Source organism: Streptomyces diacarni, assembly GCF_003323715.1.
Taxonomy (GTDB): Bacteria; Actinomycetota; Actinomycetes; order Streptomycetales; family Streptomycetaceae; genus Streptomyces; species Streptomyces diacarni.
On record NZ_QOIN01000039.1, the window covers coordinates 1 to 57,326 of the forward strand.

Below are 57,326 nucleotides of genomic sequence, written 5' to 3' on the forward strand. Positions count from 1 at the left end.
CCGACTCAAGCAGTGGCGTGGCATCGCGACCCGCTACGACAAGACCGCCGAGTCCTACCAAGCAGCCGTCACCCTCGCCTCACTCCTGATGTGGGCGTGACATTTGAAGACAACTCCTAGGCGAGGCTTCCCCTCAGCGCGTCACCGGGAGCCTCGCCTGGGCGGCGGACCTGTGCACGGTCGGCGGGGCACTGCACGGCGGCGCGCTGATGTCTCTGGCCGACGCGGCGGGCGCCGCCTGCGCCTACCTCAACCTGCCGCCGGGTGGGAGCACGTCGACGATCGAGTCGAAGACGAACTTCTTCCGCGCAGTACGGGGCGGCACCGTCCACGCCACGTCCCGCCCGCTGCACGTGGGCCGCACGCTCGTCGTCGTGCAGACCGATCTGCACGACGACGAGCACCGCCTGGTCGCCCAGACCACCCAGACCCAGGCCGTCCGGCCCCCGAGCTGACACGCCCGGGCCGGCTCCGGCCGAGGAGGAAGAGGAGGCACAGTTTCAGACGCAGGCTCAGGCGCAGGACGCGTCGGCCGGTCTACGTGCCGTCGTGGGGTGGTTCCGGGCGGCCGGACGTCTCGGGTGGTTCGGGGGCGTTGAGGCTGAAGTGGAGGCCGAGCATGCGGATGAGGAAACAGGTCACGGCGGCGCCCAGTGCGGCGGGCAGACCGTAGATGCCCGTCCGGACGGTGAGGACGGTGAGCGCGGCGCCCACAAGGGCGGGGACGGCGTACAGGCCGCTGCTGAGCACCGAGGGGATCCGGCGGACGAGCGTGTCACGGAGGGTACCGCCGCCTACCGCGGTGAGCACGCCCAGCAGGACCGCCGGTGCGGGGGCCAGCCCGAAATCGAGGGCTTTGCCGGCGCCGATGACGGCGAACGCGCTCAGCCCGACCGCGTCGAGAATCGTGATCGGTGTCTCCAGCCGGTGCAGGTGCTTGCTGAGGCCGAAGGCGATCAGGCCGCCGGCGGCGGCGAGCGTGTAGTAACGCCAGTCGCGGAGGGTCGCGGGCGGCAGTGAGTCGAGAAGGACGTCGCGAAGGACACCACCGCCCAGCGCTGTCATCATGCCGAGAACGATCACTCCGACCACGTCCAGGCGTGCCGCGCGCACAGCTGTCAGCGCTCCGTTGAGCCCGAAAGCGAACGTGCCGGTCAGATCCAGGGCGAGCAGGGGCGGAGGTTCGGAACTCATACAGACCGCATACCCCGCGAGGGCTCTCGTCGCGGTGGGTGTACTGCACATGCCGCCCTCGAATGCGGCAATCGGGTGCGGCCGGCCACCACACCGGCAGCGGACCTGGCCGAGCTGCGCGCCCGCCTGAGGTCGGAGGCTCGGGGCGGGGGCATGTCCGCAGGAGCGGGCGGCTCGCACGTATGCGGCGACGAGCATGGGGCGCCGAGTCGTGCTGATCGATGCCAGGCGGCTCTCCTGGTGTCCGCGTTATGTTACTCGGGCAAAGAATCGTTTTTGATGACCAGCCCGGCGTCACCGCTGTCGCCCGCAGCAAACGCGTCGCTTCGTCGTGGCTCCGGGGAGGGAACGGGCCATCTCGTCGGCCCGCCCGGCAGGGGCGGCGTCACAGGCAAGGAGCTGCACATGGGCGCGCCGGACGCGCAAGAGCCGCACGATCCACGGGATCCGCAGACCCCGGCGGGCCCGCTCGCCACGGCCGGGACGCTGCGGGCGATCAGCGACGAGTTGTCGGACCGTTTCTACGAGCGGGACGACGTGGTGCGGACGCTGGTGGTGACGCTGCTGGCCGGGCAGCACTCGTTGGTGCTCGGTCCGCCGGGAACGGCGAAGTCCGAGATGGCGCGGGAGCTCACACGCAGGATCGAGGGGGCCTCGTACTGGGAGATCCTGCTGTCCAAGTTCACCGCTCCGACGCGGATGTTCGGGCCCATCGACGTCGCCGCGCTGACCCGCGGCGAGTACCGCCAGGTGTACGACGGCCGGGCCACGACCGCGCATGTCGCGTTCATCGACGAGATATTCAAGTGCTCAGCGGCGGCGTTGAACGAGACGTTGGGCTATTTGAACGAGCGGATCTACCATCCCGAGAACGGCGGCGCGCCGATCCCGTGCCCGTTGATCGGGGCGATCACGGCGAGCAACGAGTTGCCCAGCGGGGAGGATCTGGCCGCGATCTACGACCGGCTGCTGGTGCGAATCGAGGTCGGTTACCTGTCCGACCCCTCGAACTTCGCCGCGCTGGTCCGCTCCGCCGTCGGCCGCCCGGCGGCACCGAAGCGTACGACGGTCGAGTTGGCCGCGCTGCGGCAGGCCGTGGTGGAAGCCGTTCCGGCGGTCGAGGTACCCGATGTGATCGTGGACGCGGTGTGTACGCTGCGGGCCGCGCTGCGCCGCAAGGAGCTGGTCGCCTCCGACCGCCGCTGGCGCCAGTCGGTCGGTCTTCTCCAGGCGTCCGCGTATCTCGAAGGACGCCCGGCGGTCGCCGAGACCGACCTGTCGGTGCTCACCCATGTGCTGTGGGACTCCCCCGCCCAACGCCCGACGGTCGAGCGCGAGGTGCTCCAGTTGGTCAATCCGGACGCCAAGGAGGCGCTGGACCTGGCCGACACCATGGACGAGCTGGAGGCCCAGCTCGACGCCATGGCCGGACAGTCTCGCGAGGCGCTGAGCGAGTGGGTCATCACGAAGGCCCACAACAAGCTCGCCACGGCCGGGAGGAGGCTGGAGAAGCTGCGTGAGGAGGCGGCGGGTGCCGGGCGCTCGACCGCTGCCATCGACCGGGTCTCCGGGCGCCAGCGCGCGGTCCGCGTCCGGGTTCTGACCGAGGCTCTCGGTATGGACGCGAGCATGGTGCAGTCCCAGCTGTGAGCACCGAGGAGACAGCGGCGACGAACGCGACACCGCACGGACTCGGCGAGCTGACCGGCAGGTCCGCGAAGTGGCTGGGGCTGTCCGCCGCCGCGCCCGAGCGGCACACCTCGGCTCTGGTCGCGGACCCGTTCGACCTGCTCACCTGGCGCGACACCTTCGCTCAGGCGGCCGCACTGCGCGAACTGGCCGAGGAGCTGGCCGGCCGCCACGACGCCGCCGACGATCTGCTGGCCGACGTGTTCCTGGCCGCGTACCAGCTCGATCCGCGGTTGCGCGAGCGCGCGGCGATGCACCCTTCCCGCCTGGTCAACCACCAGATCGTCGGCGCGCTGGCGGAGTCGCCGGAGTGGGCCGAGCTGCGGCGGGAGACGTGCGGTGACCCGTACGTCGCCGCCGTGGCCGTACTCGCCCAGGCCCCGGTCCTGCGCCGGATGCTGAAGCGGTGCGGGGAGGCGCGGGCACGGTCGGAGCATGCGAGCAGGGCCCAGCAGGAGGCCGCAGACGCGGCGAGGGCCGTGGCCGAGGCGCTCCGCCGGGCCGCCGAGGGCGCGGACGAGGGCGGCACGGTGCACAGCCCGGCCGCCGACGCCGTGCACGAGGCGATCGAGACCGCGGAGGCCGCAGAGGCCGCCGCGCAGCGGGCCGCCCAGCACGCCGCCCTGAGCCTCACGGCGGCGGGCCCCGGGATCCGTTCCGCGGCGCCGAGCGCGGTGGCGGAGGCGGCCGCGACCGTGCGGGAGGAAACCGCGCTGGTGCGGGCGTGGGGCGTCGGTGCCGGCGAGCTGGAGCGGATGCCCTTCGACGAGCGTGCCCGCCTCGCCGACCGGCTGCGCACCAGCCGGCTCGCGCAATGGGCCGAGCTGATCGGCCGTTTCCGGCAGATGGCCGGCGGTGAACGCGCCCGCAAGGTGGAGAGCGCCGCCGGTCAGCTGGTCGGTGTCACGCTCGGGGACGACCTTTCCCGGGTCATCCCCTCCGAGTTGGCCAACCTGGGCGTGCCCGAGCTGCGCGCGGTGTTCGCCGCACGCTACGCCGCCGGGGAGCTGATGCTCTACGACAGCCAGGACGAGGAGACCACGGGCCGGGGCGCCATCATCGCGTGTGTGGACACCTCGCACTCGATGTACGAGGCGGGGCCCGGCGGAGTCACCCGGGAGGCGTGGGCCAAGGCCTGCGCGCTGGCGCTGCTGGATCAGGCCCGCCAGGCCGGGCGCGACTTCGTCGGCATCCTGTTCTCCGCCGCCGACAAGCTCCGCATCCACCGCTTCCCGGCCGACCGGCCCGCCGCTATCGCGCAGGTGCTCGACTTCGCGGAGGCCTTCCTCGGCGGCGGCACCAGCTATGAGAGACCGCTGAGCGCGGCCAGTGAGCTGCTGGAGGAGGAGTACAACGACTCCGCCCGCGAGCGCGGCGACATCGTCATGCTCACGGACGACGAGTGCGAGGTCACCGAGGAGTGGATGCGCGGCTGGAACGACGCCAAGCGGCTGCTGGGTTTCCGTGCCTTCGGCGTGGCGATCGGCGCGCCGGACGCCGCCGGAGCCGGCTCGGTCCTCGACGCCCTGTGCGACAACCTGCGTTCCGTCGAGGACCTCACGGACGTCCAGGCGGCCGCCGATCTCTTCCGCGTGATCTGACCCGGCTTCTCCCCCGAGCACCCGGGCCCCGGATCTTCGCCCCTCCGGCCCTCGGGCGCCTGCGGCAGTCCACCTCTCGGCGAGTCACTTAGGTTAGGCTAACCTACGTGCATGAGCGTTGGTGAACACGCCGCCGCTGCCTCGCGTCCGCGCGGGCACGGCCTGGCAGCCGAAGGTGTGACCGTGGCCTACGACGAGGTCGATGTCGTGCACGGGGCCGCCCTCACACTCCACCCCGGCCGCATCACCGCGCTCGTCGGCCCGAACGGGAGCGGGAAGTCGACACTGCTGCGCACCCTCGCGCGCCTGCAACGCGCACGCAGCGGCACACTCACCCTCGACGGGGAAACCGACGGCCTGGCCCTCACCTCGCGCGAGTTCGCGCGCCGCGTCGCCCTGCTCACGCAGGGCCGCCCCACACCCAGTGGCCTCACCGTCCGCGACCTCGTCGAGTTCGGCCGCTACCCCTACCGGGGCCGCTGGGGCGGACAGGACCCCGACGGGAGCGCCGCTGTGGAGCGCGCGCTGCGCATGACGGGCGTCGAGGACCTGGCCCGGCGCGGAGCCGAGCACCTGTCGGGCGGCCAGTTGCAGCGCGTATGGCTCGCGAGCTGCCTCGCCCAGCAGACGGGTGTGCTCCTCCTGGACGAACCGACGACCTATCTCGACCTGAGATACCAGGTCGAACTCCTCGACCTGATCCGCGACCTGGCCGACGACCACGCGATCTCGGTGGGCGTCGTCCTGCACGACCTCGACCAGGCGGCGGCCGTCGCCGACAGGATCGCCCTGCTCCACGCGGGACGGATCACCGCCGAAGGTGCCCCCTGCGACGTCCTGACGCCGCAGCGCCTGACCGAGGCCTACGGCATCCGGATCGTCGTCGACACCGACCCCCTGACCGGCCGGCTGCGGACCCGCGCGGTCGGCCGGCACCACATGCGAAGTGAAAGGCTCAGCACCATCCCATGAGACGCCCTCTGATCACCGCGTTCGCCGCCACCGCCGCGGCCGTCGTCCTGGCCGGCTGCGGGACGACCGAGTCCGCCTCCACCGGCGCGGACGCGAAATCCGGCCGCATCACCCTCACCGACGCGACCGGCGCGAAGGTGACTCTCGACGGTCCCGCCAAGAAGGTCGTCGGCACCGAGTGGAACGTCGTCGAGAACCTCGTCTCGCTCGGCGTCGAGCCCGTCGGCGTCGCCGACGTCAAGGGCTACAAGACGTGGAACTCCGCGGCGAAGCTGACCAACAGCCCCAAGGACATCGGTACGCGCGGCGAGCCGAGCATGGACACGATCGCCTCCCTCGCCCCCGACCTCGTCGTCGCCACCACCGACCTGCCGTCCTCCGCCGTCAAGCAGCTGCGGAAGATCGCCCCGGTCGTGGAGGTGCGCTCCGCCGACGCGTCCGACCAGCTCGGACAGATGGACGAGAACCTCGACCTCATCGCCGAGGCCACCGGTAAGGAAAAGCGGGCCGACACCGTCAAGAAGCGGTTCACGGCGCAGCTCGCGTCGAGCCGCAAGGCCGTCCAGAAGGCCGGGCTCGACGGGACGAAGGTCGCCTTCGCCGACGGCTACGTCGCCTCCAACCAGGTCACGATCCGCCCCTACACCCGGCGCTCCCTCATCGGAGCAGTCAACGAGAAACTGGGCCTGGAGAACGCCTGGAAGGCCAAGGGCGACAAGAGCTACGGGCTCGCCAGCACGGACGTGGAAGGGCTCACTGACCTCGGGGACGTCCAGTTCGCCTACATCGCCGACGAGCAGGACAGCCGCGACCCGTTCGCCAAGGACCTCAAAGACAACAGAACCTGGAAGTCGCTGCCCTTCGTGAAGGCCGGCGACGTGCACCGGCTGCCGACCGGCATCTGGATGTTCGGCGGCCACGCGTCGATGGGGGCCTACGCCGACGCCCTCGTCGACGCGCTCGAGAAGTAGCGCCATGGCCGTCACCGCAACAGCCTCCAGCCCCGCCACGGCCGGGACCAGGACGGCCACGACGGGCGCGGTCGCGGTGACGGCCGCGCTCGTGCTCCTGGTCGCCGTCCTCGCCGTCGTCGACCTCGCCCAGGGCACCGCCGCCGTCGGTCCCGGCGAGGTGGTCAAGGCGCTCACCGGTCACGCCGGGCAGTCGGACGCCGCCGTCGTCATCGCCTCGCGCCTGCCACGGATGGCCGCGGGGCTCCTGGTCGGCGTCGGTCTCGGCGCCGCGGGCGCCGCGTTGCAGGCCGTGAGCCGCAACGTGCTCGCCTCCCCCGACACGCTGGCCGTGAACGCCGGCTCGTATCTGGCCCTCGGGCTGCTCGCGGCCACCGGAGTCTCGCTACCGGTCCTGGCCTCCTCCACGGCGGCCTTCGCCGGTGGTCTCGTGGCGGCCGCCGTCGTGCTGGGCCTGTCAGGTCCCGGCACGGGAACCGTCCGGCTCGTGCTGGCCGGCAGCGCCCTCGCGCTCGGCGTCAGCTCCGTGACCGAAGGCCTGCTGCTCCTCTTCCCCGAGCGGACGGACGGCCTCTACCAGTGGAGCCACGGCTCCATCGCGCAGAACGGGGCGGACGGTGTGGCACAGATGGCACCCGTCGCCCTGCTCGGGCTCGTCGGTCTGCTGCTCGTCGCCCGCCGCGTCGATGTGCTCGCCCTGGGGGACGACGCCGCTCGCGGCCTCGGCGTCCGGGTACGGACCACCCGCTTCACGGTGGTCGCACTCGCCGCGCTGCTGTCCGCGGCGGCCGTGACACTCGCCGGGCCGATCGGATTCGTCGGGCTGTGCGCCCCGGCGCTCGTGCGTCCGCTCGGGCGCCTGTACCGGCCCTTCACCCGGGCGCGCCTGACCATCCCCGTGGCGGGTCTGACCGGCGCCGCACTCGTGCTCGGCTCCGACGTGCTGTTGCGGGCGGTGGCCGGCTCCGCGTCCGCGGTCGCGGTACCCACGGGTGCGGTCACCAGCGTGGTCGGTGCCCTCTTCCTCGTCACGATGGCCCTGCGCATGCGGGACACGGGCGGCGCGTCCGAGGCCGACAGACTGCGCACACCGAGCCGGACCGCGTTCGTGGTGACCGCGGTCGTCCTCGTGGCCGTGCTCGTCGGCGTGACGATCGCCGCTGTGCTGCTCGGCGACGCCAAGCTGCTGCTCGGAGACGTCGCGAACTGGGTGCAGGGGCAGGCGGGCCGGGCCACCGGATTCGTCCTCGACACCCGGGTGCCGCGGGTGCTCGCCGCGCTCCTCGCGGGGGCCGCGCTGGCCCTGGCCGGCACCCTGGTGCAGGCCGTGACCCGCAACCCCCTCGCCGAACCCGGCGTCCTCGGTGTCTCCGGCGGGGCGGCACTCGGCGCCGTCCTCGTCGTCACGACGGTGCACGGCGCCGACTCGTGGGGCATCGCAGGCGCCGCGTTCGCCGGCGCCTCGGCCACCGCGGTGCTCGTCTTCGGCCTCGCCGCGCGCGGCGGGTTCCAGCAGAACCGTCTCGTCCTGGTGGGCATCGGGGTGGCCTCCGGAACGACCGCGCTCACCAGCCTGTTCATCGTCCTGACCGACCCCTTCAACGCGACGAAGGCGCTGACCTGGCTGTCGGGGTCGACCTACGGGCGCACCGCGACCGACGTGCTGCCCCTCGCGGTCGTCCTCGCCGCCGGCGCGGCCGTGGCGGTCGCACGACGCAAGGAGCTCGACCTCGTCTCACTCGACGAGGACACCCCCAGGCTCCTGGGCCTGACCCTCGCGCGAGGCAGGCTCGGCTTCCTCGCGGTCGCCGTGTTGCTGAGCGCAACCGCCGTCGCGGCGGCCGGCACCATCGGCTTCGTGGGGCTCGTGGCACCGCACGCGGCCCGCGCCCTGGTGGGGCGCCGGCACGTGCGGAGTGTGCCGGTGGCGATGCTCCTGGGTGCCGTTCTCGTCGCCGTGGCGGACCTGCTGGGCCGTACGGTCATCGCCCCGGCGCAGCTCGGCGCCGGCCTCATGACGGCCGTCGTCGGAACGCCCTACTTCCTCCATCTCCTCGTCCGCAGTCGGCGGTAGGCGGCGGCAGGAGCAGCAGGAAGTGGCAGAAATCTGCCGCGCTCCGTACTTCGCGCCCCGGCCCGGAGTGCGGAGCGGCCGGCTGCCGAAGGCAGTCGAACCCCTCCCTTGCGTCCACGACCTGTCCGGGCGGCGCAGCGCCGCCTCGCGCAGGACCACATCTGGAGTCCGTACGTGCCCAGCCTCATACCGGCAACCGACGACACCGGTGCCACCGACACCAGCAACGCCACCGATGCGAACGGAGCCGTGACGAACAACGCCGATGCGAACGGCGCCGATGCGAACGGCGCCGGTAGCGCGGTCGACGGCGAGCAGCCGCCGGAGAGCGCGGAGCGCACCGGCCTCCTGCCGGTCGACTCCGCCGAGGAGCTGCGTGAACTCCTCGGTCAGCCGCACCCGGTGGTGGTGGACAAGGTGCACCAGCGGCTGACCGACGCCGACCTGGACATGCTGGCGCGTTCGCCGTTCGGCATCCTCGCCACCTCCGACGCGTCCGGCAACTGCGACGCCTCACCTCGAGGCGGTCGAGCCGGGTTCGCCCGAGCCTTGGACCGCGGCACGCTGGCGCTGCCCGACCTTCCCGGCAACCGCCGGGGTGACAGCTTCCACAACATCCTGGAGAACCCGCACGTCGGCCTGGTCTTCCTCATCCCCGGCTCCTCCGAGGTGCTGCGGATCAACGGCCGCGCCCATGTCCTGAAGGACGCGCCGTTCTTCGACGCGATGGCCGTCAAGGGCCGGCGCCCCAGACTCGCGCTGCTGGTCGGGATCGACGAGATCTACCTGCACTGCCCGCAGTCACTCAACCGCTCCCAGCTGTGGGGCGCCAAGAACGCACCGGCTACGCGCGGGTGACGTGCGCTGGGCCGGGTGACGGGCCATCGCGTGCTCGGTGCGCGCGGTGAGTCCGGTGCACGCGATAAGCCCGGTGCACGCGGTATACCCCGGGCGCCGCGAATGTGCACTGCGCGCGGCCCGTTTCCCCGGGGCGCACGTTCAGCTGCCGTACTTCTCGCGCATCTCCGCCAGGAACTCGGGTGACGGCGTTCCGGGTGTGGACACGTCGATCACCTGCCCGTTGGGGTCTTCGACCAACATGCTGCGCTGCCCGTAGAAGGTGTCGCGCGGCGGTTCGACGATTCTCGTACCGGCCGCCACCGCCCGTGCGTACACCGCCTCCACGTCGTCCACCACGAAGGTCAGCACGGCGCCCTGGGCTCTGCCCCGGTACGCCTCCGGGACCAACTCGTGCTCACGGCGCCAGATGCCCAGTTCGTTCAGCGGGTTGTCCGGCGCTTGCAGGTTGACGAACCAGTCACTGTCGAACGCCACGGTGAATCCGAGGAGATCGACGAAGAAGTCCCGTGTCCCGGCCAGATCGTCGGAGAGGATGTTGGCAAAGGCCCGGTTGATGGTCATGAACCCTCCAGATCAGAGGTTCGGCGCAGCGATCACACCTGCACTCTACGTGCGCTCGTTCGGTGCGTCGCGGAAAAACCCGCGTCCGTTGCTCCCGCTCTCCCGGCGCTGACCGACCACAGTCCCGAACGGACCGGCGAGGGAAATTGTGATGCAAGTCACGCCCGATTTGCCGGATTACCGGGGTCCCGCGCGCCGCCATGATTCCCGCGAGAAAGACAACACCGGGAGTAAGGAACGCGAGTGAACAGCAGTCGAAGCGTCGGATCGTGGCGGGAACTCGGCAGCCACCTGGGCACCGTCGTGGTGCTGGCCGGTGGCGTTCTCGTGGGCGCCATCAACATCTATCTGGCCGCGAGCCTGCTGCCGACAGCAGTCGCGGACATCGGCGGCGAACGGCTCTACGCGTGGAACATGACCGTGTTCCTGATCGGCCAGGTGGTCGCGACCATGCTCGTGAGCTGGACGCTGGCGAAGAGCGGCAACATCGGTGCGTACCTGCTGGGCTTCGGAGTCTTCGCCGCGGGCTCGGCGCTGTGCGCGGCGAGTCCCGTGATGCCGGTACTGCTGGTCGGCCGCGGCGTCCAGGGGCTGGGGGCAGGCTTGCTGACCGGCCTGGGGTTCGCTCTGATCCATTCGGCGCTCCCACAACGCTTGTGGGTACGCGGCAGCGCCTTGATCTCCGCCATGTTCGGCCTGGGCAACTTCGTCGGCCCGGCACTGGGCGGGCTCTTCGCGCAGTTCGGGTCGTGGCGGTTGGCCTTCGTCGTGTTGGCTCTCGGCTCGGTGGTGCTCGCGGCGTTGGTACCGAAGGGGCTTCCGCGCAACGGCGGCGCCGGGGGCGCACCGGTGCCGGTCGCGCTCCGCTCGCTGCTGCTGGTCGTCGGGACGGCGGGCGCGGTGAGCGTCGCCGGGGTCATCTCGGACACGCTGGTGAGGGTGGCTCTGCTGGCCCTGGCTCTCACACTGGTCTGGGCCTTCGTGCGGACCGAGAAGCGCACCAGTGTGCGCGTGCTGCCCCGCCCGACCTACCAGGCCGGCTCGACTCTGCGCTGGGTCTACCTGACCATCGCGCTGCTCGCCTCGGGGGTCGCCGTGGAGACCTTCCTTCCGCTGTTCGGCCAGCGGCTCGGCGGTCTTCCCCCGCTGGCAGCCGGGTTCTTCGGCGCCGCCTTGTCACTCGGCTGGTCCCTCACCCAGGTCGTGAGCTCCTCCGCGCACCGGCCACGGACCGTACGCCTGCTGCGGACGACCGGACCCGGGCTGCTCGCCGCCGGGCTCGCCGTCCTCGCCATGCTGCAGCAGCGCGACGCGTCGATGCCGGTGGTCCTCGTCTGGCTGCCCGTGCTCCTCATCGCCGGGGCCGGCATCGGCCTCGCCATGCCCCACCTGTCGGTCGCCGCGATGACCAGCACGACGGACAAGCGGGAAGGAGAGAAGGCCGCCGCGGCGATCGCGACCGTGCTGACGATGTCCACCGCGTTCGGTGCGGCGCTCGCCGGTCTCCTGGTCAACGTGGGCGGCCCCTCGCTGGTCTCCTCCGCACGGTGGCTCCTCCTGGGCTTCGCTCTCCTGTCCGCTCTGGGAATGCTCACGGCGCTGCGCACCGAACACAGCGGCGCGCGGTCCGCCGGAACGTCCCGGAGGGACGAGGTGGAGACGGCTGTCGAGCCGTGAAGCGCCCTTGAAGGCTGAGCGGGACGTCGCCGTTCGGCCACTGGAGCCCCGTCCGTCCGGTGCAGCGCCCGACGACTGCACCGGACGGAAACGCCTGTTTGCCTCCCGCGCTCCCGTCAGACCTTCGGAGGGGTCACGTTGAGACCTTCCAGGTCACGTCCTTGAGCTCCAGCTCCTCCAGAGTGGCGCCTCGCGGTACCACGAACAGAGCGCACACCTTCCGGGACTCGAACTGGTCCAGAAGCCCGTCCCCATCCGCATCACCCTGGTCGTCCTCCTCAGGACAGGGGCGGAACACGCTTGGCTCCGTCACCTCCAACTGCTCGAGGTCGTGCCCCTCGGAGTCGGTACCGAACATCTTCGGCGGCCCGGACAGTTCCTCTCCCGACTGGTTCTCGAACGTGAGGTCCACGTAGTACGGGAGGCCACGGGGCGGTCTCACGCCGCCGAGAGAGTCGTCAGCTACTTTGACGCCCTTCAGGTCCGAACGACGACCTTCGCGCACCTTGACGGGCGTGACGTACAACTTGCCGGGATCCTCCTCCGCCACGATCAGACCGCCTACCGGAACACCGACCTGGCTTCCCAGCGTGGGAGAAGAATCTCCGCAAGCGCTGACCAGTAACAGTGCTCCGCCGATCAGTGCCCCGTACGCAGCGCGTCGAACATGTCGCATTCCTGTGTCCCCTCGTCACGGAGCATCGTCGGCCATACCCGCGCCGAGGTCATCCCCCTCCTCCCACCGCGCAGGCCTTCGCTGCCGCGCCGCCACCGGCCCGAACTGGGACGCGGTGGAGGAGCGAGGCGCTTGGAAGCGTTTGTTCTGTGGGGAAGAGGCAGTGCTGAACAACTCGACGGGTGCTGTGATCGGAAGCGAACGACGGGCACGGAGCGTCCATTCCGAGGAGCACAGCTCCCGGGCGGGAAGCCCCCGGCCCGACGCGCGCTCGAAGGAGAACGATGTTTCCGTTGCGGTTGCTGTCCGCGTTGTGCGCCGCACCGTTGCTCGTGGCCGCCTTCGTCGGTGTCGCCTGGCTGGCCCTGCGCGTCCACCCGCTGTACCTGCTGCTCGGCTCGGTCTGTGTCGCGCTCGCGCTGGCGCTCGGCTGCCGGATCCACAGCCGTTTCGTGGACCAGGGGTCTGCTCCCCTCGCGTTCGTCGTGGGCCTCGTCCTGGTCGCCACCGTTCTCGCCGGCTATGTGGTGGCGTTCAACGCGGTCGCTCCACAGCACACGTGCACCGTGACCGAGGAGCGCACCTGGAAGCGGTACAGCCCCGGCGGCTACACGACCTACACCCACCGTCGGCTGGCGTGCGCTGACGGGCGGACCGATTCCTTGGGGAGCGAACTGACGGCTCGACAAGGAGAGGACACCACCGACGAGAAGGACCGCACCCGGCTGTCGGTGGCCTACGACCCGAACGGCCGGCTGCCTTCCTTGGACCTCGACGACCAGTTCTGGTGGGTTCTGTGGGCGAGCTTCGGCATGGCACTGGTGATCGCGGTACACGTGGGGGTCGTCATCGCCGAACAACGCCGGAGGCGAGGCCAGAAGAACCACTCGCCGTAGGCCAGGCCCGCTGCCGCCGCACTGTCCGCTCACGAACCCGCCACGACCCGCAGGCGGCGGCGGGCGACACCCGAGCGGACAGCGCCAGAGGCGGGCATCGTGTGAGCGGACAGCACGGTCACCGCAGCTTGACGGAGCCCCCGTCGGCCATGACGGTCTGCCCGGTCATGTACTGGGCGTCGTCGCTCGCGAGGAAGGCCACGATGGGGGCGACGTCGCGGTCGGGGTCCCCGAAGCGCCCCAGGGGCACGGCGGCGGCGGACTGCGCGTACTGCTCGGGACGCGCCTCGGCCCACTTGGCCACCCCGGCTGTCAGGGCCATCGGGCAGACCACGTTGACGCGGATGTCGAGCGGCGCCCACTCGTTCGCGGCGACACGGCTCAGGCCGCGGATGGCCTCCTTCGCAGCCGCGTAGGAGGCCTGGTTGGGCTGGCCGTTGAGCCCGGCCCCGGAGCCGAAGTTGATGACGGAAGCGTTGCCGGACTTCGTCAGCTCGGGCAGAGCGGCGAGCATGAAGTTGCGGGTGGCGTACAGGCCGGTGTCCATCGCGAGGTTCCAGTCGTCGTCCGTCTGCTCCTCGAACGGCTTCTGGCGGGACACGCTCGCGTTGTTGACCAGCACATCGAGGGAGCCGAAGCGCTCCACCGCGGTCGCCACGGCCGTGTCCGCGACGGCCCGGTCCGAGACGTCACCCCGCAGGAAGACGACGGCGTCGCCCAGTTCCGCGGCGAGCGCGTGCCCCGCCTCCTGTTGCAGGTCGACGACCACGACGCGGGCCCCTCGGGCGACGAAGAGCCTGGTGATGGCGCCGCCGATGCCCGAAGCGCCCCCTGTGACGATGACGGACTTGCCCTGCAGGGTCTGGGGATCCATGGTGAGCTGCCTTTCGTGTGTGCGTGCGTTTCCACGTGCGTGTGGGTGGGTGAGCCCGCGTACGTGGGTGTGCGTGGGTGCGTGAGGTGTCACACGCGGGCCGGGCCCGCCCGCACACCCGGGGGGGGGCGGAGCACGGCGGAGGTGGTCCGACGCCGCGGCTCAGACGGGGAGCTGGGCGCGGCGGCCGGGAGCGGCGGACGACTGCATGGTCATCCCCCCGTCGACGACCAGGAGCTGGCCGGTGAGGTAGCGGGACTCGTCCGAGGCGAGGAAGACCATGGTGTGGCCGATGTCCTCGGGCGAGCCGAGACGGGGCAGAGCGTTGCCCTTCTTGAGGCTCTCGACGACGTCTTCGGGCAGGTTGTTCTCCAGCGCGGGGGTCACGACCGCTCCGGGGGCGACGGCGTTGCAGCGCACGTTGTGGGGCCCGTACTGGACGGCGGTGGACTTGGTGATGTTGACCACGGCGGCCTTGACCGCACCGTAGGACGTCTGCAGGACGTCGCCGACCAGTGCGGCGACGGACGCGGTGTTGATGATCGATCCGCCTCCCGCCCGGATCATGTGCGGGAGTGCGTGCCGGGTCCCCAGGAGCGTGCTGCGCAGGTTGCGGGCGACGGCACGGTCGAACTCGTCCATGTCCATGCGCAGGACGTCCAGGTCGACGCGCGGATTCGTGCCGCCCACGTGGTTGCAGAGCACGTGCAGGCCACCGAACTCGCTGACGGCTGAGGCGGTCATGCGCGCGATCGAGTCCTCGTCCGTGACGTCCACCGTCACGGCCAGGGCCTGTCCGCCGTCCTGCTCGATGAGCGCGGCGGACTCCTCGGCGGCCGCGGTGTCGTAGTCGGCCACCACGACCCTGGCGCCCTCGCCGCTGATCAGCTGCGCGGCGGCACGGCCGATGCCGCTGCCCGCCCCGGTGACGACCGCGACCTTGTCCTTGAGACGTTCCATGTCTGTGCTTCCTTCGCTTCTCCGGTCGGCCTGTTGCTTCAGGAGTTGGATGGCGTGCGGGTCAGCGGGCGGCGCCGACGGCGGGAGCCGCCGCGGTCTGCCGCCCCGCAGCGGGCCGGTGGGGACGGGGGATGAGGAGAGTGACGGCGATGCCGAGGAGTGCGGCGACCATCGCGACGACGTAGGTCGTGCGGAAGCCCTGCTCGGTCGGTACGGAGACCGAGCCGAGCTGCGTGCTCATACCAGCGAGAATCGCGGCCATCACCGCGCTGGAGGAGGAGGTGCCGACGGAGCGCATCAGCGAGTTGACGCCGTTGGCGGACGCTGTCTCGTTGCCGGGGACCGCGCCCATGATCAGGGCCGGGCTCGCCGCGTAGGCGATGCCCACACCGGCGCTGACGATCAGCGACATGACGACGATCTGCCACACCTCGGCCATGAGCAGCAGGCCCACGCCGTATCCGAACCCGATCACGCACAGACCGGTCAGCAAGGTCACACGAGCGCCGTACCTGGCGGTGAGGCGCGCGGAGAGAGGCGCGAAGGCCATCATGATCAGTCCGCTCGGCGCCAGTGCCAGGCCGGCCGCCAGGGTGGACTGGCCCAGGCCGTACCCCGTGGCGGAGGGCGACTGGAGCAACTGCGGCAGCACCAGCGACGTCGCGTACATGGCGAAGCCGACCAGGAGAGAGGCCAGGTTGGTGAACAGGACGGGGCGGCGTGCGGTGACGCGGAGGTCCACGAGCGGCTGCGCGACGCGCAGCTCGTACCAGCTCCACGCCAGCAGTATCACCACGCCACCGGCGAACAGACCGAGAGTGGAGCCGCTGGCCCAGCCCCAGCTGCCGCCCTTGGTGGCGGGCAGGAGCAGGCACACCAGACCGGCGGACAGACCGACGGCGCCGAGGGCGTCGAAGCGCCCCGGTGACTGGTTCGGGGACTCACGCAGCAGGGCCGTCACCAGCGCGAGACAGATCACCCCCAGCGCTGCGGCGAACCAGAACAGCACGTGCCAGTCGGCGTACTGGACGAGGGCCGCCGACGCCGGCAGCCCGACGGCCCCACCGACACCGAGGGCGGCACTGACCAGGGCGATGGCTCCGCCGACACGTGCGGCGGGCAGCACGTCACGCAGGAAGCTGAGACCGACCGGTATGACGCCGGTGGCCAGGCCCTGCAGCGCCCGGCCTGTGATCACCGGTACCAGACTGTCCGACACGGCGCAGAGCACCGACCCGACGACGACCAGCGCCAGGCTCGCGATGATGACCCTGCGTTTCCCGAACATGTCGCCGAGTCGCCCGGCGATGGGCGTGACCACGGCCGCGGCCAGGAGGGTGGCGGTGACCGCCCAGGAGGCGCTCGACGGTCCCGCGTGCAGCAGCCGGGGCAGCTGGGGAATGATCGGCACGATGAGGGTCTGCATCAGCGAGATCACGACACAGCTCAGAGTGATCACGGCAGTGACGGCCCCTGCCCCCACGGGGCGGACGGCCTTGGCTGACAACGAAGCACTCCTAGCTGAGAGGGGCCCGCCGCGAGCGGGCTGGATGGTTCGGTTCCCGCGAACTCGGGTGCCGCGGAAGGGACACGTTGTCGACGGCTTGGCGACCGGAACGCCGCCCGCCGCGCCGCCGGCGCGGACAACGGACGCGAGTACAGGCGACAGGCGCGGGCGAAGACAGCAGGGGTCTCGACTCGCGGGTGTGCCGCATCTCGGCGCACCGGCTACACGCCGCGAGAGCCGTCCGGGCGGGCGCCGGCGCCCGGGCCGGAAGGAAGATCCCCGAGCGCGGTGACTGGTGTGAGGTGACAGGTCTGTACGGTCGATCTCGCGGCCGAGGTGTCCCCACGGCGCGCGATGAGCTGCATGAACACGTTGTGCATGTTACATACACAAGGTGCCCGCGTGCAACGCTTCCCTGCACCGTTCAGTGCGGGGCGGGGGCGGGGGCGGGCACCGGCGTACCGACACGGCAGGAAACGACACGGAAAGAAGGTCGAGATGAAGGAGCCGAGCGAGCAGGAGCGCCGCCTGGGCGACCTGGAGCGCGAGCTGACCCTGTTGTCACGGCATTTCATCGCTTCGCGCGGCCCGCGTATCGGTCAGAGCCTCGACCGCTCCGCCTACGTGCTGCTCACCCGGCTGGAGACGGGCGAACCGCTCACGCTCAAGGAGCTGGCACACACCTTCCAGGCCGACGTGTCCACCATCAACCGGCAGGTCAGCGCCATGCTCCGGCAAGGACTCGTGGAGCGCATCCCGGACCCCGCCGGGGGCGTCGCACGCAGGTTCCGGCCCACCTCCTCCGGCCTCGAACGCCTGGAGGCGGACCGGGCGATCAGCCGCGCGGGGGCCGCCCGGCTCATCGAGGCGGCGGAGTGGACCGAGGAGAAGACCCAGCAGTTCCTCACACTGCTGGTCGAGTTCAACCACGGCATCGAACAGCTCGAAGGCCCCGCGTAGGGCCTGTCCGACGGATCATGGCCGGAGCCATAGTCGGATCGTTGCTGTGGTGACGGTGCCGTGGCAGAGGTAGGCCCTCTTGTCGTAACGGGTGGCGACGGCCCGGGAGTTCTTCAGCCGGTTGATCGGCCGCTCGACCTCGTTGCGTCGCTTGTGGGTCTGGCTGTCGAAGCCGGCAGGGCGGCCGCCCTTGCTCCCGCGCCGTTCGCAGTTGGTCCGCTGGTCCTTCACTCAGGGATCGTGTGCTTGACCTGGCGCCTTCGCAGGTAGCGGCGGTTGCGGCGTGAGCTGTAGGCCTTGCCGCCACCGAGGTGACCGGGACGAGTGCGCGGATGGCCGCCCTGCGGTCTGGCGACTCGGATGCGTTCGAGGATCTCGATCATCTGTGGCGCGTCGCCCCACTGGCCCGGCGTGACCAGGAAGGCCATGGGGCGGCAGCCGCCTTCACCAGCGAGGTGGGTCTTGCAGATCAGACCACCCCGGGACCGTCCGAGTCCCTCATCGGGGCGGTGGTGCCGAGGCATCGTCCTTTTTTCGGGACGCGGGGCTTGTTCTTGCGGGCCCCGGCCGCGTGCTGGTGGGCACGGCAGGAGGTCGAGTCGACGCTGACCATGCTCCAGTCGATCCGCCGGCCAGGTCGGCGTCCGCCTGGACGGCATGCAGGCTCCGGTCCCATGTGCCGTCCGCCGACCAACGCCTGTGACGCTCGTAGGTGGTCTTCCAGCTGCCGGCACGCTCGGGCGAGTGGCGCCGCGGTATGCCCGTGCGCACGCGGCACAGGATCCCGTTGATCACCTCCCGGTGATCGTTCCACCGGCCACCACGCCGTCCTTTCGACGGCAGGTGCGGCTCCAGCCGGGCCCACTCCGCGTTGGTCAGATCACCCCGCCCCATGCCGACAACAACGAGCCAGCAAACCGACAGTCACACGATCCGCCGGACAGTGCCTAGGCGAGCTCGAGCAACGGCCCGGCGACTGGCCCGAAGTTCGTCATCAAGGTCGGCTGTATGGCGAACCGGAGGAACGTGTGCGAGCCCCACTTTGGAAACCTCAGGGAAACGGCAAACCGGTCAACCTCGCCAGCAGCGATCTCTTGTGCGACGTCGCACTTGACCGAGGCGCCAACCGATTGCAGCGATGTGAGGCCGACACCGTAGGAGGCTGAGACCCTCTGACGGCCGAACAAGATCGCCCCGATCTCCACTGCGACGGACTTCAACTCGATGGCATGGATGGACACCGTCGAAACCCCGGTGTTGGTTACCCGGAAATCGGTCTCCACGCTGTCGAGCGTCAACCGTTCCACCTTGATGTCATTGACCTCAAACTTGCCGGCGGCCAGTTCGCCGTTCCTGGCCGGCCGGTTCTGCTCGGCCCGCGTGCTACGCGCGGTGGTGAACAGTGTGGCCACTCCGGTGAGCTGGGTCAGATCCACGACGACCCGGACGGGCGCACTGGCCTTATCCGTGATCTCCAGGATCGTGCCGAGCACGACGGGGACCACCGCGGCACCGACCGCGAGGGATGCTCGCCTCCTTCGGTACCTGGCCCGTCCGGACCGCGGCTGCACGTTGGTGGCTGAATCAGGTGTCGACGGATCGGCTTGCACGAGGAACGCCGCCGTCCGCTTCACCTGCCAACGGCGTCCATACTGCGGACGACGGTCCGGCCTCCCTCCAGCCGAGCCACCCCCGTGGGGACTCGCTCTGCGAAGCCGTGCACGAGAGGATGCTGCCGCACCATGGCCTTCAAGTCGGCGGTTCGCTGCCTCCACGCCCGAGGGCCAGCGTTCGTCAGCACGAAACAGCACCCGCGGGAAGAGTGGGTAGGTGCGCTGCCACTGCACACCCTAGGTGTGTTGTTCGGGGAGGTTGGTGGCGCGGCTTGCTGGGGTGTGGCCGCTGGTGCCGGTGTGGGGTCGGTGGTAGTTGTACCAGTCCAGCCAGTCGGGGAAGGCGGCTTGTCGTTGGGCGTCTGAGGTGTAGGGCTGGTGGTAGGCCCATTCCTCCAGGAGTGTGCGGTGGAAGCGTTCGGCCTTGCCGTTGGTCTGTGGGCGCCGGGGCCTGGTCCAGCGTGGTTGGATGCCCAGGTCGTGGCAGGTCTGGCGCCAGGTGTTCTTGCTGTAGGCCCAGGCGTTGTCGGTGAGGACGCGTTCGACGGTGAAGCCTTGGGCGGCGAACCAGATGGTGGCGCGTTGGAGGAAGTCGGCGCAGGTGGCGGCCTTCTCGTCGGGGAGGTCTTCGGTGTAGGCCAGGCGTGTGTGGTCGTCCAGGGCGGTGTGCAGGTAGGCGGTTGCGGCGCCGCCCTGGCGTTTCTTGTGGCGGGTTCCGGCGGCTCGTCCGAGAACTTTGTGTCCGCCGCCGTCGGGGATGCGGCCGAGTTTCTTGACGTCGACGTGGATCAGTTCGCCGGGACGTTCGCGTTCGTAGCGGCGGACGGGTTCGCCGGTGGTCCGGTCACACGAGGCGAGTGCGGGCATGCGGTGCCGGATGAGGATGCGGTGGGCGGTGGAGGGGCCAGGCCGCAGCGGGCGGCCAGTCGCAGCGGGCCGATGCGCGCCTGGTGGCGCAGATGCAGGAGGTATATCTCGATGTGGGCCGGGGGGCGTGGCTGGTGGTGGGGGCGGCTTGAGCGGTCGTACATGCCCGCCTCGCCGTGTCGGCGGTAGCGTGCGGCCCAGCGGGCGGCGGTGGTATGGCTGATCTGGAAGCGTTCAGCCGCCCTGCGGACCGGCCAGCCCTCCTCCACGACACAGCGGGCCAGTCGCAGCCGCCCGGTCGGAGTCAGTGGGGCGTTACGGTGGATCATGAGGGCCTCCTGGCAGACGGCGTAGATGTCGCAATCCACACCGGAGCCAGAAGGCCCTCACCTCATGCAAGGACCGCCCGAGGCGTGTCGCCTGTCACCAACGTGCTGGGACAACACACCTAGGCCGTGGACCGGCTAGTGCTCTGACCGCGAGGGTTCACCGGGTTGGTGGTCGTGACGGTTGGATGTGTGGTGACGTCCGATCCGACCGCTGGAGGCGCGGTGGCCGAGCCTGTCCGTGTGCGCAGACTGACCGACCAGGAGGGGCAGAAGCTGCAGCGGATGGTGCGCCGGGGCAGCACCAGTTCGGTGCGCTATCGGCGCGCGATGATGCTGCTGGCCTCGGCTGGCGGGAACCGGGTGCCGGTTATCGCCCAGCTCGTGCAGGCCGATGAGGACACCGTCCGGGACGTGATCCACCGATTCAACGATGTCGGCCTGGCCTGCCTGGACCCTCAGTGGGCGGGAGGCCGTCCTCGCCTGCTCAAGCCTGACGACGAGGACTTCGTCATCCAGACGGCCACCACCCGCCCCACCAAACTTGGTCAGCCCTTCACCCGCTGGTCCATCCGCAAACTCGCCGCCTACCTGCGGAAAGTCCACGGCGCGTCATCCGGATCGGCCGTCGGGCCTTACGTTGCCTGCTCGCCCGTCGCGGCGTGACCTTCCAGCGCACCAAGACGTGGAAGGAATCCCCGGAGCCCGACCGCGAGGCGAAGCTGGACCGGATCGAGGAGGTCCTGAACCGCTTCCCGGGCCGGGACTTCGCCTTCGACGAGTTCGGCCCGCTCGGGATTCGTTCCACCGCGGGTTCGGGCTGGGCCGAGCAAGGCCGGCCCGAGCGGCATCCCGCGACCTACCACCGCGCCCACGGGGTGCGCTACTTCCACGGCTGCTACTCGATCGGCGACGACACCCTGTGGGGCGTCAACCGTCGCAGAAAGGGTGCCGCCAACACCTTGGCCGCGCTGAAGTCGATCCGGGCCGCCCGCCCGGACGGCGCCCCGATTTACGTGATCATGGACAACCTGTCCGCCCACAAGCGCGCCGACATCCGCTGCTGGGCGAAGAAGAACAAGGTCGAGCTGTGCTTCACCCCAACCTACGTGTCCTGGGCGAACCCGATCGAAGCCCACTTCGGCCCGCTGCGGCAGTTCTCTATCGCCAACTCGAACCACCCCAACCACACCGTGCAGACGCGGGCCCTGCACGCCTATCTGCGGTGGCGAAACGCCAACGCCCGCCACCGCGACGTCCTGGCCGCCGAACGCCGTGAACGCGCCCGATTCCGCAGGGAGAAGGGCATCCGCTGGGGTGGACGACGACTCGCCCAGCCGGCGTGAGTATCTTCAGGGCTCTTGCTCCCCGGGGTGCCATACGTATCGAATGTCCGGCTCGCGTTCCTCGTTGCGGTGCCCATCGGTGGACTCGGCAGCGATGAAGCCGTGCCGCTCGTAGAAACGGCGTGCCGACGCGTTGGCCTGGAATGTCCACAGTGCCAACCCGGCCGGGCGACGCTGCTTCGCCAGGTCGACGAGTCGGCCGCCGATGCCCTCGCCCTGCCAGGCCGGATCGAGATAGAGCTGATCCAGGTCTTCGCCATCCAGCACCATCATCCCGACCACCGAGCCGTCGACCGTCACCACCCACGTCTCCTGGCCCGGCACGACCACCTCCCGGAACCAGGACCGGACCTGGTCGTCCGTATGCGCACGGCGCACGCCCGGAAGCGCCGTCGCGAAGGCACGCAGCCACACATCGGCCACCGCAGCAGCGTCGGAGGCGACCGCGCGTCGGACGACAGAATTGTTGATCTCCACAGCGACGCATGCTCGCAGACGCGCGATGCAGCTGCATCCGACTTCTCCGCCATCGAACCCGAACGGAACCCGGTGAACCTATGCCGCCAGAGCACTAGGCAGTTCCATAGATGTAGCCGTTCCAGCTACCACCCGTCGAGCACTCGACTCCTCTTACGCATACGTTGAACTTCACCCGAAGTCCCTCCGCGATGTCGCCGGAACCGTCCGGGGTGCCCAGGTTATAGGTCTGTTTCGTTCCGGTGTGGAAGTAGTCTTCGTCGAGTAGCTTTCCCTCGGTCGTGTAGACCTTGACGGATGACGACACTTCGTGTTCGTCGGTGTACCTGTCCTCCAGAGTGAGCTGCTCACCGTAGGCATAGAAGAGGGCCCGGAAGTGCCAGTTGTTGACGCTCTCCCCACAGGGGTACAGGTATGCGCCTGCATTCACGCCGCCGGGATCATCGTCGCCTGCGGGGCCCGAGATCAGGTGGCTGCAGTAGTTGACGGCGGCGACCTTGTCGTGATCCATAGTGGATGCGCTCTTCGGCGTTGCTCCGGCCGTTCGCGCAAAGGTGCTGCCGGGAACCCCGCCGTCGTCCACGGCTGCGGCGATGGAGGGTGCTGCGGTGAGCAGGCCTGCGGTGAGCATGGCGGCTGCCCCGATTCTGCCGGTGCGTTTGGTGCGTTTGGTGCGTTTAGTGGGCACGTGGTTTCCTCCCCCGTGAGAAATGATGTTCTCGGCGAAGATAAGGCGGGAACCTACCGTTCCGGAGGGGGCAAACCGGCCATGTGAGAAGACAAGTTCTCCCATGTCGTAGAGGTCGCCGACGGCTTGTTCTACACCCATGGGTGAGTGTGGTGACCATGCCGCTCGTCAGGTTCCGTCCGGCGGATTATGTGACCTTCTGGTTGATCGCTGTTCCCCGTCCACCGGGCGGGCACCCCGAAGCCGGCCGGCTCATGTCAGCGGCGACAACGCATACAGTTCCGCCGCAACCGCAGTTGCCTGCGAAGACGGCGGATCAAGCACACGATCCCGGAACCGAGGGACCGGCGGGCCAACCGCCGGCGCGGAGGCAGCGGGGGCGGCAGGCTCGCCGGGTTCGAACAGGAGCACCACCGGCGCCGAAACGAAGCCGAGCGGACCATCAACCAGCTCGAGAACTCCCGGGTGGTCGCCACCCGTCACGACAAGAGAGCCTGTGACTTCCACGGCACAGTCACCGCGGCCGCGATCCGACTATGGCTCCGGCCATGATCCGCCGGGCAGGTCGTGGGCACCTGGCCCAGGCGGGCCCTTCACGGGGTGGGCAGACCGCCCGGGCGAGCGGGGCGGCCGAAGCGGACCGGCACGCCGGGCGAGTACAGCACACTCACCGGCGGCCCCGCGGGTGACGGCACCCCGGCCGCGGCCACCAGGTCGTCCTGGCACTCCAGGAGTTCGGCGCGGTGCAGCGGCCAGCGCGGGTGGGCGTTGGGCATGTACACCGGCCGCCCGAAGAAGCTGTTGTGCATGCCCCAGCGGGCGGTCAGGAAGTGTTCGAGGGCGCTCGGCTCCTCGATGCGCTCGCCGACCCGCACCCTGATCCGGCACCCCAGCCCGCGCGGCCCGGGCAGGCGTCGGCTGCTGACATAGCTGACGGTGTCCGCCTCACGCCGAATCGACATCCTCGCCCAGACGTACGGCAGCCGGAAAGCGAGGCGCGCGACGGCCACCGGCAGCGACCGCGAGGCCTCCAGTGAGCGGAAGACCACGCCGCGCCGACCGTGCCGGTCCACCGAGTAGAGACGCACGTTGGTCTCGGGAAAGGTACCGAAGTACGGGACACCCGGCAGCCCGAACCAACCCACCCGGTGCATCCGGAAGGCCACCAGACCGACGTAGGTGCGCCCGTCGTGGGTGTCGGGGACAGTCCCGGCAGGCAGCAGCGGCGCCACATCCGCCGGATCGACGGCCCAGTGCAGGAACGACAGGTCGAGCCAGGACTGGGTGGTGAACGCGACCCGCACCCCGCGCGCCGGCTCGGGCGTGATCGACTCGGCGGGGACGCGTTCCATGACACCAGCCTGGCACACGCCCACCCGAGCGTCGGCCCCGGCGTCCGGATGCCGGCGTCGGCGCTGCCTGTCTCAGCTGTTCGTGCGGACCACCTCGGCGGGTTCCGCCGGTGTGACGGCTGCCTGCGCGGCGGTGCGCCGGCGGGTGAGGCGGCGGGCGAGTGGCTCGGTCCAGCGGGCGGTGAGCGGCCCGATGATGACGAGGATGAGGACGTAGGCGGTGGCCAGCGGACCGATGCGGGGCTCGACCCCCACGGCCAGGCCCGCGATGACGATGGAGAACTCCCCGCGGGCCACCAGTGTGCCTCCGGCACGCCAGCGGCCCGCGGTCTTGATTCCGGCGCGGCGAGCCGCGTACCAGCCGGTGGCGATCTTCGTCAGCGCGGTGACAACGGCGAGGATGAGGGCGGGGACGAGGACGGGCGGGATGTCGGCCGGGTTGGTCGAGAGTCCGAAGAAGACGAAGAAGACGGCGGCGAAGAGGTCACGCAGTGGTGTGAGGAGGCTGCTGGCACCTTCGGCGACCTCTCCGGACAGTGCGATGCCGACGAGGAACGCGCCGACGGCGGCGGACACCTGGAGTTCCTGTGCGATGCCGGCGACCAGGAGGGTGAGTCCGAGGACGACGAGGAGGAGCATCTCGGCGTTGTCGGAGGAGACCGCCTTGCTGATCAGGCGACCGTGGCGCAGGGCCAGGTAGAGCACGGCGGCGACCGTGCCCAGGGAGATCAGCAGGGTCAGGGATCCGCCGGCCAGGCTGACTCCGGCGAGCAGCGCGGTGAGGATCGGCAGGTAGACCGCCATGGCCAGGTCCTCGATGACCAGGACGCCGAGAATGACGGGGGTCTCGCGGTTTCCGAGACGTCCGAGGTCGCCGAGGACCTTCGCGATGACGCCGGAGGAGGAGATCCAGGTGACACCGGCCAGCGCCACGGCGCCGACCGCTCCCCAGCCGAGGATCAGCGCGGCGAGGGCGCCGGGAACCGCGTTGAGTACGAAGTCGACCGCTCCGGACGGGTACTGCGTCTTGAGGTTGATGACGAGGTCGGAGGCGCTGTACTCCAGCCCGAGCAGGAGCAGCAGCAGGATGACGCCTATCTCGGCGCCGGTGGCCACGAACTCCTCACTCGCCTGGAGCGGGAGGATGCCTCCTTGTCCGAAGGCGAGGCCGGCCAGCAGGTAGAGAGGGATGGGTGAGAAACCCACGCGTCCGGCGAGGCGCCCCAGGAGGCCGAGGGCGAGAATGATCGCCCCGAGTTCGATGAGCATGGCAGTCGTGTTGTGCACGGGCGTCTATCCTCCGATGATCAGTTCGGCGACGGCGTCTACGCCTTCCCGGGTTCCGACGACGACGAGGGTGTCGCCGATCGCGAAACGGAAGTCCGGGGTCGGCGACGGGACAGCCGCGGTCCGGCGCAGAACGGCGACGATGGAGGCGCCGGTGCGGGTACGCGCCTGGGTGGAGCCGAGCGTGCGTCCTGCGTACGGCGAACGTTTGGTGACCTCGATGTGCTCGGTGACCAGGTCGATCTCGACCTGCTGGTGCAGGTGGGCCACCGGGTCGTCGGTCAGCAGGTTCGCCAGCGCGGTCGCCTCGTGCGGTGTGAGGGTGGCCGCGTCTTTGCAACTGTCGTCGTCCTCGGGGTCGTGGAAGGCGAGGATGCGCCGGCCGTCCTGGCGGACGACGACCGAGAGGTGGGGGCCGGCACCGGTTTCCAGGTCGTAGCGGGTGCCGACTCCGGGCAACGACGTTTTGCGGGTGTGGGTGGAAGGCTCCATGACGTGCTCCAGAAGGGCGCGGATCGGGGTGTGCGGCCGACGGGGTGCCGCGACGGCTCGGACCGCGTCGCGACACATGCCTGTGCTGCTCGCCCGGGAAGGCCCGTGCGGCATGTGCCGGACGGGCCGGACGGCGTCCGTGCGCTGTCAGCGCACGCAGCCGATGCGCGCCCCTGGCCTGGTCCGGCAGGGGCAGCGGTCCGGGGCGTCAGCGGCAGCGCAGGCGGCAGGTATCCGGCACGCTGCCGCGCGCGGCGTTCTCGACGCGCACCGGGACGGGTGGCGGTGCCGGTGGGCGACAGACCACCGCGACGGACAGATAGAGGGCGTGGCTTCCTTGACCCATGTCACGCCCCCCTTGCCCGCTCGGTGCCATGGCCGTCAGCCGCCATGACTTCACGTAAGCATTCACCCGCTCAATGGAGCGTAATGCTTCGGCAAAGGATTGTAGCGCAGGAAGAATGGCGCAAATGTGATGTTGCTAGTGCACAGGGGGAGAAGAAAGGCGCCGTTGGATCCGCACGTTCAGAAAGACCGAGGCCCGTTGCGGTGTGCATGACCAGCACCCGACCTGCCGGGGCGACGCCGCTCGGGGTCGAAGAGGTGTCCGGCGGCCCCGGCGACCACGAGGCCTGACGTGATGAGTATGCCGTCGCTGATCACCACACCGAGGCCGAGCAGGGCGACGCCGACAGCCAGGGACGACCACGCGCAACCGCGCCGGTACTCGCGAGGCCGGCACGGCCTGCCGCTCTGCATGGCATGTGCGAACCTCGGATCCTCACTCCGCATCCGGGCGTCCATCTCGTCCAGGAAACCGTTGCCGTGGCGGCCGGCCATGGACCCTCCCTCCCACTCCCCCCACGTCGTCCGTCACCGCGCCGCCCCGCGGCGGGGCGGGCGCGGCCCAGAGAAGACTGATGCCGGTTCCGTCTCCAGAATCGCGCGGCCCCGCGGCCGCCGCCATCCGCAGCGACACCCATTCCCCGGGGTACGGGAGGTGTACGTGGGCGGGTCACCGGTGCGCAGGACCACCGGAACGCGCCACGCCCCCGCTGCGGACGCAGCGGGGGCGTGGGACCGCGTGGGCGGGGTGTGGCGGTCTACTTGCGCTGCCACACGTCCGCGACGGCCTCACCCACAGCCGTGGGGTCGGGCCTCACGGCTGCTTCGGGAGCCCCACCGCTCGGCAGCTGGTGCAGACCGGGCAGCAGCTGTGCGGCCAGCAGCGTGGCCAGCGCCGAGGTGTCGCCGCCGGCGGAGCCGTCCGTGCGCAGCACCACCGGCTGTGGAGCCTTGCCGGCGAGCACGGCGCCCACGTCCAGCCTGCGCCGCGCCAGCTCGTACTGCAGTACCGCACGGTTGTCGCGGTAGGCCTGCGCGAGGGTGCGCTGGGCGCGCGCCTCGTTCTCGGCCGCGATCAGCCCGCTGCGGCCCCGGGTCTCGATCTCGAAGCGCACGTTCTGCGCCTCGGTCTCCTGCTCCTCCAGGAGCTGCGCGACCTGCTCCCGCGCCTTGTTGAGTGCCGCCTTCACCTCGACGATGCGCGCGTCGCGCACCTTCTTGGCACGCTCGATGTCCATCTGCAGGCTGTCGATGCGGCGCTTGCGGGAGAGCCCCCACTCCTGTTCGTACGCGGTGGCCTCCTTGGCGACCCGCTCGCGGGTCGCCAGGTGCTGCTGGTACTGCGCGGGCAGTTGCACGTCGGGGATGTTGGCACCCGTGATGCGCACGCCGTAGCGCGAGAGCTGCCGGTTCAGCAGCTCCTGCATGTCGGCGACATCCGAGCCCCGCAGGTCGTACGCCTGCTCGGTGCGCACGTGGCGGCCGCGCTGCCGGATGGCGTCCTGCACGGCGTTGGAGAGGACGAGGTCGAAGTTGCCCGCGCCGATGGTACGCACGAACAGCACGGCGTCCGTGATGCGGAACTTCAGGAAGAACTCGATCGCGCGCAGCGGCACGTTCTCCCGCGTCGGGCAGGCCACCACCGGTGCCGAGTACGGGATCTCGGTGGCCGTGTCCACCACGAAGTCCACCCGCGACCAGGGATGCCACAGGTAGTGCCGACCCGGGTCCAGGGTGCGCGTGATGGCACCGTACCGGGTCAGGATCCCGTTGGTGCCCTGCTCGATCTCCACGATCGAGGAACGCCACCACCACAGCGCCCCGACGACGAGGAAGAGCAGTCCGCACACGAAAGTGACGGTCGCGAGCGTGTCGAACACCTCGCCCGCGGTGCCGTCCGGGGACTGCGCACTGGCCATGGCGCCGCTGGCCACGGCCAGCAGACCGAGCCAGCACGGCACCATCCACCACACACGGCGGCGGTGCTTGGGGATGATGACGGGAACGAGTGTGCCCGCCTCACCGCCGCGCAGAAGTTGCGGAATGTCACTCCAGGGCGCCACCTCCTCCGAGATGACGGACCTGCGGCTGCCCACCGCCGTGCTCATTCGGACTCCCCCCAGACATCATCGCTCGGCCCGAAAGGACCCTCGGCGCCGTTCCCGGCCCCACGCCCGCTTTGCTCCGCGGCGGATCGACCGCCGTTGTCCCCGCCTCCGCCGCGCTCGCTGTGCGGCCCCGCGTCCTCGGGCACCGGCACCCCACCGCCGCCCGTCTGCGCGGGCACGGTCGGCTGGTCGGCCTCGCGCAGCGCGCTGATCTCGGCTTCCCGCTCCTCGATCCGGGCCGACACCTCGGCCAGCCGTGCGCGGACCGCTGCCATGTCCTCCTGCGAGAACAGCTCCCCGCCCCGCTCGCCGACCAGTTCGCGGGCGAGCGACAGGAAGTTCACGCCCACGGCGCCGTCCGCGCCGTCGTCCGCACCGCCGATCCGCACCAGCCGGGGCAGGTGGTCGGCGACCTGCTCCAGGGTGTCCAGCACCTGCTGCTGGTAGCGGTACTCCAGGATCTCCGGCGCCTCGGCGGCGGTGACCGCGCGGATGTCCAGTGCCTGCGCTTCCAGCAGCGCCGCGTTGGCCTTCGCCTCGGACTCCGCCTGCACGTAGCGCTGCCTGGCCAGTGCTCCGGCGCGATTGGTCTCGCGCTCGACGGAGGTGTCCATCTGCGCCTGGTACTGCGCGATCTCCGCCTGGATCGCGGAGAGTTCCTCCTGCTGGGAGGCCAGCTCCTTGGTGAGGTCGCCCTCGTCCTGCTCCTTGCGCAGCTGGAGTGCGTACTCGTGCGTGTAGGCCTCCTTCGCGACCCGCACCATCTCCGGGGAGGCGAGGTCCATGCGGTATCCGCGATCGGCGGGCTCGGCGTGTGTGATGTTGGCGTTCGTCAGCTCGACAGCGGGCCGGAACTGCTGGTTGAGCTGTTCGAGCAGCCTGCCGGTGTCCTCGCCCACCATGTCGTAGATACCCGCGGCCTCCTGCTCGTAGATGAGGCTGCGGATGGTCTCGCTGACCGCGTTGCTCAGCTTCTCCTCGAAGCCGCGCACCGCACCGAGCGTGTAGACGAACTCCACCGGGTCGCTGATCCGGAACTGGATGAACAGGTCGATCGACGCCTTCACCCCGCCCCGCGTCGGCGCCTCGCGCACGGGCGCGTTGAACGGGTACTCACGCGTGGTGTTGATGATGTACGAGACGCGTTTCCACGGGTTGAGCAGGATGACCCGTCCCGGGCCCACCACCTGTTCCAGCTTTCCGAACCGGGTGATCAGCGCGTGGCACCCGTCCGGCACCATCACCATCCCCTGCCGCCACCACACGAAGGCGACAGCGCCGAGGGACAGCACCCAGTAGTGGACGCCGAACAGCGGATTGACCAGCGGACTGCTGTCGGTGAACGACGAGATGGCGGAGGTGATCGCCACGCCGATCAAGCCCACGACGAGCAGCATCGAGACCGGCAGCATGGTCATGAACGACCGCCCGCGCGGCAGCACCATCGGACAGATGCGGTGCACCTGTTCCAACCCGTCGCGTTTGAGCGCGCTGTGGTTGAGTTCCTCACCGGCCTCGTCGAGCGGCACCGTCTTCTGTTCCATGACGGTGTCGATGGAGCCGCCCTGTTCGCGCGCGGCGGGGAAGTCCGACGGGTCGATCCCGTCCTCCCTGCGCTCCCCGTCCTGGGCCGCGCCGCCGGCCCTGCGGCGCACCTCGCCCTCAACCGCTTCGCGCGCGTCGGCGCCCTTGGTCACGGCCCGTGCGACTCTGCGCACACTCTCCCGTGCCACACAACCCCCTTGTTCATGTGGGACGCGTGTCGCACGCCCCCGTTGCTCTGCACCTGCGAGGGGCCTCACCCAGAACGCGGTGAAGTAAAGGATTCATCAAGGCCCCCGGTAAGCGGCTGCTTCCCCGTTGCCGGCGGTTAACACATATGCCGCGCGATCAGATGCCGGGTCAGGTCCGGTGCCACCGACGCGGGGTCCGGTCTCGGGCCGGGCGCGAAGACACCCGCGGGTGTCTTCGCGCCGGACATGTGGGTCACGCCGCCGCGCTCCCCGCACCGCGAGCGATGTCCTGGGCAAGCCCCGCGGCGTTGCTGTGCGACACGACGATCTCGTCGACATCAGCGCCCGCGGCCGCCCTGTCGAGTACGACCCGCACCCCGGGCTCGCCGCGTCGGGCCGCGACCAGTTGACGCGTCCCGGTGAAGACGCCCCACACGCCGATCTTCGCGAAGAAGGACTGATAGCCCATGCGGCCTCCGCGGGTCTCGCGCAGCGGTCGCTCGACGCACGCGACCTCACGCACGGCCGCCAGCGGAACCGTCACCGACCGCCTGCGGGCCCACACGCTCTCCCGACTGCTGAACTCGACCGTCAGTGAGTCCCGGTGCACCTTCATCACTGCCATGGACGCTCTCCCCCTCTCGTCCGGCACCGCGGAGGGCGCCGTCCCCGATGAGCAGCTGTTCTAGTAAATGTATAACAGATAAAGTGGACTGGTGCACCTAGTACTCGACCTCGACAGTGAGGTGCCGATCTACCAGCAGATCCGGGACCGCGTGGTGGAGGCCATCGCCGACGGCCGGCTGCCCGGTGGCACCTCGCTACCCTCCACCCGGCAGCTGGCGGTGGACCTGGCCATCAACTTCCACACCGTCAACAAGGCCTACGACCTGCTGCGCCGTGAGGGCATCATCAGGATCAACCGCAAGAGCGGAGCCGTGGTGCGCCCGGACGCGGGCCGGGGCCCCGCGGACGCGGAGGGGGCGGCGCACTGGGAGCGGCGTGCCCGCACGCTTCTCGCCGAGGCCGTGGTGCGCGGAATCCCCCGGCACGAGGTCGTCGACCGGGTGCGGGCCGTCCTGGACGGATTCGAGACGCCGGAGGACGTCGGCTGAGCGGTGCGGACGCCCGGGGAGTTTCCGACCGCAGGCTTCAGGCGAGCAGTCCGGCGGTCGCGAGAGCGGCGGAGCCGGCAGCGACCAGTACGACGATCATGCCGGTCAGTGCCCGCGGGTTGCCGAGGTTGAGAGTCCAGCCCATGCCGACGCGAGACGGCACGAGCACCGCGGGGTCGCCGCCGTTGGCGTAGACAGTGCCTCCCGCATACCAGTACCGGTCGTCGTCCCGCTGCACGAGCCCGGTGCCCTCTGGGTCCGCCGTGTCCACTGCGTCCACTGCGTCCGCTGCGTTCGCTGCGTTCGCTGCGTTCGCTGCGTCCGCCGTGTCCGCTGCGTTCGCTGCGTTCGCTGCGGCTTGCCCTTCCACGAGCCGCCGCCCTCCGGGGCCGACCCTCACGACGAGGCCGGCGACGATGCCGAACGTGACGAGGGCCGGGATGCCGACCACGGCGAACAGCGGCGCCTGGGAGCGGTCGCCGGACCACACCATGACGGACAGCCCCAGCAGCATGACGTCGACCACCGCGCAGATCGCGAGCAGGGCACGCGAGGTCGTGGCCAGAAAGCGACGGTGGCGTGCCACCCCGGCCGCCGGCCGTGACGCCTCCAGATCGGGCCGCGAGCGCAGCAGGGCGGCGACGAGCGCGAGCATTGCCGCACTTCCCACGAGTTGGCCGAACACCGGGCTGAAGGCCGTCCAGAAGGTCGTGGCGACCTCGTGGTGGCGCGTCCCGTCGCCTGTGCGTGTCGGTACGGCCAACGTGTCGGGCAACGCCGGGTAGACGGCAGCGCCCACCGCGACGGTGGCCGCGATGACGAGACCCGACGGAACCGCCCACGCCCACGGGACGCGCACAGGATCGGTACGCAGCGAGGTGTCGGCCACCACCCCCTGCCGCAGCCCCGCGTACCACTGCTCGCGCTTCTTCGCCCCGGCCAGGGCTCGGTGCGCGCGCAGCCACATCACGGCTGCGACGGCGCACAGCAGCAGGCCCGGCACCACCACGGCCGCGACACCCTCGAGGAGCGCGCCCTCTGCCGCCGCTGCCGCCGTGGCGACCGCGGTGGCCCACAGCACCGCCGCGCGGTACCGCCGGCGTACGGCGCCGACCTGCGGGTCTTCTGCCCGGCTCGGGGGCACCCGGACACCGAACGGCACCGTTCCCGGGCTCAGCAGGGCGCTCGGTGCCGCGTAGAGGGCGGCGCCCAGGAGCAGGAGCAGACCCGCGTTGAGGAGCGAGCTGACGAGCACGGCGTTCACCTGTTCCGTTCCGTACCGAATCATTCCGCCCCACCGGGCTCAGGACGCCACCGGTGCCGCGGTGGCCTGGACCGTTCGGGCCGAACCGGGAGCCGCCGCGCGCGTCCTTCCGGGCCGGTTCCCCCTCCTCCAGTAGCGTAACCGCGCACGGCGGGCCGTCACGAGTGGCCGCCCCCTCAACTGGGCGATCGCCGCCCGGGGTTCGGCCGGCACGAGGCAGGCCACTTGCCGTTGGCCTTGTACAACCCCGCTCGTCTTGGCATGCTCACTTCGCTTCCATTCCCCCACTGCAAGGGAGCGCTCATGCGTATCAGATCCGCGGCCGTGGCCGTGGCACTCACCGCCACCGGGCTTATGGCCGTCCCCGCGTTGGTGCAGCCGGCCGCTGCCGAGTCCTCCACCATCCACGCCCAGCCGCTCGACGCGGGCCGGGTCGCCCACCAGGTCGAGGCGCTGCCGGGTGGCGCAGCCCGGTCCGTGGACATCACACGTGACGGCTCCACGCTGCGCACCGAGGGCGCGCGCACGAAGGCCTCCAAGACCCTCGACGTCGAGTACCAGGTGCAGGACACCGGGTACTGGTGCGGTCCCGCCGCCACCCGCATCGCCCTCTCCGCACGGACGGCCCCGCCCTCCCAGGCGGACCTCGCCGCCCAGCTCGGCACCGACGAGAACGGCACGGACCACATCGGCCAGGTCACCACCGTCCTCAACAGCAACCTGGGCACGGACTGGTACAAGACCACGGAGATGCCGAACGACCCGCCCACGCAGGAGCAGAAGGACCAGCTGTGGGCCGATGTCGTCAGGGGCATCGACAACAACTTCCCGCTGGTCACCAACATCGTCGCCCCGCCTGGCAACCAGCCTCCCGGCTACCCGTCGGACCAGACGATCTACCACTACTTCACCGTCATCGGCTACGACGACGCCAACGGCAGCGTGCTGATCGCCGACCCCGCCAACTTCGGCGGCAACCAGATCTACTGGCTGTCCTTCGACCAGCTGGCGAGCCTGGTACCGCCCAAGGGCTACGCCGGCTGAGCCCGACCTCCCCTGCGGCGGCCTGCCGGACGCAGCCACCGCAGGGGCGCCTCCCCCACCTCCTCGGGGCTCAGCGCAGCGCTGCCAGGACGGCGTCGCTCGTCGAGCACCACACACGGCGTGCCTCGCCGAAACCCGCTTCCCGCAAAGCCTCCAGATGCCAGGCCGTGGTGACGGGGCGGTCCTCGCGGATCTGTCCGTCGCCCCCGGGCTTCGGCTGCCGCGGATCGTCGAACAGGTCGAACCGCCGGCGGGCCTGCTCCGCCAGGGCGGGATCCCGGGCGACGCTCGTCCACCACGCGCGCCAGTCCTGCGCGCCCGCGGCGAGGTCACGCTCCTTGCGGGCGGCGTGGTAGGTCCCCAGTGCGGCATTGAGCCGGGGCGCCTCGTCGTCGCGCATGTGGTCGGCGTTGAGGAACACGCCGCCCTCGCGCAGCACCTCGGCGATCCGGCCGTAGGCGACGCGCAGCGCGTCCGCGGTGAGCCAGTGCAGCGCCGTCGCCGTGACCACGGCGTCGTAGGGGCGGTGCGGCAGCGCGTCGGGCCAGTGCGGGTCGGTCAGGTCCGCCGTCACGAACTCCACCCTGTGCTCGTCGCGGAAGGTGCCCTGCGCGACGGACAGCAGCACCGGATCCAGGTCGAGGGCGGTGCTGCGTGCGCCGGGCAGGCGTTCCAGCAGCCGGGCGGTGATGCTGCCGGGTCCGCAGGCCAGGTCCAGCACCACGGGCTTCGGACCCGCCACCGCCTCGACGACCTCCAGCATGACCCGGAACCGCTCCTCGCGGTCGGGCATGTACCACTCCTGCTGCCGGTCCCAACTGGCCTGCCAGGCCTGCCAATCGGTCGTGAGGGACGTGTCGGTCACTGTTGTTCCTCCTGTGTCGCTGTCATGGGCCGACGCCGTCGCTGTCATCGGCCCCCGTGCGGTGGCGGCTCAGCCCATCGGGTGCGGTCCGGCTTCCGCCGGGAGAGCTGTCCGCCGCCGCTGTCCCCTCTCCTCGGCGTCCAGCAGGCGCCGCGTCGCCTCGGAACGGGGCCGCGCCAGTACCCGGGCACACGCCCCCGCCTCGGCGAGACCACCGCCGTCGAGCACCAGCAGCCGGTCCGCGACACGGCGCATCAACCGCAGGTCATGGCTGATCCACAGCACGGCTGTCCGGGTGGTGCGCAGGTGCTCCACGTGGGTGAGAACGCGTTCGGCGGTCTCCGCGTCGAGCGCACTGGTGATCTCGTCGCACACCAGCACATCGGGCCGGGCCAGCGCCGCGCGGGCGAACGCGGCGCGCTGGAGCTCGCCGCCGGACAGCGCGCCGGGCGGCCTGGCGGCCGTCCGAGGCGGTACGCCGAACTCGCACAGCAGTGCGCCGGCTTCTTCACGGGCCTGGTCGACCGTGCGGCCCCGCAGCCGCACAGCGGTGCGCGCCACCTGGTCGATAACGGTGCGCCGGGGGTCGAACGAGTCGTGGACGTCCTGCCACACGTACTGCACCCGCCGTTTCTGCTCCCTGTCGCGGTGCACGAGAGCCGGCAGCGGCGCCCCGTCGAGCAGGAGGTCGCCGCCGAGGCGCTCGTGCAGTCCGGCCAGGCACCGCGCCAGGGTAGTCTTTCCGCTTCCGGAGGGACCCGCAACCCCCACGCACTCCCCCGCGCGAAGGCGGAGCGAGACGTCGTGCAGCACGTTGTGTCCGCGCCGACGGTGCCAGGCGAAGAGTGAACGTGCTTGGAGCAGCGGCGTACCGTCCGGGCGCTCTTCCCCGCTATCTTCCGGGTGCTCTTTCGCGCCACCGTCCGGGTCTTCCCCGCTCTCCCGCACGGTGACAGGAGCGGGGGCGGCGGGCAGTACCGCCTCGGGTGTGCCCCGCGCGGTGACACGTCCCGCTTCCAGTACGACGGTGTCGTCCGCGAGCGCGCGCACCATCGCGTGATCGTGGCTGAGGAGCAGTATCGCAGGGCCCGAACGGGCCAGCCGGGCCAGCTCGCGGGTGAGGGCCGCCCGCGTCACCGTGTCCAGGCCGGTACCCGGCTCGTCCAGGACGAGGGCCCGAGGGCCGCAGGCGAGTACCTCCGCGAGCGCCACGCGCTGCTGCTGCCCGCCCGAGAACTGGTGGGGGAAGCGCCGCAGCACCGGCCGCTCCGGCGGCAGCTGCGCCTGCTCCAGCGCCGCGCGGGAGAGGGCACGGGAGGCGTTCCGCCCGCCGCCGGAGGGGGCGTGCAGGGCGGCGAGTTCGGTGAGGACCGCGCCGATGCGCCGGGCCGGGTTGAGCGCGTTGCCCGGGTGCTGCGGCAGGTAGGCCACGGTGCCGCCTCGCACCCCGGCCGCGTGCGCGGTGATGCCGTGGGCCCCGACGACCTCGGTCTCCCCCACCCGCACATGTCCCGACAGCCGTACGCCCGCACCGGCCTCTCCCAGCAGCGCCAGAGCCGTGGTGGTCTTGCCGCTGCCGGAAGGACCGACGAGGGCGGTGACGCGCCCGGCCTCCATCCTCAGATCGACGCCGCGCACCAAGGCTGTGCCGTCGGCGGCGTGCGCGGTCAGCCGCCGGACCTCGATCAGCGGCCGCGTCATGCCCGGCCCTCCTTCCGCGCACCGGGCAGCACTCGGGCCCGGCGGACACGGGTCCAGCGGTCGCGGGCTCGGCGGTCGCGGTGGCCTCGCGGAGGAAGTTGGTCGCGACGGTCCAGTACGCGGTCGCCGAGGAGGTTGAGGCCGACCGTGAACATCAGCAGCATCGCGGCCGGTGCGCACACCGACCACGGCTGGACGAGCAGCGCCTCACGGCTCGCCGCGATGGTCACGCCCCAGTCCGGCGCGGTGGGCTCCATGCCGAGCCCGAGGAAGTTGGCGGCGGCGACGGTGAAGACGGCGCCCGTGACACGGGTGCCGACATCGGCCGCCACGACCGGCAGCACCGAGCCGCCCACGTAGCCCAGCTGGACCCGCAGCCGCGACTCCCCCTGCATCCGCATGGCCTCCGCCACCGGCCCTGCCGCCGCCCGCAGGGCGGCAGCGCGTACGAGACGCGCCGCGACAGGCGTGTTCACGAGTGCCACCGCCATCGTGACGGCCCACGCGTTTCCGTGACGGCCGACCCCGACAAGGCTGATGACCAGCAGCGAAGGGATGGGGAGCACCACCTCGACCGGGCGCATCAGCATCTCGTCCACCCAACGGTGCCGGCTGACGGCGGCCGCGAGCCCCACCGCTCCGCCCACCAGGTAGGCGAGGGCGACCGCGCCGAGAGCGGACCCCAGCGTGCTGCCGCCGCCGCGCAGCAGCAGGGCCAGCACGTCGCGCCCGAGCCCGTCGGTGCCCAGCGGGTGGCGCCCGTCGAGCGCGTAGGGGGCTCCGGGGCCCGAGGCCTCCGCCAGCGGCGCCAGCAGCGGCCCGAACAGGGCTGTCAGGACCGGCACGGCGAACAGCACGGCAGCCGCGACGGTCGTCACAACACCGCCGGTGCCCTTCTTCCCTGCCGTCCATGCCCGTCGCCCGCTCCCCGGGGCCGCGGGCTGCGCCGGTGGGGGCTGCGCGGTGTGTTCGCTCACCTCAGCACCTCCACTCGCGGCGAGAGCCGGTGGGAGACCAGGTCCGCGGCGACGTTCAGGAAGAGCGCGGCCGCCGCCAGCAGCAGCGTGAGCGCCTGGACGGTGGGGACGTCCCGGCTGCGCACCGCTTCGATGAGGGCGGTGGCGGCGCCGGGCACCGCGAACACGGCCTCGACGACGAGGACGCCGCCGAGGAGCGCGTCGCCGGTGCGGGCCAGTTGCTGCACGCCGGGTACCGCGGCGTTGGGCAACACGTGCCGCAGCAGGAGACGCGTGCGGGGCACGCCCAGCCGACGGGCCTGCTGCGCGTAGCCGGAGTTCAGGGCTCCGAGAGTGCCTGCCCTGAACTGCCGGATGAGCTGGGAGACGGTCCGCGCCAGCAGCACGGCGACGGGCAGCACGAGAAGGCCGGGACGGGTGAGCAGATCGCCGGTCGTCGCCCCGATCCAGGTGGAGGGCAGCCAGCCCAGTTTCAGCGCGAACACCGCGACGAGCGCGAGGGAGAGCACGAAGTCGGGGACGGAGCCGAGAGCCAGGGTGACGGCGGTGACCGTCCGGTCGAGCCTGCCGCCCGCCCGGCAGCCGGTGACCAGGCCGAGAACGAGGGCCACAGGCACCGCGATCACTGCGGTGACACCGGCCAGCAGCGCTGTGGCCCCCACGGAGTGCGCGACGATGCCGGAAACGGGTTGCCCACCGGTGAGGGAGGTGCCCGCGTCGCCGGTCAGCAGGTCTTTGGCCCAGTCGAGGAACCGCTGCGCCGGCGGCTGGTCGAGCCCCATCTCGTGGCGCAGCCTGGCGATCTGCTCCGTGCCGGTCTTGTCGTTGAACAGGACGTCGGCCGCGTCGCCGGGCAGCAACGAGGTCAGCAGGAAGACCAGTACGGACAGCAGAGTCAGCTGTGCGATCGCCAGCAGGACGCGGCGCAGCGCGTGGCGTGCCATCAGTCCACCCAGACGGCGTCGAACCGTGCCCACTTGTCGGTGTTGGGCGGTGCGGGTTTCACCCCGTGCACGGTGGTGGAGACGGCGTTGAGCCAGTCGGGGTGTCCCCACAGCACCAGGCCGCCCTCGTCCCGGACGGTGCGTTGCAGCGCACCGTAGGCGCGCGTGCGTGCGGTCTCCTTCTTGATGCCTTGGGCGTGCACGAAGTCCTCGTCGAAGTCCGGGTGTTTCCAGGCGCTGGCGTTCTGCGGGGAGCCGTCCAGGAGCCGCTCGGAGATGTAGGTGGGTATGGGCATGGCCCCGCACCTGTGGTTGCCGATGTCGCCGGTGGTGAGCTGGTCGGTGTTGTAGGTCTCCGGCGGCCCCGAGACGACCTCGACCCTGAGTCCCGCCTCCCCGGCCATGTCGGCGAACAGGTGGGCGGCGTTGACGAACCCCTCGACCACGGTGGAGGTGTAGAAGGTGAGCCGCCGGTTGAATAGGCCGCTGCGGCGGGCGAGTCGGCGTGCCTGGGCGAGGTCCTGCTCGCGCTGCGGCAGGTGGGAGGGGTAGTAGGCGTATCCCTTGCCGTAGAGGTCGTTGCCGGGTTGGGCGCGGTTGCCCGAGATGACCTCGATGAGCCGTTCACGGTCCACGAGGAGCTTGACCGCCATGGCGGCGTCCGGGTCGTCGAAAGGCGGCCTGTCGGTCTTGAGGGCGAAGCCGTCGACGCCGCTGAGCGGGGTCGACACCAGCGCGACGCGGGAGTTGCCCTCGATCAGCCGTGCGAACGTGGGGCTCATCTCGTGCGCGTAGTCGATCTCTCCCGCCTGGACGGCGCTGTTGCGCGCCTCCGACGCGGCCGACAGGATCCGCAGCTCGTCCAGGTACGGGGCGCCGGCCCAGTGGTCGTCGAAGCGGTGGGCACTGAAGGAGCGGCCGGCCTGGAAGGAGGCGAACCGGAACGCGCCGGTGCCCACCGGCTTCTCCGGGTCACGGTAGCCGCGCCGGACGATCAGCGCACCGGTGACCGCGAGCAGCGAGGGGAACTCGGCACTGGGCTTCTTCAGCCGCAGCTCGACGGTCTCCTTGCCCACAGCGCGGCAGCCGCCGAGGTCGAGGGCGGACAGCGAGTTGGCCGCGAGGTGATCCGCGGCGTGCGGGTCGAGAATGCGGTGCAGGCTGTAGAGCACGTCCTCGGGCTCCAGCCGGTGGCCGTCGTGGAAGACGGCCTCCCGCAACCGGAAGCGCCACACCGTCGAGTCGGCGCTGGACTCCCAGCTGCGGGCCAGCCGCGGGACGGGGCGCAGTGTCGGACCGAGCTCCACGAGCTTGTCGAACATCGCCTTGTGGCGGGCGATGTCCACGAACTGCCGCTGCTTGTGCGGGTCGAGCGTCTCCTTGGCACCGGCGCCGGGGAAGGCCGCCCGCAGCACGCCACCGCGCCGCGGGCGCGTGGCCCCGGCCGACGCGGACCCGTCACAGCCCGACAGCAGCGCCGCCGCGCAGCCGCCGCCCGCCAGCCCGAGGATGTGCCGGCGGGTGCGTTCGTCGGGCACGGAACCGCTCCCCCCTTATTGCGCATCGTATGCAAGTGCGGCTTCTGATCATTGCATCCCCCATGGACCGGGGCAAGGTGCTCAAGTCGACGGCACACGGCGGCGGCCCTCGCCTTCCGCTCGCCGCGGCCGCGCGTGCGATGCTTGCCGCCATGACGGGGAGCGTGCCGGGTGACTTCGAGCTGACCATGGACGAGTTGCGCGTGGTGGCGCGCTACGTGGCACGGACGGCTGAGGAGGTGCTGTCCGTGTTCGAGAGCGCGGTACCGCAAGATCCCCGGCCGCGTGCGGCCCTCGACGCCGCGTGGGCGTTCGCCGGCGGTGCGCGGCGGACCAGACTGCAGCGTGTCACCTCGCTGGACGCGCACCGGGCAGCGAAGGAAGCTCCCACCGAGGCCTCACGTCTGGCCGCGCGTGCCGCCGGGGATGCCGCGTCCGCCGCCTACCTGCACCCGATCGCGAAGGCTCACCAGGTGGGTCACATCCTGCGTGCCCCCGCGAGCGCGGCGCGTATCGCCGAGATCGGTGCGGGTGGCGATCCCGAAGCCGGGGACCGGACGATCGAGCGGGCTCGGCAGCGCGCCACACCGGTCCTGGTCGAGGTCCTCCTCCGGTTTCCCCCCGCGCCGGCCGGCAGGAACCGTGTCGCGCAGCTCATGGCCGCCCTGGACGCCTCTCTGCGCGACGTCAGGGCAACTCCCGGCCGGCCTGCTCCTCTTCGGCAGGACGGGGAGAACTGAGCCGTACTACGCTGCGGCGGGGCAGCCCCGACGAGCTGCGGGCGACGGGAAGAAGCGCGGAGGCCGGACCTTGAAGGACCATGAGTGAGGCCAGGCTCGCCGAGCTCGCCACGCTGGCAACGGTACGTATCGGGCCGGTTCAGGACCCTCGTGCCCTGTGGGGCAGCGGGTTCTTCGTCGCGCCTGGCTGGGTCCTCACGTGCTACCACGTGCTCGAGGAGCGGCTGCCTCCCGAGGGAGACGGCCGCCTGCTCGTCCAGGGCCCGAAGCACCGATGCGCGGCCAAGCTCGCCTACCGCCCCTGGACGGAGCCGGTGGACGGGACGGGGGCCGGCCCCGAACACGACCTCGCTCTCGTCCGGTTGCTGGAGGACATCGACCATCCGTGCGTCTGGCTCACGGACCGGTCCGATCCGCCCGGCCGGCTGAGACTGTACGGCTGGCGCGTGGGCGACGGCGGCCAGCCCCGTTCGTGGAGCGGGCACTGCCACAGCAACGGCACCGATAGCGACCACGGAATCACTCTCGGCTCACTGCACTCGATCCCGCACGGCGCGTCGGGCGGACCGGTCGTGGATCAGGACTACGGTGCGGTGGTCGGCGTCGTGAAGGCGCGGAGACGGCACGGGGACGGCGGGCTCGCCATCCGCTCCACGGCCCTGCGAGGGTTCGCCCGGGCCGTACCCGTGGCCGGGGAGACGGCACTCGGAGAGGACCCGTTCAGGGAACTGATGCGCCGGCACGACCACTGGCACGGGCAGCGAAGCGCCGCCGCTTCCTGGGCGCGTGCACAGGAGGAGCTGGGGAGTGCGGAGGCCGAGCGGAGCTGGCGGCCGGATGACACGCTCGCGGCTCTTGCCCGTGTCTCGGCTCTGCCGCCTCCCGCCGACCGCGGCCTGGTTCCCCGGATGATCGAGGAAGCGCTGGGCGGCGAAGAGATCTGGCTCGAGGAGCCCGGGGACTGGCGGGAGGGGCACGGGCGGCTGCGAGAGCGGCTGCAGGGCCGGTCGCACCCGGCCGAGGACGTGGTGTTCCTCCATTATCTGTGGCTGGTCTCGCAGGTGCATCGCGATGCCGCCCCCGAGGAGTCGGAGGGGTTGGAGCGCTTCGTGCGGCACCGCTCGAGCGAGCTGGGGCCCAAGGGACGCAGTGTGCCGGATTCTGCGTACCTGCCAGACGCGTTGCGCAGCGCGATGGCCGCTCCCCGGGCTGCGGTGCCAGGCCAGGACGCGGCGGCGCTCGTCGTGGAGCTCGACCCGGACCACTACGCTCGAGGGCGCTTCCACTGGCGGGTGTGGGCGTGGGACGCGGGCGTCGACTCGCCACGCCTGTGGGCCGAGGAGGAGTCCGGGGAAGGCGCGACACTGGAGGAGCTGCCCCACCGGCTGAGCGCTCCGTTGAGCAATGCGTTCACATGGACCGACCATGGCTCCGCGCGAGCCCGGTTGGAGTTCGCTGTGCCCACCGAGCACTTCGACCTGGACGTGCATCTGTGGCGCTCCCGCCTCGTCGCCCGGAGTCTGCGGCCGCACCCCGCGGACGACCACCCTTTCGGCGTGCACCGGCAGGTCGTCCTGCGTGATCTGCACCGCCGCGGTGCGCCCGCCCCCGAGTGGCAGCAGCGGTGGAGCCTCACCGAGGGCGAACAGCTGGAGGCGCTGCCCCTGGTCAGCCTGGCCAACAGGCAGCTGGAGCACGCTTCTGCGGGCGCCGTACCCCTGCTGTGCCGTCCCGCAGCACAGAGCGCCGGGCCTCTCGGCCAGGTGCTGCGTGCCGGTCACGGTGTCGTCTTGTGGCACCGCACGGCCCACCACGCGTACGGCTGCGACGAGGCCTGTGAACGGTTCCGGGCTGAGACGGCCGCGATGCTTCGCGGGTTGAGTGGCGTGGCGGTCCTGCCGGAGGAAGTACGCCTCCTCCGCGAACGCGTCAGCAAGGACGACGCCCGAGCGGCGTGGGCGGAGGACCTCGCGCTGCTGTACGACGATCCGCGCCGGCCCATCCCCGAGCCAACAGACCGCGTCAGCTCCCCGTGAAGCCGGGGTACGGTCGTCCGACACAAGGAGACAGCACGTGGCCAGCGAAGACAACGGCATCCCGGAGTGGGCGCTCTTCCGTGGGACGGGCGTGCCGCACGACGGCATGGACCGGCTGCCCGCGCCTCCTCCGTGGCGCGACTTCGACGGCGCCCCGGTCATCGAAAATGTTCCGGCGCTCGGCAGCGAGTCGGTACGCCGGCTCGGCACCGCGTACACACGTGGCGAAGAACGCTCGATGCCGTGGCGCCCTGCGGACCTCGAACTGATCAACGCCGCTCTCTACCTGCGGCGCCCGATGCTGGTCACCGGAGGGCCGGGCACGGGCAAGTCCACGCTCGCGCACGCCCTCGCGCACGAACTCGGGCTGGGGCGCGTACTGCACTGGCCGATCGTCAGCCGTACCTGTCTGCAGGACGGTCTGTACTCCTACGACGCCATCGCCCGCCTCCAGGACACGCAACTGGCCCGGCCGGACGCGGCGCGGCACGACCCCGCGGGAGACATCGGCGACTACCTGCGACTGGGTCCGCTGGGCACCGCGCTCCTCCCGTACGCCTCTCCCCGGGTCCTGCTCGTCGACGAACTCGACAAGAGCGACATCGACCTGCCCAACGACCTGCTGAACGTGCTGGAGGAGGGCGAGTTCACCATTCCGGAGCTCGAACGGCTCTCACGTACGGCGGCGGGAGCGGGTACGGAGGTGTTCACCGACGACAGCGCCCGCGTGGTCGTCGAGGGGGGCCGGGTACGGTGCCGGGCGTTCCCCGTCGTAGTGATGACCAGCAATGGGGAGCGCGACTTCCCGGCCCCGTTGTTGCGGCGCTGCGTCAGGGTGGATCTGCCGTCCCCGGGGAACGACCGGTGGGGCAGGGACCGCCTCGCCGCCATGGTCCGCGCTCATTTCGGTGAGGCGGACTCGCATGTCAACGACACGCTCGTCTCTCACTTCCTCTCGAGCAGTCCGGGTTCGGTGCGGGCCGCGGACCAACTGCTGAACGCCATCTATCTGACCCACCATGCCGCGGGTGGCGACGCCGGCGGCCGGGAGCGGATCGCCCAGCGGTTGATGCGCCCTCTCGACCACGGCCGGCACACCGACGACGCTGCCGGGCCGGACTGACGATGCCACCCGTCGACCCGCTCGGGGAACTCGCCGGCCGGCTGCACGGCGCGGGCTTCGAACCAACGGCACGGGAGCTGGCCGAAGCACTGTGGCTGGCCCACTGGGTCGGCCCCGGTGAGGAGACGGGGAGCAGCGACCGCGAGGACGGGGCCGCAGCCACCTCCGGTGCGCCGGGACCGTCGCAGCACGCCGGACGAACGGGGCACGCCGGTACGCCCGGGACCGCCGGCCCCTCCCCCGGCACCGACAAAACCGCGCCGGACGGAAACGCTGCCGTCACACGTCTGTACGCCGAGGGAGCCGATCCGGACGAACCGCGCGACGCCCCGCGTGACGCCCACGCGGAGGGCACCCGGGTCCGCGTTCCCGAGGCGACGGCTCTGCCCCGTCACACCCCGCTGCAGCGGGCGCTGTCGCCCCTGCGGGACTACCGGCCTCCCGTGCGCCCGGCGTCCCGCCACCTGGACGTGCAGGCGACTGCGGAGCGTGCTGCCGAAACCGGGTTGCTCGTGCCGGTGATGCGGACGCAGGAGCGTCACAGGCCGCGGCTCCGCCTTCTGATGGACGTCTCGAACTCGACGGTCCTGTGGGAAACCATGCTCGACGAGCTGCGTCGGGTCTGTGCGACGTCCGGCGCTTTCTGCGAGGTGACGGTGCATCACCTGCGGGAAGGCGGCACCCGGGGGCCCGCTCGTGAGCACCGGCGGCGCGGGTGGCCGTGTGCCAGGGTACGCAGACCAGCTGCGTGACCCCACGGGCCGACAGCTGACGCTCTTGGTCAGTGACTGCGCCGGGCCTCAGTGGCGCGACGGGACGCTGCAGCGGCTCGTCCACGACTGGTCGCGAACCGGTCCCGTCGCCGTCCTCCAGCCGCTGCCGCAGCGCATGTGGCGTCGCACCCACCTCCCCGCTCTCCCCGGTCGCCTTTACGGCCGCCGCGGCAACGACCCACGGCTCGGCTTCGCGCCCCGCCCCGGCCCGGCCTCACGCGGAGACGGACACGGAAGCGCTCGCGAAGGACGTGCCGCACCTGTTCCGGTCCTCGCACCGACGGCGCCGGCGCTGGCCACGTGGGCGCGTCTGCTCACCGGACGCACCCCCTCGTTGCCGGGGGCCGCGGGAGAGGTGCGCTCCGACCACCCCGAGACCGAGCCCGGCCCCCTTGGCGACCTCGAACCCCGCGGCCTCGTGCGGGCGTTCCAGCGCCACGCGTCGCCACAGGCCCTGCGCCTGGCCGCGTGCCTGTCGGCCGCGCCCATGACCCTCCCGGTGATGCGGCACGTCCAGCGCGCCATGCTCCCCGCCTCGGGCCCGGCGGTGCTGGCGGAAGTACTGCTCAGCGGGTTGGTCAGGGCGCAGGGGGCAGAGTACTGGTACCGGTTCAACCCCGGGGTGCGGGACGTGCTGCTCAGAGCGCTGCCAGCCGGCGACGCCCGTGTCGTCCTCAACGTGTGCTCCGAGTACGTGGAACGGCACTTCGGCCGCAGCCTGCACAACTTCCCCGCATACGCACTGACCCCGCCGTCGGACGAGACGGATACGCACACGTGGGGAGACGCACAGCTGCCGGCGGAGCTCCAGCCGTTCGCCGAGATCTCCGCCCTCGTCGCCGCGCGGTGCGCACCCCCCGGGCGATCCGCGTCGGCGCCGAGCGCCCCTCGGCCACCCGCGGAGCCCCCGCCGCAAGCGCAGCCACAGCCACAGGGGCAGGAGCAGGGGCAGGAGCAGGCTTTTGGTGAGGCCCGGGATGCCGTGCACCGGTCCGTCGTCCGCATCGGGCCGGCGCACGACGGAGTGGACGCACCGCTGTGGGGTAGCGGCTTCTTCATCGCGCCCGGCTGGGTGCTGACCAGCGCGCATGTCCTCACTCAAAGGCGAACCACCGCGCGGCGAGGCGAACCGGTCATCGGCGTCACCACGGCAGCCGGGCAGCGGCTCACCGGCGAGTTGGCGTGCGCCCTGCCCGCGCCGCCCGATCCCGACCGTCCGCCCTCGCGGGGGGACGCGCCGGACATCGCCCTCGTTCGAGTGATGACGGCGACGCCTGGCCACCAGGCCGGCAACGGGCCGGATGCCGACTGCCTCTGGCTCAGTGACAAGTCCGATTTCCCGCTGTCCGAGGTGAGCACTCACGGATATGTGTCCGGCCCTTCGGGCGTCGTTTACATGTCCGGTACGGGGGTGGCCGAAGACAGCGGAGAGGGTGGGCGGCTCGTCGTGCACGACAGCTGGCTGCCCTCGGGCGCTTCCGGCGGCCCCGTCATCGACACACGCCGTGCCAGCGTCATCGGCGTCTGCCAGGCCGGCGCACCGCACAGCACCGCATCGATGCAGGTCACGCCGGTCACGGCGTTGCGCGCCTTCTTCGACGAGGCTCCTCGCACGCGGGAGACCTGGCAGGAGGTCCTGCGGGCTCACGACCGCCACCACTGGGCGCGCTTCCAAAGCCCCGGCCCGAGCTGGCCGCGTACGCAGCGCGAGCGCAGCTTCGGCAACCAGGGCTTCACGGCCGACCGAAGGGCCGAACTGTACGCCCTGTTCGCCGAACTGCCGCCGCCGACCAGCGCCGCACAGCTGCTGCGCATGGTGAGCGAGGTACGGGACGAGCTGCTGCTGACCCACCACGAGAGCACCCTGCACGCCCCACGTAGCTGGCGCGAGGCCGTCGGGCTGCTGTGCGACGACGGGAACGCGGACGACCGCGCCGAAGCCCTGGAGGAGGAAGCGGTCGTGTTGTTCGCGGCGAAGGCGTACGTCGCGCTCAGCAGCCCTGACCAGGCCCCGGACCCGGAGCCCCGCGCACTTGACGCGCTGCACACCTGGGTGGAGGCCGCCGGCATGCGACTGCACAACGATGTCCTCCGGCAACGGGTGAGGGCGACGCTGGACATGGCTGACACCACGGTCGATGTCACGCCCGCCTCCGCCGGCGTTCTCGTCGAGATCAGACCCGATCACCACGGCATTGGCCGCCACCCCTGGGCGATCAGACTGGTGGGGGCGAACGGTGAGACCACGCCGGTGCACGCCGACGAGGAAGGGATGCCCCGCACGGAGCTCGGGCGCGGCATCCGGGCGGCCCTGGCCGGCGCCCTCGACCGAGCCGACGCCCACGAGCACCTGACCGCAGTCGGCTTCGCGATGCCCCGAGCGCTGTTCGACGAGCCGGTGGAGACGTGGCGGCTGGATGAACCGCGGCCCGACGCCCCGCTCGCCCCACGCACCCTCCCGCTCGGCCAACGGCACATGGTGGCCGTGCGCGACCAACGGCGCCTGGCTGAACGTCCTTCCCCTGAGTGGCATCGTCGCTGGGCGGCGGTCGCGCGGGGCGGCCCGCTGGAGGCGGTGCCGCTGTGCCACGACGTCCCCACCCTGGGGCACGCACGTGTGGAGAGCGGCTACGCGCTCCACGCCCGGATGCTGGCCACCCCGGAGCATGCCGTACCCGTGCACTGCGCTCGGGTGGACAGCGGCAGCGGAGCGACGGCGATGGCCACCGCACTGGCCACGGGGCACGCCGCGGCGCTGTGGCGCCGCTGCGACGAACAGCACACGGACTGTGCCGAGTTCTTCGCACACGCCGCCGCACTGCTGCAGCGCGTCACTGCTGCCCGCAGCCTCCCCGAACTCGTACGCGAGCTGCGCAACCGCAACGCCGGTGCGGACCCCGACGCGGCCTGGGCCCGCGATCTCGTCCTGCTCTACGACCCGCCGCCATCCAGGCCGCCCTCCTGACGGTTCACTCCCGCGCCGCCGTTGGACCTCCAGCCCGCACGGATCGACGGCGCACTCGCGGGAGGCCACCGCTGTGGGCGCTGCGGATATGCCACGGTCGGCACCGCGTCAGCGTCCGGTCGTGCCGTCGATCAGTTCGCGCAGGATGTCGGCATGGCCGGCGTGGCGCCCGGTCTCCTCGATCATGTGGGTCAGGGCCCAGCGGACGCTCGGCGCGGCTTTGTCCGTCGCGGGGCGCGGCGCCGGCGCGCCCAGGTCGGTGCACTGGTCGAGCACGTCTTCCGCCCGTGCGACCACCTCGCGGTAGCGGGCCCCCACGGCACCGCGGCGCTTCGGGCCGCCGGTTCGGGGAGGCCCTCGACCTTCGTGGAGATCGAGTGCCCGAGGTAATGGAGAAAGCCGCGCAGAACCTCCCTCTCGCTGTCGCCTGTCCGGGGCGGGCCTGCGTCGCCGCGGCGCCTGCGGCTGCCAGCTGGGATGTCGTGCCGGAACGCGACCGCGTCGGTGTTCATCGAAGGCTCCTTCGGCCGAGGCGTGTGTCGCAGTCTTGCCCGGGCCGTCGGGACACGGCACGGCCTCTTGCGGTTTCGGCAAGATGGGCGGCGCTCGTGCGGCGGACACCGCCCTTCGAACGGTGGGAAGCCGGGCCCAGGACATCCCGGGCCCGGCTTCCGGCCGTTCGACATCGCGCCTCAGCGGTGTGTGGGGCGGGAGAGGTAGCGGCCCTGCGGAACGCCCGTGACCTTGCCGTCGGCGTAGATCTGCCGGCCGCGCAGGAACGTGGACTCCACGCTCGCTCCGACCTCCAGACCCTGGAGCGGGGTGTATTCCTGGGCCGACTCGGAGTCCGCCGCCTCAACGGTCCAGGAGCGCGAGGTGTCGACGAGTGCGAGGTCCGCGTCGTAGCCCTCGGCGATCCGGCCCTTGGTGTGGAGGCCGAAGCGCCGTGCCGGTGTCCACGCCGTCAGCTCGGCCACCTTCTGCAGCGGCAGGCCGTGTGCGGATGCCGCACCCGCCAGGCCTGGCAGCAGGTACTCCGTGCCGCCGAAGCCCGACTTCGCCGCGAAGACGTCGCCTGCGGGGTCGCCGAACTTGGTCTCCTCCTTGCAGCACGCGTGATCGCTGACCACCCAGTCGACGTGGCCCGCGACCAGGTGTTCCCACAGCGCGTCGACGTCCTCCTGCGGGCGCAGCGGCGGGTTGACCTTGCCGCCGATGCCGGACGCCGTCTCGACGTTCGCGAGGAGGTGCCCGATGGTGACCTCGCGGCGGAAATCGACCTGCGGGAACGTCTTGGCCATCAGCATCGCCGCCTCGATCGCCTTGCGCGAGGAGAGGTGCAGGAGGTTGATGGTGGGCAGTTCGGTCTCGGCCGCCAGGTAGCCGGCGATGGTGACGGCCAGCCCCTCGGAGTGCGGGGGCCGTGAGGCGCTGTAGGCAGCGAGCCCGTCGAGTGCGCCCTCCTCCTCGACGAGCCTGGTGTACGCGGTCATGATCTCCGCCGTCTCGCAGTGGAGGGACAGGGAGATGGTGTCCGCGAGTTCGGGGAAGCGCCGGCGGGCTGCCTGGACGCCGCGCATGACGAACTCGAAGTGGGCCAGGTCGTACCGCTCGTCGGGCGGGATCATCAAGAACGCGTTCTGGTCGGCCGAGCGGCCGTGCAGCCCGTGGCTGCCGTAGAACATGAAGACCTTGAAAGAGGTCACGCCGAAGCGGTCGATGAGCTCGGGTATCTCCTCGATGTGCGACTTCTGCATGGGGGCGAGGTGGAAGCCGTAGTCGACGTGGGAGCGGCCCTCCGCGCTCTCCAGGACCAGCGGGAAGACCTCCTCGTAGGAGCCGCCGCGGTTCATGTAGTACTGCCCGGTCCGCATGTAGGTGAGTGCGGTGGTGACGCCGCCCTGGGCGCACGCCCTGCTCTCGTTGGCGGTGTCGTCGGACAGCGGGTTGTAGATCCCCCAGTGCTGGTGGGCGTCCACGACACCGGGGAAGGCGTGGAGTCCCTTGCCGTCGACCACCTCGCGTGCCGCGTCGGCCGGGATACCCGGGGCGATGCGGTGGAACACACCGTCCTTGACGCCGATGTCCGACGTCGGGGTGTCGGGCGCGTCGTGGTTCACCAGCCGTACGTTCTTGATCAGCAGGTCCAGCTCGGTCATGGTGCGGTTCCTCTCAGCGGGCGTCTGGGACGGTGGGGGCGGTGCGGGCGGTCTCAGCAGCGGCGGTCGGCGGATCCGCCACGGCGACGGGAGGGGCCGTGGCCGTGGGGGCGGCGGTGGTGGACAGGGTGGTGGCGGCCTGCCAGGCCAGGCCCAGGGCGGGCAGCAGGCCGTTGCCGGCCAGGTAGCCGTCGGCGCCGTGTCCCGAGATGCCGTGCGCGGCACCGCCCGACGCGAACAGGCCGTCGACGGGTGTGCCGTCGCCGCCCAGTACACGGGCGTGCCCGTCGACCACGAGCCCTCCTTGGGTGTGGAAGAGGGCGGGGATGACCTCGACAGCGGCGTACGGGGGACGGAGTGGTTCCTCGAAGAAGGTTCTGCCGAACCGGTCGCGGGCTGCCACGCCCGTGGCGACGGCCGCCTGGCCGGACAGCGCCTCGTCGAGGGCCGCGGCCGCGCACCCCGTCCGCGCGGCGAGCTCTTCCACGTCGTCCGCCCAGGTCAGACAGCCGGCCTCCACCGTCTGCCGGAAGTCGGTGAAGGGGAGGCACAGGTCGCGGATCCTGCCGTCGAGCACGATCCAGCCGCGTGCGCCGGGCTGCTGCGCGAGGGCGGCGGCGTATTCGGAGTAGCCGCTCGTCTCATCGCCGAACCGCCGGCCTCCCGCGTCGACCATGACGGCTCCGTGCATCACGGTGGCCCAGCCGACCAGGGTGCGGGAGCGCCGGGCGAGCGCGGCGTGGCCCTGGTACGCGTCCAGGTACGCGGCACGGCCGCCGTGCGCCAGGCCGATGTCGAGGCCGTCGCCGCGGGCGAACTGTCCTCCGTAGTAGTCGGCGGCGGCGATCCCCGGCAGGTACCGGGCCACTCGCTCGCGGTCGGCGCCGTGTCCGCCTGTGGCGAGGAGCACCGCGCGGGTGGAGACGGTCTCGCGGTGGCCGCCCGGATCCTCGACGACCGCACCGTCGACCCGCCCCGCGGCATCCCGGGTGACGTCCACGAGCCGGGCGGGTGTCAGCAGGTCGGCGCGGGAGGAGGCGCGGACGCGCTCGTGGAGGTGGCGCAGCAGCGTGGAGCCGTGGCGCCCCTCGACGGTGTGCAGCCGGTCGGCCGAGTGGCCCGGGTAGCTGAAGTCGCGGACGAGGCCCAGTGGCAGTCCGACGCCGTCGGCGAGCCATTCCACGAGGGGTGCGCTGATCCGGGCGAGGGCCGCGGCGAGTGCCGGGTCGGCCGTGCCGTGGGTCTTGGCCTCGATGTCGGCGAGGAACCGTTGCGGGCCGTCCTCGACGCCGGCCTCGCGCTGCCACCGTGATCCGGCTCCGGGGATCATCGCGGTGGACATGGAGGTGTTGTTGCCGCGGAGGAAGTGCGCGTCGGGGTCCACGACGAGCACGCTCAGTCCGGCCTGGGCCGCCGCGAGCGCGCCGGCCAGGCCGCCTCCCGCACCGGCCACCACCAGGTCGACGGAGGCCTCGTCCCGCGCGGTCCGGTCGCCCGCCGCGTCGGGGCCGCTCATGCGGCTCCCTCCGCGGCCAGCAGTCTCAGGGCTGTCTCGGCCGGATCGACGAGACGCACCGGGTGCGGCGCCTGGGTGTCCACCGCCGAGCAGCCGTTGATGACGGTGGTGACGCCGCGTGCCGCGAAGCCGTCGAGTGCGCCGCGGACCGCGTCGTTCCATGCGGCGGCGTCGGAGACGGCGTCGAAGTCGAGATCGAGTGTGGTCACCCCGGCGAACCAGGGGCCGTGGCCGTAGGCGTCGAGCAGGGCGGCCAGCGCCTGGCCGATCGCCGGGTTGCGGGTCACCGCGCCGAACGGCCGTCCCGTCGCGACCAGATGGGAGGCGGTGAGGCGGAGCATGCCGACGACGGGTGCGCAGGCGTCTCGCGACGTGGTGGTGGGTGACGGATCCGGGGTGAGGGGTACGCCGGGGTCGAGGACGCAGTCGGGCATGCGGAGGGTGTGGGCGTCGGTGCCTGCCGCGGCGAGTGTCCCGGTCACCGACGCGGTGGAGGCGGCGATGTCGTCGTGGGTGGCGAGTTCGGTGGGCGCGCCGGTCCCCGCGGGTTCGAGGTGGACCTCGACACCCGGTGGTGACAGCCGCCGGTAGCGTTCGCGGCGGCGGGCGAGTTCGCTCTCCCCGACCCGCACGGGGGTGACGGACAGGATCTTCATGCCGTGCCTCCTGTTCCTGCTGATGTCGTGGGTTCTCGCGTGTCCGCTGCGGCGAGGGCGCGCAGCGGCGGCCCCACGTCGGCGGTTTCCGGCAGCGTGTCCGCGAGGTGTTCCAGCCGGTCGACCAGGCCGGTGTCCCCGAGCACGTCCGCGAGGACGAGGGGCAGCGTCCGGGCGGTGAACGGCCGGTGGTCGGTGTCGCCCACGGGGTTGGGGGCGTACAGCCGCACGCTCCTGCCGTCGTCGAGCACCGCGGTGAGCCTGGCCGGGCGCTCGTGCGGCAGGCGTGCGGTCAGCGCCGGGTCCTCGCTCACGGTCACCTTGCGTGCGAGGGCGAGGAGTTCCTGCCGCGCGGGTCCGGTGGCCTCGGCCGTCGCGGGGGCGACCCGGCCGTGCAGCAGAGCCGCCGCCACCGCGTAGGGGAGGGAGAACATCGCGGCGAGTGCGCTGTCCCAGTGGGTGCGGTCGAGGGGGGCGGCCAGCGCGTGGGTCTCGACGGTGACCCCGGCGATCCGGTCCAGGAGCTGTGCGGGCGGCAGGTCGCGCAGGCGGTCGCCGTGCCGGTCGCCCTCGGGCGGGTGGTTTCCGCCTGTGTGCGGCTGGCCGTCGTTCCGCCCGTGTTCGCCCACGCGGTCCCCGTCCAGGTCACGCTCGCGCAGTTCCAGTGCGAGGTCGGCCGCGGGGTGCGTGTACGAGCACGAGGCGTGCCGTTTGAAGTAGTTGTGCTCGATCTGCCAGTCCGCGCCGAGCCCTCGGGTGAGGGCCGCGGGATCGAAGTCTCCGAGCAGGGTGCCGTACGTCAGCGCTGCCGTACCGGTGTTCTCCACGACCCCGGCCGCGGCCAGACGGGCGGCGGCGAGCCCGGAGTGCGCCGCTGTGCCCATCCACGCGTCGCGTACGCGGTGGCCGTCGAGCGCGGAGTCGAAGTGCCCGGCGACGGGCAGCCCGCAGGCCGTGTCGACGGCTGCCGCCACCCGGGGGGCGGGCAGTCCGAGGAGGAGGGCGCAGCCGGCGGCGGCGCCTGTCACGCCCCAGTTCCCGTGCGGGTGCACACCCGGGCGCAGTGCGGTGGCGCGGCCGAACCTGGCGGCGACCTCGTATCCGGCCAGCAGGGCACGTGCGGTCTGCTCACCCGTGGCACCGAGCGAGGCGGCGAGGGTGAGGATCGCGGGGAACGCGTGCCCGGCGGGGTGCCCCTTGGCGTACTTGCCGCCCTCGTCCAGCTCGCAGCTGACGAGGGCGGTGGCGTTGAGGTAGGCGGCGGTGTCGGTGTGGGTGAGGGACCCGCCGCCGAAGACCGGCGCGTCACCGGGGGGCTGGGGCCACGCGGACCTGAGGCGCCGCTGTCCCTCGGTGCGTGCTCCGGCGAGGGCGACGGCAAGGGTGTCGAGCAGGACGAGCGAGAGCCGCCGGCGGACGCGTTCGGGGGTGTCGTGCCAGGTGAGCCCGGTGGCCCAGGCGCTGAGTTCGGCTGTGTGGCCGGCCGCGGGTTCGGTGGTGGGCATCGCGCCCCCTTCCCTACTGTTCCATTCAGCGGAACGCTTGCGTTATTCGATGCTTCCAGCGCCACACCGGAGACGTCAATGCTCTTCGGAAAGAACGCAGGAATCCGAAAATCACCAGCTCCACACCCTTGACCGCATCCGAAAGGCGGTGCTTCTCTGACGTTCCATTGAGCGGTACGGAGGTTTCGACCGCGTGTACAGTCACCCCACAAGGCAGGCGAGAATGGGCCCATGACGACTCAGCCCGGAACACCCAGTACCGGAACCCAGCCCGCGGCCCAACCCGGCACCGAGACCGCGGGACGCGTGATAGACGTCCTGCTCCTGTTCACCGACGGACCCGGCGAACTCGGCGTCTCCCGCATCGCACGCGAACTCGGCCTCAGCAAGGCCGTCGTGCACCGCATCCTGCAAACCCTGGTGGCCCGCGGCATGGTGACGCTCGATCACACGTCCCGCCTCTACCGGCTCGGCCCCACGACGGCCGCGCTGGGAGCCCGGGCGCTGCGCGGTTCCGACCTGCGCGCCGTGGCCGCTCAGCCCCTGCGCAAACTTCAGGAGGAGACCGGGGAGACGGTGACGCTCACCGCGCTCGTCCCCGGCGGACGCGCCTACGTCGACCAGATCGTGAGCACCCACGAGGTGAAGATGACCGTGGAACTCGGCCGCCGATTCCCCCTGCACGCGGGCAGTTCGGGCAAATGCGTCCTGGCGTTCCTGCCGGAGGGCGAGCGCGAGGCGATCCTCACCGGAGCACTGCCCGCTCTGACCGGCAGCACCCGCACGGACGCGGACACCCTGCGCGGCGAGCTGGCCGCGATCCGACAGCTCGGCTACTCCACCTCACAGGGCGAACGTCAGGCCGACGCGGGCTCGTTGGCCTCTCCGCTGTTCGGCCTGGACGGGGACGTACGCGGCTCGGTGTCCGTGTGCGGCCCGCGCTCCCGCTTCACCCCGCGGTTCATCGACGAGTGCGCGCCCCGCGTGAGCGAAGCGGCGCGCGACATCTCCACCGCACTCGGCTGGACCGGCGAGGGCGACGGCTCCCGCGTATCCGCCGAACGCCCCATGACGCCCTCTCCCACGACGACGGAAGGACCCCCATGACCGAGAGTGCATCCGCCCGGCAAGCGGGCTCGGGCTCCGAGGAAGGGCCGGCGGCCGCCACCGGGACGCAGCCCACGGGAGGCGCCACGGCGGGCGCGGCGCTGGCGGGCGTCAAGGTACTGGACATCGCCACCCTCTTCGCCGGCCCGCTCGCCGCCACCCTGCTCGCCGACTACGGTGCCGACGTCACCAAGGTCGAGCACCCCAGGGGCGACCCGGTCCGCAGCCACGGCGCGAGCAAGGACGGCGTGGGCCTGTGGTGGAAGATGCTCTCGCGCAACAAGAAGGCCATCACTCTCTACCTGGGCAGCCCCGAGGGCCAGGACATCTTCCGCCGCATGGTCGCGGACGCGGACGTCGTCATCGAGAACTTCAGGCCGGGCACGCTGGAGCGCTGGGGGCTCGGATACGAGGAGCTGTCCGCGATCAACCCCCGCCTCGTGCTGGCCCGTGTCACCGGCTTCGGCCAACTGGGCCCCTACGCGAGCCGCCCGGGATTCGGCACGCTCGCCGAGGCGATGAGCGGCTTCGCCGCCATCACGGGAGAGCCCGACGGACCGCCGACGCTCCCCCCGTTCGGCCTGGCCGACGGCATCTCGGCGCTCACGGCGGCGTTCGGCATCATGGCCGCGCTGCGCGCACGGGATCGCACCGGGCGCGGGCAGGTACTCGATCTGGCGATCATCGAGCCGATGCTCACGGTGCTGGGCCCGCAGGCCATCACGTACGACCAGTTGGGACAGCTCCAGCAGCGAACGGGCAACAGGTCGGCGAACAACGCCCCCCGCAACACCTACCGCACCAAGGACGGCAGGTGGGTAGCCGTCTCCACCAGCGCGCAGTCCGTCGCGGAGCGGGTGATGCGGCTGGTCGGGCGGCCGGAGTACGTGGACGAGCCGTGGTTCGCCTCCGGCGGCGAACGCGCACGGCACGCGGACGAGTTGGACGAGGCGGTCGGCTCCTGGATCGCCGAGCGCACCAGGGAAGAGGTCGTGGCCGCCTTCGAGGAGGCGCAGGCCGCCATCGCCCCGGTCTATGACGTGAGCGACATCTTCGAGGACCCGCAGTTCCAGGCACTGGGCACACTCACCACCGTCGAGGACGAGGAACTGGGCCCCGTCACGTTCCAGAACGTCCCCTTCCGGCTCAGCGAGACACCAGGCGAGGTCCGCTGGCCCGGCCCCCGCAAGGGGCGGGACACGGCGGAGATCCTGGGGACCCACGGCGTCGGCGCCGAAGAGCTGGCGGCGCTGCGGGAGCGGGGCGTCATATGAGCGGCACGACGCCAGCCGCCGCTGGGAACGGTGCACGCACCGCGCCCTCAGCACCCACCGTTCCCCTCGCCGTACGCTCCTGGCTCTACGTCCCCGCCACCCGCCCCGACCTTCTGGCCAAGGCGATGAGGGGCGAGGCAGACGCGGTGGTACTGGACCTGGAGGACGCGGTGCCCGCGGGCCGCAAGGACGAGGCACGCGACCACGCCATCGAGGCGTTGGAGGCCTCCTGGCCGAAGCCGCTGTGGGTCCGCGTCAACCAGGCGGGCTCCGCCTGGGGAGACGCCGATCTGGCAGCGCTCGCCACGGCACCCGTCCAGGGGATCAGGCTGCCCAAGTGCGAGAGCGCACAGACCGTCCGGGACACAGCGGCACAGGTGGACGCGGACCTGCACCTGCTGCTGGAGAGCGCGTTGGGCGTCGAGCACGCCTACGCGCTGGCCACGGCGGCACCGCAGGTCGCCTACCTCTCGCTCGGCGAGGCCGACCTGCGCGCCGACCTGCGCGCACGCAGGGACACGGCGCTGGACTGGGCACGCGGACGCGTCGTCAACGCGGCGCGTGCGGCAGGCCTGGCAGAGCCCGTGCAGAGCGTGTGGACCGCTGTCGACGATCTGCCCGGGCTCACCTCCAGCACCGAGGAAGCCCGTGACAGCGGGTTCTTCGGCCGCTCGGTCGTCCACCCCCGCCAGATCGCGCCCGTCAACGCGGCCTTCACCCCCACCGCGCGGGAGGCCGCAGAAGCGCGGCGTCTCGTCCACTCCCTGCGGCAGGTCGAGGACGAGGGAAGCGCGGCCTGGCTCGACACGCAGGGCCGCCTGGTCGATCCGGCGGTCGTGGCGCAGGCCCGCTGGGTCCTCGACCGCGTGCACGACTGACCTCTCAGCCGCGCCCCAACCTTCCCCTCCTCTCCCCCCCCATCCCACAAGGCAGGCCATGACCTCAGACCAGCACTCCCACGATCCGCTGCTCGACGCGCTGCCCGCCGACCCCCGCATCGTCGAACTGGGCCAGCCGCTGTTCACCGGAATGCCGTGCTCCCCCAACCACCCCGGCTTCCGCATGGTGCTCGCCCGGCGGCACGGTGACATGACGCGTCCCGACGGCGGTTCGGCGGCCAACGAGACAATCATCACCGGCGGGCACGTCGGCACCCACATCGACGCCCTGTCACACGTGAGCCACAACGGCAAGCTGCACGGCGGCGTCGATGCCGCCGAAGCGCAGACGGGCGGCGCCTTCTCCGCACACGGCGCGGAACACACCCCCGCCATGGTCACCCGCGGCGTGCTGCTCGACGTGGCGGCCGCGCACGGCACGGACACGCTGCCCGGCGGCTACGGAGTCACCGCCGCCGACCTGCAAAGCGCGGCCCACGCCGGCGGGGCCGAGCCCCGCCCGGGCGATGTGGCTCTCGTACGCACCGGCTGGGCACGCCACTTCGACGACGCGACCGCCTACCTCGGCAAGGAGTCGGGGGTCCCCGGCATCACCGAGGAGGCGGGCGCCTGGCTGGCGGCGCGCGGTGTGCGCGCCGTGGGCTCCGACACCACGGCCTGCGAGCAGATCCAGCCGGGCCGGGGCCACAGCGTCCTGCCGGTCCACCGGCTGCTGCTGGTCGAGCACGGCATCTACATCATGGAGCACCTGGCGCTGGAGGACATCGCCGCCACCGGGCGGCACGCGTTCCTCTTCGTCGTGGCACCGCTCAGGATCGTCGGCGGCACCGGTTCCCCCGTCCGTCCCGTGGCGGTGCTGCCGTGAGCGCGCCGCACACCGCAGCCGCGACCGCGCCGGACTCCACCGCCACGACAGCCGCCCGGCAACTCGCCGACTTCGCCTCCCGTTCGCGCGAGGCGGGCCTTCCCGACGGGCTGCGGGAGAAGGTCACGGGACATCTCCTCGACCTCGTCGGCA

General features: G+C 71.4%; 47 protein-coding genes and 7 pseudogenes (1 of these 54 running past the window's edge). 25 read left to right on the forward strand and 29 right to left on the reverse strand.

Annotated features, from left to right (window positions below):
• Both DTL70_RS34185 and DTL70_RS09970 read left to right on the forward strand, forming a co-directional pair.
• Positions 1-100: pseudogene (locus tag DTL70_RS34185) on the forward strand (IS5 family transposase); the annotation flags it as partial.
• Between the two features lie 16 nt (positions 101-116).
• Positions 117-455: pseudogene (locus tag DTL70_RS09970) on the forward strand (PaaI family thioesterase); the annotation flags it as partial.
• Positions 456-537: 82 nt separating this feature from the next.
• Here the strand turns inward: DTL70_RS09970 and DTL70_RS09975 are convergent.
• A complete protein-coding gene (locus tag DTL70_RS09975) occupies positions 538-1,194 on the reverse strand; it encodes a trimeric intracellular cation channel family protein (RefSeq protein WP_114021527.1) in 657 nt (218 codons plus the stop codon).
• Positions 1,195-1,599: 405 nt separating this feature from the next.
• Between DTL70_RS09975 and DTL70_RS09980 the strand changes: the two genes are divergently transcribed.
• The 6 genes from DTL70_RS09980 (at position 1,600) to DTL70_RS10005 (ending at position 9,359) form a co-directional block, all read left to right on the forward strand.
• On the forward strand, positions 1,600-2,844 hold the full coding sequence (locus tag DTL70_RS09980; RefSeq protein ID WP_245979200.1) for an AAA family ATPase: 1,245 nt from the start codon (positions 1,600-1,602) through the stop codon (positions 2,842-2,844).
• On the forward strand, positions 2,841-4,484 hold the full coding sequence (locus DTL70_RS09985) for a VWA domain-containing protein (RefSeq protein WP_114021528.1): 1,644 nt from the start codon (positions 2,841-2,843) through the stop codon (positions 4,482-4,484). Before DTL70_RS09980 ends, DTL70_RS09985 begins: the two co-directional genes overlap by 4 nt.
• Positions 4,485-4,595: 111 nt before the next feature.
• Positions 4,596-5,456, forward strand: coding sequence for an ABC transporter ATP-binding protein (locus tag DTL70_RS09990; protein WP_114021529.1), 861 nt, complete (start codon positions 4,596-4,598; stop codon positions 5,454-5,456).
• A complete protein-coding gene (locus DTL70_RS09995; RefSeq protein WP_114021530.1) occupies positions 5,453-6,427 on the forward strand; it encodes an ABC transporter substrate-binding protein in 975 nt (324 codons plus the stop codon). The genes DTL70_RS09990 and DTL70_RS09995 overlap by 4 nt, the downstream gene beginning before the upstream one ends.
• A 4-nt stretch (positions 6,428-6,431) precedes the next feature.
• Positions 6,432-8,501, forward strand: a complete 2,070-nt coding sequence (locus DTL70_RS10000; RefSeq protein ID WP_114021531.1) for an iron ABC transporter permease — start codon at positions 6,432-6,434, stop codon at positions 8,499-8,501.
• Positions 8,502-8,849: 348 nt separating this feature from the next.
• Positions 8,850-9,359 (forward strand): MSMEG_1061 family FMN-dependent PPOX-type flavoprotein, encoded by a 510-nt coding sequence (locus DTL70_RS10005; RefSeq protein ID WP_245979273.1) that lies wholly within the window; start codon positions 8,850-8,852, stop codon positions 9,357-9,359.
• 141 nt (positions 9,360-9,500) lie between these two features.
• Here DTL70_RS10005 and DTL70_RS10010 read toward each other — a convergent pair whose 3' ends face one another.
• Entirely contained in the window at positions 9,501-9,923 is a 423-nt protein-coding gene (locus DTL70_RS10010) for a VOC family protein (RefSeq protein WP_181860866.1), read from the reverse strand.
• Positions 9,924-10,166: 243 nt separating this feature from the next.
• On the opposite strand from DTL70_RS10010, the gene DTL70_RS10015 reads away from it, so the two are divergent.
• Positions 10,167-11,600, forward strand: a complete 1,434-nt coding sequence (locus DTL70_RS10015; protein WP_181860867.1) for an MFS transporter — start codon at positions 10,167-10,169, stop codon at positions 11,598-11,600.
• A 133-nt stretch (positions 11,601-11,733) separates the two neighbouring features.
• Here DTL70_RS10015 and DTL70_RS10020 read toward each other — a convergent pair whose 3' ends face one another.
• Positions 11,734-12,150, reverse strand: coding sequence for a hypothetical protein (locus tag DTL70_RS10020; protein WP_114021532.1), 417 nt, complete (start codon positions 12,148-12,150; stop codon positions 11,734-11,736).
• Between the two features lie 410 nt (positions 12,151-12,560).
• Here DTL70_RS10020 and DTL70_RS10025 point away from each other — a divergent pair, with 410 nt between their 5' ends.
• Positions 12,561-13,172 (forward strand): hypothetical protein, encoded by a 612-nt coding sequence (locus DTL70_RS10025; RefSeq protein WP_114021533.1) that lies wholly within the window; start codon positions 12,561-12,563, stop codon positions 13,170-13,172.
• 118 nt (positions 13,173-13,290) lie between these two features.
• Here the strand turns inward: DTL70_RS10025 and DTL70_RS10030 are convergent, their stop codons facing one another.
• From DTL70_RS10030 to DTL70_RS10040, 3 genes are all read right to left on the reverse strand, one after another.
• Positions 13,291-14,046 (reverse strand): SDR family NAD(P)-dependent oxidoreductase, encoded by a 756-nt coding sequence (locus DTL70_RS10030; protein ID WP_114021534.1) that lies wholly within the window; start codon positions 14,044-14,046, stop codon positions 13,291-13,293.
• A 162-nt stretch (positions 14,047-14,208) separates the two neighbouring features.
• Complete coding sequence (locus DTL70_RS10035) at positions 14,209-15,006, reverse strand: SDR family NAD(P)-dependent oxidoreductase (protein WP_114021535.1); 798 nt, start codon at positions 15,004-15,006, stop codon at positions 14,209-14,211.
• A gap of 61 nt (positions 15,007-15,067) precedes the next feature.
• Positions 15,068-16,465, reverse strand: coding sequence for an MFS transporter (locus tag DTL70_RS10040; RefSeq protein WP_245979202.1), 1,398 nt, complete (start codon positions 16,463-16,465; stop codon positions 15,068-15,070).
• 546 nt (positions 16,466-17,011) lie between these two features.
• Here DTL70_RS10040 and DTL70_RS10045 point away from each other — a divergent pair.
• On the forward strand, positions 17,012-17,473 hold the full coding sequence (locus tag DTL70_RS10045) for a MarR family winged helix-turn-helix transcriptional regulator (RefSeq protein WP_114021537.1): 462 nt from the start codon (positions 17,012-17,014) through the stop codon (positions 17,471-17,473).
• A gap of 15 nt (positions 17,474-17,488) precedes the next feature.
• Here DTL70_RS10045 and DTL70_RS10050 read toward each other — a convergent pair.
• The 3 genes and pseudogenes from DTL70_RS10050 to DTL70_RS10060 form a co-directional block, all read right to left on the reverse strand.
• Positions 17,489-18,367: pseudogene (locus tag DTL70_RS10050) on the reverse strand (IS5 family transposase).
• Positions 18,368-18,420: 53 nt separating this feature from the next.
• Complete coding sequence (locus DTL70_RS10055) at positions 18,421-18,966, reverse strand: hypothetical protein (protein ID WP_147266757.1); 546 nt, start codon at positions 18,964-18,966, stop codon at positions 18,421-18,423.
• A 357-nt stretch (positions 18,967-19,323) separates the two neighbouring features.
• Positions 19,324-20,282 (reverse strand): annotated as a pseudogene (locus DTL70_RS10060) (IS481 family transposase).
• A gap of 222 nt (positions 20,283-20,504) precedes the next feature.
• Between DTL70_RS10060 and DTL70_RS10065 the strand changes: the two are divergent.
• Positions 20,505-21,625 (forward strand): annotated as a pseudogene (locus DTL70_RS10065) (IS630 family transposase).
• 6 nt (positions 21,626-21,631) lie between these two features.
• Here DTL70_RS10065 and DTL70_RS10070 read toward each other — a convergent pair.
• Both DTL70_RS10070 and DTL70_RS33235 read right to left on the reverse strand, forming a co-directional pair.
• A complete protein-coding gene (locus DTL70_RS10070; protein WP_114021539.1) occupies positions 21,632-22,102 on the reverse strand; it encodes a GNAT family N-acetyltransferase in 471 nt (156 codons plus the stop codon).
• Between the two features lie 94 nt (positions 22,103-22,196).
• Positions 22,197-22,931, reverse strand: coding sequence for a hypothetical protein (locus tag DTL70_RS33235; protein WP_147266758.1), 735 nt, complete (start codon positions 22,929-22,931; stop codon positions 22,197-22,199).
• A gap of 65 nt (positions 22,932-22,996) precedes the next feature.
• Here DTL70_RS33235 and DTL70_RS10080 point away from each other — a divergent pair.
• Positions 22,997-23,342, forward strand: a pseudogene (locus DTL70_RS10080) (transposase family protein); the annotation flags it as partial.
• A 41-nt stretch (positions 23,343-23,383) separates the two neighbouring features.
• On the opposite strand, the gene DTL70_RS10085 reads toward DTL70_RS10080, so the two are convergent.
• The 7 genes from DTL70_RS10085 to DTL70_RS10115 all read right to left on the reverse strand — a co-directional run bounded on the left by DTL70_RS10085 (position 23,384) and on the right by DTL70_RS10115 (position 30,732).
• The gene (locus DTL70_RS10085) at positions 23,384-24,142 is read right to left on the reverse strand and encodes a YqjF family protein (RefSeq protein WP_114021541.1); all 759 of its coding nucleotides are present in this window, start codon (positions 24,140-24,142) and stop codon (positions 23,384-23,386) included.
• Positions 24,143-24,214: 72 nt separating this feature from the next.
• Positions 24,215-25,429 (reverse strand): cation:proton antiporter, encoded by a 1,215-nt coding sequence (locus tag DTL70_RS10090; RefSeq protein ID WP_114021542.1) that lies wholly within the window; start codon positions 25,427-25,429, stop codon positions 24,215-24,217.
• A 6-nt stretch (positions 25,430-25,435) separates the two neighbouring features.
• The gene (locus DTL70_RS10095; protein ID WP_114021543.1) at positions 25,436-25,921 is read right to left on the reverse strand and encodes a cation:proton antiporter regulatory subunit; all 486 of its coding nucleotides are present in this window, start codon (positions 25,919-25,921) and stop codon (positions 25,436-25,438) included.
• Positions 25,922-26,446: 525 nt separating this feature from the next.
• Complete coding sequence (locus tag DTL70_RS10100; RefSeq protein ID WP_114021544.1) at positions 26,447-26,761, reverse strand: DUF3040 domain-containing protein; 315 nt, start codon at positions 26,759-26,761, stop codon at positions 26,447-26,449.
• Between the two features lie 263 nt (positions 26,762-27,024).
• Positions 27,025-28,374, reverse strand: a complete 1,350-nt coding sequence (locus DTL70_RS10105; protein ID WP_114021545.1) for an SPFH domain-containing protein — start codon at positions 28,372-28,374, stop codon at positions 27,025-27,027.
• Positions 28,371-30,107, reverse strand: coding sequence for an SPFH domain-containing protein (locus DTL70_RS10110; protein ID WP_114021546.1), 1,737 nt, complete (start codon positions 30,105-30,107; stop codon positions 28,371-28,373). The genes DTL70_RS10105 and DTL70_RS10110 overlap by 4 nt, the downstream gene beginning before the upstream one ends.
• A 253-nt stretch (positions 30,108-30,360) precedes the next feature.
• Entirely contained in the window at positions 30,361-30,732 is a 372-nt protein-coding gene (locus DTL70_RS10115) for a hypothetical protein (protein WP_114021547.1), read from the reverse strand.
• Between the two features lie 91 nt (positions 30,733-30,823).
• On the opposite strand from DTL70_RS10115, the gene DTL70_RS10120 reads away from it, so the two are divergent.
• Entirely contained in the window at positions 30,824-31,222 is a 399-nt protein-coding gene (locus DTL70_RS10120) for a GntR family transcriptional regulator (RefSeq protein WP_114021548.1), read from the forward strand.
• 37 nt (positions 31,223-31,259) lie between these two features.
• Here DTL70_RS10120 and DTL70_RS10125 read toward each other — a convergent pair whose 3' ends face one another.
• On the reverse strand, positions 31,260-32,486 hold the full coding sequence (locus DTL70_RS10125; RefSeq protein ID WP_114021549.1) for a DUF5808 domain-containing protein: 1,227 nt from the start codon (positions 32,484-32,486) through the stop codon (positions 31,260-31,262).
• A gap of 303 nt (positions 32,487-32,789) precedes the next feature.
• On the opposite strand from DTL70_RS10125, the gene DTL70_RS10130 reads away from it, so the two are divergent.
• Positions 32,790-33,530: a C39 family peptidase gene (locus DTL70_RS10130; protein ID WP_114021550.1), complete on the forward strand. Its 741-nt coding sequence runs from the start codon at positions 32,790-32,792 to the stop codon at positions 33,528-33,530.
• 70 nt (positions 33,531-33,600) lie between these two features.
• Here the strand turns inward: DTL70_RS10130 and DTL70_RS10135 are convergent, their stop codons facing one another.
• The 5 genes from DTL70_RS10135 to DTL70_RS10155 form a co-directional block, all read right to left on the reverse strand.
• Positions 33,601-34,395, reverse strand: a complete 795-nt coding sequence (locus DTL70_RS10135; protein WP_114021551.1) for a class I SAM-dependent methyltransferase — start codon at positions 34,393-34,395, stop codon at positions 33,601-33,603.
• 69 nt (positions 34,396-34,464) lie between these two features.
• Positions 34,465-36,096 carry an ABC transporter ATP-binding protein gene (locus tag DTL70_RS10140; protein WP_114021552.1) on the reverse strand — a complete coding sequence of 544 codons (1,632 nt, stop codon included), beginning with the start codon at positions 36,094-36,096 and terminating at the stop codon, positions 34,465-34,467.
• On the reverse strand, positions 36,093-37,073 hold the full coding sequence (locus DTL70_RS10145) for an ABC transporter permease (RefSeq protein WP_114021553.1): 981 nt from the start codon (positions 37,071-37,073) through the stop codon (positions 36,093-36,095). Before DTL70_RS10145 ends, DTL70_RS10140 begins: the two co-directional genes overlap by 4 nt.
• Positions 37,070-38,017 (reverse strand): ABC transporter permease, encoded by a 948-nt coding sequence (locus tag DTL70_RS10150; protein ID WP_114021554.1) that lies wholly within the window; start codon positions 38,015-38,017, stop codon positions 37,070-37,072. Before DTL70_RS10150 ends, DTL70_RS10145 begins: the two co-directional genes overlap by 4 nt.
• Positions 38,017-39,555, reverse strand: coding sequence for an ABC transporter substrate-binding protein (locus tag DTL70_RS10155; RefSeq protein ID WP_245979204.1), 1,539 nt, complete (start codon positions 39,553-39,555; stop codon positions 38,017-38,019). Before DTL70_RS10155 ends, DTL70_RS10150 begins: the two co-directional genes overlap by 1 nt.
• 35 nt (positions 39,556-39,590) lie before the next feature.
• On the opposite strand from DTL70_RS10155, the gene DTL70_RS10160 reads away from it, so the two are divergent.
• The 5 genes from DTL70_RS10160 (at position 39,591) to DTL70_RS10180 (ending at position 47,192) form a co-directional block, all read left to right on the forward strand.
• Entirely contained in the window at positions 39,591-40,295 is a 705-nt protein-coding gene (locus DTL70_RS10160; RefSeq protein ID WP_342776477.1) for a putative immunity protein, read from the forward strand.
• A gap of 80 nt (positions 40,296-40,375) precedes the next feature.
• Complete coding sequence (locus DTL70_RS10165) at positions 40,376-42,331, forward strand: VMAP-C domain-containing protein (protein ID WP_114021555.1); 1,956 nt, start codon at positions 40,376-40,378, stop codon at positions 42,329-42,331.
• 58 nt (positions 42,332-42,389) lie between these two features.
• Positions 42,390-43,454, forward strand: coding sequence for an AAA family ATPase (locus tag DTL70_RS10170; RefSeq protein ID WP_114021778.1), 1,065 nt, complete (start codon positions 42,390-42,392; stop codon positions 43,452-43,454).
• Positions 43,455-43,456: 2 nt separating this feature from the next.
• Entirely contained in the window at positions 43,457-44,206 is a 750-nt protein-coding gene (locus tag DTL70_RS10175; RefSeq protein ID WP_114021556.1) for a hypothetical protein, read from the forward strand.
• Entirely contained in the window at positions 44,178-47,192 is a 3,015-nt protein-coding gene (locus DTL70_RS10180; RefSeq protein ID WP_147266760.1) for an SAV_2336 N-terminal domain-related protein, read from the forward strand. The genes DTL70_RS10175 and DTL70_RS10180 overlap by 29 nt, the downstream gene beginning before the upstream one ends.
• A gap of 108 nt (positions 47,193-47,300) precedes the next feature.
• On the opposite strand, the pseudogene DTL70_RS10185 reads toward DTL70_RS10180, so the two are convergent.
• From DTL70_RS10185 to DTL70_RS34190, 5 genes and pseudogenes are all read right to left on the reverse strand, one after another.
• Positions 47,301-47,671, reverse strand: a pseudogene (locus DTL70_RS10185) (mycothiol transferase).
• 213 nt (positions 47,672-47,884) lie between these two features.
• Entirely contained in the window at positions 47,885-49,351 is a 1,467-nt protein-coding gene (locus DTL70_RS10190; protein ID WP_114021558.1) for a dihydroorotase, read from the reverse strand.
• Between the two features lie 13 nt (positions 49,352-49,364).
• Positions 49,365-50,867, reverse strand: coding sequence for an FAD-dependent oxidoreductase (locus DTL70_RS10195; RefSeq protein WP_114021559.1), 1,503 nt, complete (start codon positions 50,865-50,867; stop codon positions 49,365-49,367).
• A complete protein-coding gene (locus DTL70_RS10200; RefSeq protein ID WP_114021560.1) occupies positions 50,864-51,523 on the reverse strand; it encodes a hypothetical protein in 660 nt (219 codons plus the stop codon). The genes DTL70_RS10195 and DTL70_RS10200 overlap by 4 nt, the downstream gene beginning before the upstream one ends.
• The gene (locus tag DTL70_RS34190; RefSeq protein ID WP_114021561.1) at positions 51,520-53,028 is read right to left on the reverse strand and encodes an MmgE/PrpD family protein; all 1,509 of its coding nucleotides are present in this window, start codon (positions 53,026-53,028) and stop codon (positions 51,520-51,522) included. The genes DTL70_RS10200 and DTL70_RS34190 overlap by 4 nt, the downstream gene beginning before the upstream one ends.
• Before the next feature lie 231 nt (positions 53,029-53,259).
• Here DTL70_RS34190 and DTL70_RS10210 point away from each other — a divergent pair, with 231 nt between their 5' ends.
• The 5 genes in view from DTL70_RS10210 to DTL70_RS10230 are tightly spaced (at most 58 nt apart) and all read left to right on the forward strand, a layout consistent with a single transcriptional unit that may run on beyond the window.
• Positions 53,260-54,135, forward strand: coding sequence for an IclR family transcriptional regulator (locus DTL70_RS10210; protein WP_114021562.1), 876 nt, complete (start codon positions 53,260-53,262; stop codon positions 54,133-54,135).
• Positions 54,132-55,409 (forward strand): CaiB/BaiF CoA transferase family protein, encoded by a 1,278-nt coding sequence (locus tag DTL70_RS10215; protein ID WP_245979205.1) that lies wholly within the window; start codon positions 54,132-54,134, stop codon positions 55,407-55,409. Before DTL70_RS10210 ends, DTL70_RS10215 begins: the two co-directional genes overlap by 4 nt.
• Positions 55,406-56,287 carry an HpcH/HpaI aldolase/citrate lyase family protein gene (locus tag DTL70_RS10220; protein WP_114021563.1) on the forward strand — a complete coding sequence of 294 codons (882 nt, stop codon included), beginning with the start codon at positions 55,406-55,408 and terminating at the stop codon, positions 56,285-56,287. Before DTL70_RS10215 ends, DTL70_RS10220 begins: the two co-directional genes overlap by 4 nt.
• Before the next feature lie 58 nt (positions 56,288-56,345).
• Positions 56,346-57,173 carry a cyclase family protein gene (locus tag DTL70_RS10225; RefSeq protein ID WP_114021564.1) on the forward strand — a complete coding sequence of 276 codons (828 nt, stop codon included), beginning with the start codon at positions 56,346-56,348 and terminating at the stop codon, positions 57,171-57,173.
• A protein-coding gene (locus DTL70_RS10230) for an MmgE/PrpD family protein (RefSeq protein ID WP_114021565.1) crosses the window boundary here: on the forward strand, positions 57,170-57,326 show its beginning. Its footprint extends 1,385 nt past the window's final position; 157 of the gene's 1,542 nt are visible here — the first part of the coding sequence; its start codon is at positions 57,170-57,172; its stop codon lies off the right edge, out of view. Before DTL70_RS10225 ends, DTL70_RS10230 begins: the two co-directional genes overlap by 4 nt.

What these genes read in the sequence shown, in the direction of transcription:
- DTL70_RS09975 (WP_114021527.1), bottom strand. Translation starts at nt 1,194, where the DNA reads ATGAGTTCCGAACCTCCGCCCCTGCTCGCCCTGGATCTGACCGGCACG.
- DTL70_RS09980 (WP_245979200.1), top strand. Translation starts at nt 1,600, where the DNA reads ATGGGCGCGCCGGACGCGCAAGAGCCGCACGATCCACGGGATCCGCAG.
- DTL70_RS09990 (WP_114021529.1), top strand. Translation starts at nt 4,596, where the DNA reads ATGAGCGTTGGTGAACACGCCGCCGCTGCCTCGCGTCCGCGCGGGCAC.
- DTL70_RS09995 (WP_114021530.1), top strand. Translation starts at nt 5,453, where the DNA reads ATGAGACGCCCTCTGATCACCGCGTTCGCCGCCACCGCCGCGGCCGTC.
- DTL70_RS10000 (WP_114021531.1), top strand. Translation starts at nt 6,432, where the DNA reads ATGGCCGTCACCGCAACAGCCTCCAGCCCCGCCACGGCCGGGACCAGG.
- DTL70_RS10010 (WP_181860866.1), bottom strand. Translation starts at nt 9,923, where the DNA reads ATGACCATCAACCGGGCCTTTGCCAACATCCTCTCCGACGATCTGGCC.
- DTL70_RS10025 (WP_114021533.1), top strand. Translation starts at nt 12,561, where the DNA reads ATGTTTCCGTTGCGGTTGCTGTCCGCGTTGTGCGCCGCACCGTTGCTC.
- DTL70_RS10030 (WP_114021534.1), bottom strand. Translation starts at nt 14,046, where the DNA reads ATGGATCCCCAGACCCTGCAGGGCAAGTCCGTCATCGTCACAGGGGGC.
- DTL70_RS10035 (WP_114021535.1), bottom strand. Translation starts at nt 15,006, where the DNA reads ATGGAACGTCTCAAGGACAAGGTCGCGGTCGTCACCGGGGCGGGCAGC.
- DTL70_RS10045 (WP_114021537.1), top strand. Translation starts at nt 17,012, where the DNA reads ATGAAGGAGCCGAGCGAGCAGGAGCGCCGCCTGGGCGACCTGGAGCGC.
- DTL70_RS33235 (WP_147266758.1), bottom strand. Translation starts at nt 22,931, where the DNA reads ATGGGTGTAGAACAAGCCGTCGGCGACCTCTACGACATGGGAGAACTT.
- DTL70_RS10085 (WP_114021541.1), bottom strand. Translation starts at nt 24,142, where the DNA reads ATGGAACGCGTCCCCGCCGAGTCGATCACGCCCGAGCCGGCGCGCGGG.
- DTL70_RS10095 (WP_114021543.1), bottom strand. Translation starts at nt 25,921, where the DNA reads ATGGAGCCTTCCACCCACACCCGCAAAACGTCGTTGCCCGGAGTCGGC.
- DTL70_RS10100 (WP_114021544.1), bottom strand. Translation starts at nt 26,761, where the DNA reads ATGGCCGGCCGCCACGGCAACGGTTTCCTGGACGAGATGGACGCCCGG.
- DTL70_RS10105 (WP_114021545.1), bottom strand. Translation starts at nt 28,374, where the DNA reads ATGAGCACGGCGGTGGGCAGCCGCAGGTCCGTCATCTCGGAGGAGGTG.
- DTL70_RS10115 (WP_114021547.1), bottom strand. Translation starts at nt 30,732, where the DNA reads ATGGCAGTGATGAAGGTGCACCGGGACTCACTGACGGTCGAGTTCAGC.
- DTL70_RS10130 (WP_114021550.1), top strand. Translation starts at nt 32,790, where the DNA reads ATGCGTATCAGATCCGCGGCCGTGGCCGTGGCACTCACCGCCACCGGG.
- DTL70_RS10140 (WP_114021552.1), bottom strand. Translation starts at nt 36,096, where the DNA reads ATGACGCGGCCGCTGATCGAGGTCCGGCGGCTGACCGCGCACGCCGCC.
- DTL70_RS10150 (WP_114021554.1), bottom strand. Translation starts at nt 38,017, where the DNA reads ATGGCACGCCACGCGCTGCGCCGCGTCCTGCTGGCGATCGCACAGCTG.
- DTL70_RS10165 (WP_114021555.1), top strand. Translation starts at nt 40,376, where the DNA reads ATGAGTGAGGCCAGGCTCGCCGAGCTCGCCACGCTGGCAACGGTACGT.
- DTL70_RS10175 (WP_114021556.1), top strand. Translation starts at nt 43,457, where the DNA reads ATGCCACCCGTCGACCCGCTCGGGGAACTCGCCGGCCGGCTGCACGGC.
- DTL70_RS10190 (WP_114021558.1), bottom strand. Translation starts at nt 49,351, where the DNA reads ATGACCGAGCTGGACCTGCTGATCAAGAACGTACGGCTGGTGAACCAC.
- DTL70_RS10195 (WP_114021559.1), bottom strand. Translation starts at nt 50,867, where the DNA reads ATGAGCGGCCCCGACGCGGCGGGCGACCGGACCGCGCGGGACGAGGCC.
- DTL70_RS10200 (WP_114021560.1), bottom strand. Translation starts at nt 51,523, where the DNA reads ATGAAGATCCTGTCCGTCACCCCCGTGCGGGTCGGGGAGAGCGAACTC.
- DTL70_RS34190 (WP_114021561.1), bottom strand. Translation starts at nt 53,028, where the DNA reads ATGCCCACCACCGAACCCGCGGCCGGCCACACAGCCGAACTCAGCGCC.
- DTL70_RS10210 (WP_114021562.1), top strand. Translation starts at nt 53,260, where the DNA reads ATGACGACTCAGCCCGGAACACCCAGTACCGGAACCCAGCCCGCGGCC.
- DTL70_RS10215 (WP_245979205.1), top strand. Translation starts at nt 54,132, where the DNA reads ATGACCGAGAGTGCATCCGCCCGGCAAGCGGGCTCGGGCTCCGAGGAA.
- DTL70_RS10220 (WP_114021563.1), top strand. Translation starts at nt 55,406, where the DNA reads ATGAGCGGCACGACGCCAGCCGCCGCTGGGAACGGTGCACGCACCGCG.
- DTL70_RS10225 (WP_114021564.1), top strand. Translation starts at nt 56,346, where the DNA reads ATGACCTCAGACCAGCACTCCCACGATCCGCTGCTCGACGCGCTGCCC.